Source organism: Nocardia sp. NPDC004711, from assembly GCF_053601595.1.
In genome coordinates this window covers 56,056-111,824 of sequence record NZ_JBSGCB010000008.1, presented here as the reverse complement: position 1 = coordinate 111,824, position 55,769 = coordinate 56,056, and the positions used below count along the sequence as shown (strand labels likewise).

Genomic DNA, 55,769 nt, shown 5'->3' with positions numbered 1-55,769 from the left:
CGAGGCGCGTCGCCACCGCTACGGGGGTGGCGACGCGCCTCGCGTACGTAACTGTCGCCGCTCAGCGAGCGCGGCGGGCCAGTCTCTCCGAGTCGGAGATCAGCACGCTCTTGCCCTCGAGCCGCAGCCAGCCGCGGTGCGCGAAGTCGGCGAGCGCCTTGTTCACGGTCTCGCGGGAGGCGCCGACCAGCTGGGCGATCTCCTCCTGGGTGAGGTCGTGGGTCACGCGCAGCGCGCCCGCCTCCTGGGTGCCGAAGCGCTGAGCGAGCTGCAGCAGCGCCTTGGCGACACGACCCGGAACGTCGGTGAAGATCAGGTCGGCCAGGTTGTTGTTGGTGCGGCGCAGGCGGCGGGCGAGCACCCGCAGCAGCTGCTCGGCGATCTCGGGGCGCTGATCGATCCACGCCTTGAGGGCGTCCCGGTCCATGGTGACCGCGCGGACCTCGGTGACGGTGGTGGCCGTCGAGGTGCGCGGGCCCGGGTCGAAGATCGAGAGCTCGCCGAACATGTCCGACGGGCCCATGATCGTCAGCAGGTTCTCACGACCGTCGGGGGAGCGGCGGCCGATCTTCACCTTGCCCGAGGTGATGATGTACAACCGGTCGCCGGGTTCGCCCTCGTTGAAGATGACGTGGCCGCGCGGGAAGTCAACGGGCTGCAGCTGTTTGGCGAGAGCGGCCACCGCGGTGGGCTCGACGCCTTGGAAGATGCCTGCTCTGGCGAGGGCCTCGTCCACGAATGTGCTCCTTATGGGAAATGGCTCTGTCCTGGACCGAAACGACTCGGCCGACAGTGCAGTCTACTTTGCAATACCGCCGGGTAGTGATAGACACCACGCGCCGAGCTCATTCTCAGACACGCGGAGCCGCAGTAAGCGACACACAACGACGGTTTCGCGACACGCTTCATAAGCAATCTACGACACGCCGTGAGACCTGCGTCATGAAGATCGTAAAAAGTGGTCCGGAGCTGAAAGCCACCGGACCACTCGACCACTGACCCGCGCGGATCAGCTGGCCTGTGCGACGTCCATTCCCTTGGCCGCGGGCCGGGCGCGCCGCGGACGCGCCGCCGCGGCCGGCAAACCCAGCTTGGTCAGATCGCTGACCTCGGCATTCGTGGCTCGATCGAGATACTGCTGGACCTCTGGGTCTGGTTCGAGAAGCTTGCGAAGTCGATTCTCGACCCGTTCCATCACCAACGCGAACAGCATCAGCGCTATCGGAAACAGCACCACAGCGAGTCCTTGCATAGGCAGCAGTAAACACGCCGAAGGTCTCAGATGGAACACGGCGGGTACTCAGCCCGGTTGTGGGGCAGGGGTGGTTCCGTAAGGTGGGGGCGTGCGTGTCTCTGAATCCAACGCGGCCGTGAGCGGGGCAGACCCGGATAATTCGGGCGTTCAAGCGACCCCTGACGGAGCTCCGGTCGATGTCTCGGATGCGCCACGGTTTTCGCGTCCGGCCAAAGCGCGCAAGCGCGACAAAGAGACTCGGATCGGCCTGGTCCGGCGGGCCCGGCGTATGTACCGGGAAATGACCATCGAGTTCCCCGACGCGCACTGCGAGCTGGATTTCACCACGCCCCTCGAATTGGCGGTCGCCACAATTCTTTCCGCGCAGTGCACCGACGTGCGGGTGAACCTCACCACACCCGCGCTGTTCGCGAAGTACCGTGGCGCACGCGATTACGCCGAAGCCAATCGGGCCGAGCTGGAGGAGTACATCCGGCCCACCGGCTTCTACCGCAACAAGGCCAATTCCCTCATCGGGCTGGGCCAGGAACTGGTCGAGCGTTTCGACGGCGAACTGCCGGGCACCCTCGGCGAACTGGTCACCCTGCCCGGCATCGGGCGCAAGACCGCGAACGTCATCCTCGGCAATGCCTTCGATGTCCCGGGCATCACCGTCGACACCCATTTCGGGAGGCTGGTGCGGCGCTGGGGCTGGACCGCGGAGGAGGACCCGGTCAAGATCGAGCACGCCGTCGGCGAGTTGATCGAGCGCCGTGACTGGACCATGCTCTCGCACCGGGTGATCTTCCACGGCCGCCGCGTCTGCCATGCGCGCAAGCCCGCGTGCGGCGCGTGCCTGCTGGCCAACGACTGCCCGTCCTTCGGCGCGGGGCCGACCGATCCGACCGAGGCCGCCAAGCTGGTGAAGGGCCCGGAGACCGAGCATCTTCTCGAGCTGGTCGGCCTGTGAGCGCCGAGACGGCGCGGGGCAACACCGGGTGGCGGTGGGCGCTGGCGGCGGTGATCGTCGCCGTGGCGGCGGCGGTCGCCCTGTGGCCGCAGTTCACCCACTCCGACGACAAGAGCGCCGCGACCGGCTCGACCACGGCCACCGGGCCCGCCGAACCGGCTGTCGCCGACTCGGATCGGGCCGCGGCGGCGCTGGCCGCCTGTCCCGTGCCCACCGGCGCGCCCGTAAGCGACGGCCCGTTGCGCGGCATCACGCTGGACTGCCTGGCCGACGGCCGGCCGGTGGATCTGGTTGCGGCGCTGGCCGGCAAGCCCGCGCTGCTCAATCTGTGGGCCTACTGGTGCGGTCCGTGCGCGGAGGAACTGCCGCTGCTGCAACAGTTCTCGCAGCAGGCCGGGAACGCGCTCACGGTGCTGACCGTGCACAGCGATCCGGGGACCGCCAAGGCGCTGTCGCGGCTGAGCGGGCTCGGCATCCACCTGCCCGGGGTCGAGGATTCGAATGCCAGGGTCCGCACCGCCGTCGGCGCGCCCGCCGTGCTGCCGATCTCGGTGCTGTTGCGCGCCGACGGCACCGTTGCGAAAGTCGTGGTGCGCCCGTTCACCAGCGTCGAGGACATTTCCGCCACCGTCGCGGCCGAATTGGGGGTCAGGGCGTGAGGGCTGGACGAATGGATCTTTCGACAAGGGTGTGGTGATGAGACTCGAGGCGTCTGCCAATGGCATTCCGGAGTGGCTGCGCGGGGTGGCCGAGCACGACCCGGCCGATCCCACCGGCGTGAACCCGGTGCTGCGCCACAGCACCATGCGGCGCTTCGCCGCGGCGGCGACCCGGGCCCGGGAGGCGTCGGTGCTGGTGCTCTTCGGCGGCTCCCCCGAGCCCGATTCGACTGCGCAGGGCGGGCTTCCGGCCGATGCCGACGTGCTGCTCACCCAGCGTGCCGCCACCCTGCGCCAGCACAGCGGCCAGGTGGCCTTCCCGGGCGGCGGGGTGGAACCGCAGGACGACGGCCCGATCAGCACCGCCCTGCGCGAGGCGCGCGAGGAGACGGGGCTCGACCCCGCCGGCGTGGAGCCGATCGCGGTGCTGCCCAAGATCTTCGTGCCGCCCTCGCGGTTCGATGTGACGCCGGTGGTCGCCTACTGGCGCACCCCCGGCGAGGTGGGGGTGGTGAGCGAGACGGAGGCCGCCCGCGTGGCGCGGGTGCCGCTGTCCGAGCTCATCGATCCGGCCAACCGTTTCGTGGTGCGCCATCCACTGGGCTATGTGGGCCCGGCGTTCACCGTGGACGGAATGCTGGTGTGGGGGTTCACCGCCGGGGTGCTCGCCGGATTGCTGGCGGTGTCCGGGTGGGAACGCGAATGGGACCATCACGATGTACGTGATCTGCAGGCCGCATTGGCCGCGGTAGGGATGACATTATGAGCGCCTCGGGCTGGCTCGACCTCGGCATCATCATTCTGGCGCTGCTGGCCGCCACCTCCGGGTGGCGGCAGGGCGCGGTCGCTTCGGCGCTCGCCTTCCTGGGCGTCATCCTCGGTGCGGTCGCGGGCATTCTGATCGCGCCGCACATCCTGAAGCACCTGAACGAGGGCCGCACCCGGGTGCTGGTGGGCGTGCTGCTCATCGTGGCGCTGGTGATCGTCGGCGAGGTCGCGGGCATGGTGCTCGGGCGGGCCGCGCGCGGCGGCATGCGGGATCCGTTCACCCGCAGCGTGGACAGCGTGGTGGGCGCGGGCCTGCAGGCGGTGGCGGTGCTGGCCACCGCGTGGCTGCTGGCGCTGCCGCTGACCAACTCCTCGCAGCCCGGAATCGCAGCCGCGGTCACCAACTCCCAGGTGCTGCGCAATGTCGACCATGTCGCGCCGGACTGGCTGCGGCGGGTGCCGACCGACTTCTCCAACCTGCTCAACACCTCCGGGCTGCCGGATGTCATCGGCCCGTTCGGGCACGTCCCGATCACCGCCGTGGAACCGCCCGATCCCAGCGTGCTGCAGCTGCCGGTGGCCCAGCAGCTGCAGGGCAGCGTGCTGCGCATCCGCGGCATCGCGCCCAGTTGCCAACGGCAACTGGAGGGTTCGGGCTTCGTGGTGGCTCCGGAGCGCATCATGACCAATGCGCACGTGGTCGCGGGCACCAACACTGTCAGTGTGGACACCGCGCGTGGGTCGCTGCCCGCCACCGTGGTGTTGTTCGACTCGTCCAAGGACGTGGCGATCCTGGCGGTGCCGGGCCTGAACGCGCAGCCGCTGGACCTGGCTCCGGCCGACGCCGGCTCGGGGGAGAGTTCCATCGTGCTCGGTTACCCGGGCGGCGGGCGCTACACCGCCAGCGCGGCCCGCGTGCGCGAGACCCTGAACCTGAAGGGTCCCAATATCTACCGCGACGCCGATGTCAAGCGTGAGGTCTACACCATTCGCGGCCAGGTCCGGGCCGGTAACTCCGGCGGCCCGCTGGTGGACACCGACGGCCGGATCCTGGGCGTGGTGTTCGGCGCGGCGGTCACCGACGACGACACCGGGTACGTGCTCACCCTCGACGAGGTGCGGCCCGAACTGAGCTCGGCGGCAGGTCAATCGACGGCGGTCGGCACCGGCAGCTGTGTGCTGAGCTGAGCCTGGAAGAACCGAAAACGGCCCCGTCGAACATGATTCGCCGGGGCCGTTCTTCCGTATCCGAGAGCCTCGTCAGGTCAGCAGTTTGGCGATCTCCGCGGTCACCGGCTCCGGATTCTCCTGGTGCGCATAGTGACCCGCGTCCGGGATGGCCACCACCCGGCGCTGCGGCGAGAGCTGCCGGCCGCGGCGGATGGTGCCCGGCAGGATGTACCGGTCGCGGTCGCCGTACAGGGCCAGCGTGGGCACCGGCACCGGTTCGCTCATGGCCGCCATGAAACGCCGGCCGTCGGGCCGCCACTGGCTACGGAAGGCCCAGCGCTGATATTCCAGCGCACAGTGCGCCGCGCCGGGGATCCGGATGGCGGTGCGCATGCGGCGGGCGGTGTCGGTGAATTCCTCGGTGGCCGACCAGCGTTCGCCCACCCGGTCACGGAGCAGGAGTTCGATCGCGATGCCGTCGTCGCGGGTGAGCCGGGCCTCGGGCACCCGCGGCACCTGATAGCGCAGGAAGTCCGGCAGCCAGGCCGAGCGCTGTGGCTTGTCGCGCAGCACCGCCCGCTTCAGCGCCACCGGATGCGGGGAGCTGATCAGCGCGATGGATCGCACCACCCGCGGGTGCAGTACGGCGGTGGCCCAGCACACCAGGCCGCCCTCGGCGTGCCCGACCAGGGTCGCCTCGGTGTGGCCCAGCGCGCGGATCAGGCCGGCGACATCACCGGCGAGGGTCCAGCCGTCGTAACCGCGTGGTGGCTTGTCGGTGTCGCCGTAGCCGCGCAGGTCCACCGCCACCGTGCGGAAGCCCCGTGCGGCCAGCCCGGTCAGCTGGTGGCGCCAGGACCACCAGAAGTCGCCGAAGCCGTGCAGCAGCACGACCAGCGGCATGTCCGGGTCCGTGTAGGCCGTCCCGGCGGGCACGGCCTCGACCACGTGGAAGCGAATGCCGTTGGCGTGCACGTCCCGATGGGTCCACGGCCCGTCATAGCGGACTGCGGACGGATCCGGATGCGAATTCGACGACACGCCGATGGAGCGTAATCGAAGGTCTAGGTCCGGGGCTTGCCGAGTTCGACGGAGACCTCGGCCGTCTCCCCGTCGGTGTGGCCGAAACCACTGGGCAGCACGCTCTTCGCCTCCTTGAGGGACTCGATGGTCTTCGCCGGCGCACGCAGCTTGCGCACCTTCAGGTAGCCCAGCAGCGCGAAGGCCGCGACCGCCGCGATCATCAACAGGAACACCACCAGGAACGCGGCCCAGCGGTACAGCCAGATGTCGAGCAGTTCGGCGAGGAAGAAGAAAAAGAAGAAGGAGCTGAACAGCAGGATGGTCAGCGCCAGGATGAAGAAGACGCTGCCCTGCAGGCCCTTCTTGATCTCACCGGTGACCTCGGCCTTGGCGAGCTCCACCTCGGCGCGCACCAGGGTCGACATCTGCTCGGTCGCGTCGCGGACCAAGGTGCCGAAGGTCGCCGACTGATGGGCGTCGACATCGGACAGCGGAATCGAAGTGACGGTGCGGGTGCGGTTCCCGTCGTAGCCGTTACCGCCCTGTGTGAAGCTCAATTGCTCGACCCTTCTCCATGTCCCGGTAGTACTGTCCGGTGTCGCTCTTGATTTTGCAGTGCCCGCTCGTCACGTCGTGCCTGGTGAGCACGGCCCCGACGCAACAGTAGCGCCGAACCCGCCAGGGAAGCCGCCAAAGACGTGAGCAACACCGCCGCTTTCGCGAGCTCTGCGGCCGACCCGTCGCCGACGTCTTCCAAGGCCAGTTCTGCCACCAAGAGGCTAACGGTGAAGCCGATCGCGCCCAGTACCGACAGGGCGAACATGTCCCGATAACCGAGATCATCGGGTCGTTCCGCGATTCCCAACCGGACGGCGAGCCAACTGGATCCGAAGATGCCGACCGTCTTGCCGACCAGCAGGCCCAGGACGATGGCCAGCGCCAGCCGGTCGGTGAACAGCTTCGACAGCACGCTCGCATCCAGCGGAACGCCCGAGGCGAACAGCGCGAACAACGGTACGCACAGTGCGGCGGAGATGGGCTGGAAGAAATGCTCGAGCCGGGCGGCGGGCACGCGGTGCTCGTCCTCGCCGGGATCCGGTCGCACCCGGGTGAGCAGGCCGCAGGCCACGCCCGCCAGGGTGGCGTGAATTCCGGCCTCGTGCAGGGAGTACCAGGCGATCAGGCCCAGCGGGACGTAGATGAACGGGCTGCCGAGGCGGAAGCGCTGGGCCAGCGCCCAGCCGGCCAGGCACAGCACGGCCACCAGCAGCCACAGCATCTTCAGGGTGGTGGTGAACAGGACGGCGATCAGGATGATGGCGATCAGGTCGTCCACCACGGCCAGGCTGAGCAGGAACACCCGGGCGCCCGCCGGAATCCGCGATCCGGTCATGGCGAGCACGGCCAGCGCGAAGGCGATATCGGTGGCGACCGGGATGGCCCAGCCGCGGTCCATGCCCGGCGCGCCCCAGCCGACGGCGGTGGCGATGAGCGCGGGCAACACCACACCACCGACGGCGGCCACGATGGGCAGGGTGGCGCGTTTGCGGTCGGCGAGTTCACCGACCACCAGCTCCCGTTTGAGCTCCAGCCCGGCCACGAAGAAGAAGATGGCCAGCAGGCCGTCCTTGGTCCAGTCGGCCAGCGTGAGGTCGAGGTGGAGGGCGGGAATGGCGAGCCTGGTGTCGACCATGGTCGTGTAGCTCGCGCCCCATGGTGAGTTCACCCAGATGAGCGCCGCGGCCGCGGCGATGAGAAGCAGTGCGCCGCCGAAGGTTTCGGTTCTCAGATAGCGGGTCAGCTCGGAACGGACCTGTGTGATCACGGTGCAGCCTTTCGGTCGGTCGACGAGAAAGCGGCGTGCTACACCACTCCAGGGACCGACGGCACAACCGCATGCCGACCAGACTTCCCGGCACACCTTTTGCGCAATTCTAACGGTCTGCCCGGAACTTCTTGACTACCCCGTACCCGAAGCGGCCCCCTGATCGCCGATCAGGGGGCCGCTTCGGGGTCTGCCCGTTTACGCCTTGCCGGCGCGGATGGACTCGAACACGTTGGGGTCCACCAGGGTTGAGGTGTCGCCCAGTTCGCGGCCTTCGGCCACGTCGCGCAGCAGGCGGCGCATGATCTTGCCCGAGCGCGTCTTCGGCAGTTCCGGCACCACGTGGATCTCGCGCGGGCGGGCGATGGGGGAGATCTCGCGGGAGACCTCGGCCTTGAGTTCGGTGATCAGATCGGCGCCGGTGTCGGTGGCCTCGGCGGTGAGGATCACGAACGCCACGATGCCCTGGCCGGTGGTCTCGTCGGACGCGCCGACGACCGCCGCCTCCGCGACGCCGGAGTGGCCCACCAGCGCGGACTCCACCTCGGCGGTCGAGATGCGGTGGCCGGACACGTTCATGACGTCGTCGACGCGGCCGAGCACCCACAGGTCCCCGTCGGTGTCGAGCTTGGCGCCGTCACCGGCGAAGTACCAGCCCTTCTCGGCGTAGCGGGACCAGTAGGTGTCCTGGTACCGCTCGTTGTCGCCCCAGATGCCGCGCAGCATGGACGGCCACGGCTGGTCGAGCACCAGATACCCGTTGGCCTCGGTCTCGCCGAGGGAGACCGGATTGCCTTCCTCGTCCACGACTTTCGCGGAGATACCCGGCAGCGGGGTCATGGCCGCGCCCGGCTTGGCCGCGGCGACGCCCGGCAGCGGCGAGATCATGATGGCGCCGGTCTCGGTCTGCCACCAGGTGTCCACGATGGGAGTCTTGTTGCCGCCCACCACATCCCGGTACCAGCGCCAGGCCTCCGGGTTGATCGGCTCGCCCACCGAACCCAGCAGCCGCAGGCTGGACAGGTCGTGCGAATCCGGGATCTCGCGGCCCCACTTCATGAACGTGCGCACCAGCGTCGGCGCCGTGTAATAGATCGTGACGCCGTACTTTTCGATGATCTGCCAGTGCCGGTGCTCGTCCGGGAAGTTCGGGGTGCCCTCGTAGACGACCTCGGTCGCGCCGTTGGCCAGCGGGCCGTACACGATGTAGCTGTGCCCGGTCACCCAGCCGATATCGGCGGTGCACCAGTACACATCCTGACCGGGCTTGTGGTCGAACACGTGGTGGTGGGTGTAGGCGGCCTGGGTCAGGTAGCCGCCGGAGGTGTGCAGGATGCCCTTGGGCTTTCCGGTGGTGCCGGAGGTGTAGAGGATGAACAGCGGGTGCTCGGCGTCGAAGGCCTGCGCCTCGTGCTCGGGGGAGCCGAGCGCGACGGTCTCGTCCCACCACAGGTCGCGGCCCTCGGTCATCTCGGTCTCGATGCCGGTGCGGCGCACCACGAGTACATGCTCGACGGTCGAATCACCCTCGGCGAGAGCCTCGTCCACGGCCGCCTTGAGCGGGGCCGGCTTGCCGCGCCGCCACTGGCCGTCGGTGGTGACGACCAGCTTGGCCGCGGCGTCGTCGACGCGCTGGCGCAGGGCGCTGGGGGAGAAGCCGGCGAAGACCACCGAGTGGGTCAGGCCCAGGCGGGCGCAGGCCAGTATGGCCACGATGGCCTCGGGGACCATCGGCATGTAGATGGCGACCCGATCACCCGCGGCCAGCCCCAGGCCGGTGAAGTAGTTGGCGGCACGCGACACCTCGGCCAGCAGCTCGGCATAGGTGATGTCGCGGGAGTCGCCGGGCTCGCCCTCCCAGTGGATGGCGACCCGGTCGCCGTGCCCGTCGAGCACGTGCCGGTCCACGCAGTTGTAGGCGACATTGAGCTTGCCGTCGGCGAACCACTTGGCGAAGGGCGCGTCGTCCCAGTCCAGCACCTGGGTGAAGGGCTGATGCCAGTGCAGGCGCCGTGCCTGTTCGGCCCAGAACCCGTCCCGGTCCGCTTGGGCTCGAGCATAAAGAGAGGCGTCGCCGTTGGCGGCGGCCGCGAACTCAGCGCTGGGCGGATAGGCATCCAGGTGGTCGGCGGTGGTTTCGGTCATCTCGTCTCTTCTTCTCTCGCGTGCAGGCCGCGTAGGGGTGACGGCGGCCACGTTCGACCCTAACCGACTGTGACCTGCGTCGTGTTTCGCCCGTCTCGATCGGTGGGCGGTCGTGACGAGGCTCCCATCGGCGGCATGACCGAACCGTGAACGCGAGGTCCCCGCTGCTGTGCACTGTGTCACGTAGGGTCTCCCATTCGGATGCCCCATGTTGCCGGATTGCTAACAAGCCGAACATTCCCGTTTCGATCCGCTGACAACATCGGCCGCGATCGTTAATGTCCGATTCACCCCGAGGCCGACCGTTTCCTGGGATGGGAGAAACGCGTTGCGAATCAAGACGATCACCGCGCTCGCCGTGGCGGCACTGGCCACAAGCCTCAGCCTGACCGCATGCTCCTCCGGTGAGGACAACAATTCCGACTACGTCACCGTGAACGCCGCCGAACCACAGAATCCGTTGGTGCCCACCAATACCAACGAGAACATGGGCGGCCGCGTGGTCGACCGGCTCTGGGCGGGGCTGAAGTACTACGACGCCAACGGCACTCCGCACGACGAGATGGCGCAGTCCATCGTCACGCCGGACCGCCAGCACTACACCATCACCATCAAGCCGGACTGGACGTTCACCGACGGCACCGCGGTGACCTCGAAATCCTTTGTGGACGCGTGGAATTACGGCGCCCTGGGCACCAATGCGCAGCTGCAGAACTGGGTCTTCACCCCGATCGTCGGGTACGACGACGTCGCGGCGAATCCGCCCAAGGCGCAGACCATGTCGGGCCTGAAGGTGGTCGACGACCACACCTTCACCGTCGACCTCAAACAGCCGTCCATCGACTTCGAGCTGGAACTCGGCTTCTCGCCGTTCTATCCGCTGCCCGCCGTGGCCTACAAGGACATGAAGGCCTTCGGCGAGAACCCGATCGGCAACGGCCCCTACAAGTTCGCCGGCGCCGGTGCCTGGCAGCACAATGTGCAGATCGACGTGGTGCCCAACCCGGACTACAAGGGCGGGCGGCCCGCCAAGAACAAGGGCCTGCGCTTCAAGATGTACGCGAACATGGACACCGCGTACGCCGACCTGCTCCAGGGCAATCTGGACGGCCTGGACGTGATCCCGGATACCGCGCTGGCCACCTACGAGAAGGACCTGGGCGACCGGGCCATCCACAAGCCCATCGCCTACAGCCAGCACATCGGCATCCAGCCCAATGTCGCCCACTTCTCCGGACCCGAAGGAGTGCTGCGGCGCAAGGCGATTTCGATGGCCATCAACCGGGAACAGATCGCCGCCAACATCTTCCACAACACCCGCGTCCCCTGCCAGGACTTCACCGCCTTCACCCTGCCCGGGTTCCGCGCCGGCCTGCCGGGTTCCGAAGTGCTGAAGTTCAATCCGGACGAGGCCAAGAAGCTGTGGGCGCAGGCCGACGCCATCTCGCCGTGGTCGGGCACCTTCCAGATCGCCTACAACTCCGACGGCGGTCATCAGGCCTGGATCGAGGCGACCGCGAACAGCATCAAGAACACCCTCGGCATCGACGCGGTCGGCGCGCCCTACCCGACGTTCAAGAACATTCGCGACGAGATCGTGCACGAGAACGTGGGCAAGGCGTTCCGCTACGGCTGGCAGGGCGACTACCCGTCCATGTTCGAATACCTGACCGCGCTGTTCCTGAGCACCTCGGAAACCAATGACGTGCACTACAAGAGCCCGGAATTCGACCGGCTGCTCAACGGCGCCCTCGCCGCCGCCACACCCGAACAGGCGTATGACGGCATCGCGCAGGCGCAGACCGTGCTGTTCCGGGACATGGCCGATATCCCGATCTTCGACTACAACGTCGCGGCCGGGCGCTCGGACAAGGTGAAGCAGGCGCCTGTCTCCTGGTCGGGGCTGTTCGACTTCGAGAACATCGAGAAGTAGCCCGGCATGGTGTGGTACGTCGTCCGGCGGCTGCTCCAGATGATCCCGGTCTTCTTCGGGGCGACGCTGCTCATCTACGCGATGGTCTTCCTGATCCCCGGCGACCCCATCCAGGCGCTCGCCGGGGACCGGCAGATGACCCCGGCGGTGGAGGCGTCCCTGCGCGCTCGCTACCACCTGGATCAGCCGTTCTTCATCCAATACCTGGAGTACCTGAAAGGCATTGTCACGCTGGACTTCGGGACGTCCTTCTCGGGTCGGCCGGTGCGCGACGAGCTCGCCCGCGCGTTCCCGATCACCTTCCGGCTGTCCGTCATGGCGGTCTGCATCGAAGCGGTCTTCGGCGTGACGTTCGGGCTGATCGCGGGGCTGCGCAAGGGCAAGCTCTTCGACTCCACCATGCTGGTGCTCAGCCTGGTGATCATCGCGGTGCCGATCTTCGTGGTCGGCTTCCTCGCGCAGTTCCTGCTCGGCGTGAAGTGGGGCATCGCACCGGTGACCGTCGGGGCGAAGGCGAGCTTCACGGATCTGCTGGTACCGGCGTTCGTACTCGCGTCGCTGTCGTTCGCCTACGTGTTGCGGCTGACCCGGAACGCGGTGGCGGAGAACATGACCGCCGACTTCGTGCGCACCGCCACCGCCAAAGGACTCAGCCGCAGGCGGGTGATCGTGGTGCACATCCTGCGCAACTCGATGATCCCGGTTGTCACCTTCCTCGGCACCGATCTGGGCTTCCTGCTCGGCGGCGCGGTGGTCACCGAGGGCATCTTCAATATCCCGGGCGTCGGCGGCACGCTCTACCAGGCCATTACGCGCGGGGAACCGCCCACGGTGGTGGCCTTCGTGACGGTGCTGATCGTGATCCTGTTGCTGTCCAACCTGATCGTCGACCTGCTCTACGCCGCCCTCGACCCGAGGATCCGCTATGCCTGAACCCGAGGCCCGCGACAGCCGGCAACCCGCGGTCCGCGAAATGCGCCGTGGCCAGGAGCATTTCGTGGCGCCGCCGGACGAGGTCCAGGTCCTGGCCACCGACACCCTGGACGAGACCACCGCCCCCACCAGCGTGTGGCGGGACGCCTGGCGGCAGCTGCGGCGCAATCCCATCTTCCTCGCGGCGGCGGTGCTGATCGTGCTGGTGATGCTGGTCGCCGTGTGGCCGCAGCTGTTCACCAGCCAGGATCCGCGCTACTGCAACGGTGATTTCAGCATGCAGAAGCCGTCCGGGACACACTGGTTCGGTTTCGACAAGCAGGGCTGCGACATCTACGCCCGCACCATCTACGGCGCCCGCGCCTCGGTGGTGACCGGTGTCGGCGCGACGCTGATGTACGTGCTCATCGGCGGCGCCCTGGGTGCGATCGCCGGATACTATGGCGGGCTGCTGGATTCGGTGGTGTCGCGGATCTCGGAGGTGTTCTACGCGCTGCCGCTGATGCTGGCCTCCATCGTGCTCATGCAGCTGCTCGCCTCGCGTACGGTGTGGACGGTCATGCTCACGCTGGCCTCGTTCAGCTGGCCGCAGGCCGCGCGCATCGTGCGCGGCGCGGTGATCGAATCGAAGAACAGCGAGTACGTCACGGCGGCAAAGGCCCTGGGCGTCTCCAGATTCCGGACGCTGGTGCGGCACGTGCTGCCCAACTCGGCCGGGCCGCTCATCGTGGTGAGCACCATCGCGCTGGGTGTCTTCATCGTCACCGAGGCGACGCTGTCGTATCTGGGCGTCGGGCTCACCCGGCAGACCGTGTCGTGGGGATCGGATATCGCGGTGGACCAGAAGGAGATTCGCACCTCGGCCATCCTGTTCTACCCGGCCACCGCGCTCGCGCTGACCGTGCTCAGCTTCATCATGCTCGGCGACGCCGTGCGCGACGCCTTCGACCCCAAGGCCCGCAAGAGGTGAGCGCCATGACCGAACCACTGCTCGAGGTCCGCGATCTGAACGTGGCCTTCACCGCCGACCGGCGCGAGGTCCCGGCGGTGCGCGGGGTGAGCCTGACGGTGTATCCGGGGCAGACGGTCGCCATCGTCGGTGAATCCGGATCCGGCAAATCGACCACCGCGCACGCCATCATCGACCTGCTGCCCGGCACCGGCCGGATCACCTCCGGCTCGGTGCTCTTCGACGGCAAGGACCTGTCGAAGGCCACCGGCCGCGAGATCGTCGGAGTGCGCGGGCGCGGTATCGGCTTCGTGCCGCAGGACCCAATGTCCAACCTGAACCCGGTGTGGAAGGTCGGATTCCAGATCCGGGAAACCCTGGAGGCCAATGGCGTTGCCAAGGGCCGGGCCGCCCGGCAGCGGGCCGTCGAACTGCTCGCCGAGGCCGGCATGCCCGATGCCGAACGCCGCGTCAACCAGTACCCCCACGAATTCTCCGGCGGCATGCGCCAGCGCGCGCTCATCGCCATCGGCCTGTCCTGCCGGCCGAAACTGCTCATCGCCGACGAACCCACCTCGGCGCTCGACGTCACCGTGCAGCGTCAGATCCTCGACCACCTCGACGGCCTGACCGCCGAACTCGGCACCGCGGTCCTGCTCATCACCCACGACCTGGGCCTGGCCGCCGAACGGGCCGAACACCTGGTCGTCATGTACCGCGGCCGCGTGGTGGAATCCGGTCCGGCCCTGCAGATCCTGCGCGAACCCCAGCACCTGTACACCAAGAAACTGGTGAACTCCGCGCCCTCGCTGGCCTCGCAGCGGCTGTCCTCGGTGCGCAAGCGGGCCGAGGTGCGGGAGCAGGCCGTCCAGGTCGCCGGGCAGCTGGCCGAAACCGACGCCGAATTCGCCAGTGCCCCCGACGATCTGCTCGTCGCGGACCACCTCACGCGGGTGTTCCGCATTCGCGGCAACGCGCCGTGGCGATCCTCCGAACTCGTTGCGGTGGACGATGTCTCGTTCACTCTGCGGCGCGGCACCACCACCGCGATCGTCGGCGAATCCGGTTCGGGCAAATCCACGGTGGCACAGATGGTGCTGGGCCTGCTGCCGCCCACCGCCGGCCGCGTCACCTTCGACGGTCGCGAGGTGGCGACCCTGGATGCCAAGGCCGCCTTCGCTTTCCGTCGCCGCGTGCAACCCGTGTTCCAGGACCCATACGGGTCCCTCGACCCGATGTACTCCATCTACCGGACCATCGAGGAGCCGCTGCGCACCCATCGCCTCGGCACCCCGGCCGAGCACGAGGCCACCGTGCGCGATCTGCTCGACAAGGTCTCGCTCCCGGCCTCGGTCATGCGCCGCTACCCGAACGAGCTCTCCGGCGGCCAGCGCCAGCGGGTGGCCATCGCCCGGGCCCTGGCGCTCTCCCCGGAGCTGGTGGTCTGCGACGAGGCCGTCTCGGCCCTCGACGTGCTGGTACAGGCTCAGATCCTGCAGCTGCTCAACGAGCTACAGGCCGATCTCGGCCTCACCTACCTGTTCATCACCCACGACCTGGCCGTGGTCCGCCAGATCGCGGACGACGTCCTGGTCATGCAGCAGGGCAGGGTGGTCGAGGCCGCATCCACCACCGAGGTGTTCGACAACCCGCAGTCCGAATACACCCGCCGCCTGCTCGACGCCATCCCCGGTCGCGACCTGCTCGCGGGATGACCGACCGGGTGTCGGCGGGCGATCCGATACCCGGCAGTAGCCTCGTACCTCGTGACCGACCCGTTGCAGCCCCTCGTCGACCTGCCCGGCGTGCGTGATGCCGCCGACAAGGCCCGCGACGCCCTCGCCGAGGTGCATCGCCACCGGGCGAACCGCCGCGGCTGGCCCACCACCGCCGCCGAGGCCGCCGTCCGCGCGGCCCGCTCCTCCGCCGCCATCGACGGCGGCACCATCGATCTCCCCGTCGACGGCCGCGTCGACGACCCGATCCTGGCCGGCTCGTTGCGCGTGGGCCAGGCCCTCGACGCCGAGGCCCTCACCAACCTGGTCGGCGTCTGGCAGCGCGCCCCGCTCCAGGCTCTCGCCCGCCTGCACCTGCTCGCCGCCGCCGACATGGTCGACGACCAAGAACAGCTGGGCCGCCCCCGCAATGTCCCCGGCGTCGCCGAACGTCTGGACCTGCTGGTCCAGACCATCACCAGTACGAAGGCCCCCGCCCCGGTGATCGCGGCCGTCGTTCACGGCGAACTGCTCTCCCTGCGGCCCTTCGGCACCGCCGACGGCATCGTCGCCCGGGCCGCCTCCCGCCTGGTCGCTGTGTCCAGTGGCCTGGACCCGCACAGCCTCGGCGTCCCCGAAGTCTTCTGGCTCCGCCGCCGCCGGGCCTACCTCGACGCCGCGGCCGCCTTCGGTATGGGGACCGCGGAGGGCGTCGGCGGCTGGGTGATCTTCACCTGTGGCGCTCTCGAAGACGGCGCCCGCGAGGCCCGCTCGATCGCGGACGCCGCCTCGGGGTAAGTCCCCTGATCACGAAACTGCCTGTACGCCAAGGGTTTCCGGGGTCCATACACGTCGAAGCGGGCGGCGTTGTCGCGAATTGCGACCTCACCGCCCGCTAGCACGGACTACCCGGTTACCAAGCGTGCTTTTCTGGTTGTGTTTTCTTCGGCCTCGGCGAGCTCTCCAGGATCCGGCGGTTCATCCCCGCATTGATTGCGAGGCCCTTGCCGTCGATATCCTGGATAACGCAGACCCACAACTACTGTTGCCCTTGTCGCGGCGTGCTCCGCGTGGGTGCCTGGTGTCCGTGCTGGGAAGGGTGGGATGGGAGGTCGAATCTTCTCTTCCGATCCGATCTTGGCCTTCCGTCCTTCCGTGCCTCCATTGTTACCCCGTGACCGCCATCACATCAAGACCTGGGGAAACTTTCAAAAACTCGGCGTGTCCCGCCATTTTTCATCCGGGCGTTTCCGGCGGGTCGGCGTCAGCGGCGCCGCCGCAGCAGCCGGTAGGTGAGCGCTCCGGCCGCCAGCGCGCTGAGCCCGACCGCGGCGGTCGCGGCCACCGTGGTGGTGGTCGGAGCCGGGATCCGCGCCCACAGCGACACCGGATTGGAGAAGGCGAGAATCGGCCAGCCACGGGTGGTGGCCTCGCGCCGCAGGCCCCGATCCGGATTCACCGCTGTGGGGTGACCCACCACCTCGAGCATGGGCAGATCGGTGACCGAGTCGGAGTAGGCGTAACAGCGGGACAGGTCGTAATCGTATTGCGCCGCAAGCTTTTCGATCGCCTCGACCTTGCCCGGTCCGTAGCAGTAGAACTCGACTTCGCCCGCGTACCTGCCGTTTTCGATGACCATGCGGGTGGCGGCGAAGTGGTCCGCGCCGAGCGCCGCGGCGATCGGGGCCACCATCTCCTCGCCGGAGGCCGAGACGATCACCACGTCGTGGCCTCGAATCCGGTGGTCCGCAATGAGATCCGCCGCCTCGGCGTAGATGAGCGGGTCCACGATGTCGTGCAGGGTCTCGGCGACGATCGAGCGCACCTGGTCCACATCCCAGCCCGCGCACATCTTGGTCAGATGCTCGCGCATGCGCTCCATCTGATCGTGATCGGCGCCGGACAGCAGGAACAGGAAGTGGGCGTAGCTGCTCTCCAGCACAGCCCGCCGGCTGAGCAGTCCCTGGTCCAGGAACGGCTTGCTGAACACGAAGGCGCTCGACCTGGCGATCACCGTCTTGTCGAGATCGAAGAAGGCGGCGACTCGTCCGCGTTCGGCTGTCACGTCGTCCAGGATATGGTTCTGCGCCGCGCCATTTCATTCGCCTCTGCCGCATGCGTGGCGAGGGTCACCGCGAGACCCGGTTCATCCGGGTTAGCCAGGGGGAAGCCGAGCCGTCGGGGCGGGAAAAAGACTCGCCGGGCGGACTTGCAATCCGGTCGGGGCTTGGGTGTAGTATCGCAGATACCTGGACATGGTCCAGGCGCGTTCAGCCCGACCCCCCGGGGCTGAACCCGACGGCCCCAGCCTCCTCCCCCCCCGGCTGGGGCCGTCCTCTATTTACGGACAGTTCCGGATCCGTTCCCGCTTCTCGAGTTCTGCACAGGCCGCGTGTTATCCACACTCGCCGTGGAGGCGCTTTCGCCGCTGCTCCGATCGGGCGACGCTGACCTGCATGAACTCCGATGCCTCCACCCCACCGGCCCTGTCGCTGGTCGCCGATCCCCGCCTGCGCGACGAGATTCGCCGCATCGCCGCCGCGGCCGACCGCCCGCTCGACGAGCGCGTGCCGCCGCCGGGCCGCCACTCCTGGACCAATGCGTCCGTGATCATCGTCGATACCGCTGCCGCACATAGCTGTGCGTCCGCCGCCCACCCCCGCCGCCCGGGGATTCTCCTGGTGACCGATGGCGAGCCCGGTTTGCTCGATTGGCAGGCCGCCACCGCGGCCGGCGCCGAACAGGTGCTGCCCCTGCCCGCCGCCGCCGACGCCCTGATCGCCGCCTTCGCCGCCCACGACCGCCGGCGCCCCGGCGACGGCGCGGTCCTCGCGGTGGCCGGTGCGGGCGCGGGATCCGGCGCCTCCGTGCTGGCCGCCGCCGTAGCCCTCACGGCCGCAGGCCGTTTCCGCGACCGCACCCTGCTGGTCGACTGCGCTCCCTACGGCGGCGGCCTCGACCTCCTCCTCGGCCTGGAGCGGGCGCCGGGGCTGCGCTGGCCCGACCTCACCATCGAACACGGCCGCGTTTCCGCTCCCGCTCTGCACGAGGCGCTGCCCGCCACTGCGGGGTTGGCCGTACTCTCCTGCGGAAGAGGCGCTCCCGCAACCGAACTCGGCGCGCTCTCGCCGAGCGCGGACCCGATTGCCCCCGGGCGCAGCCCCGTCGGCGGTGCCGCTTCCCACGTGCAGCCCGTACCGATGCTTCATTCCGCCCCGCTCTGTTCGGACGGAACCTCCTCGCTCGCAACGGACCTCGACGGGCCTCCGTCTTGCGTGGTCGACCGCGGCGTCGCTGTCTTCAGTCCGCAGGCGCTCTCCGGTGCGACCGGTGATCATGCGGCCGAGTTGAGCCGTGCCGACGGATCGGTGGCGGCGGCACTCGCGCCCGCCGCGGTGCGAGCGGTCCTCGAGGGCGGCCGGGCGGCCGGTGATCTCGTGGTCGCGGACCTGTCCAGCGACCACGGACCGCACACCGACCAGGTTCTCGAGGTGGCCGATCTGGTGGTGCTGGTGACCCAGGCGCGCCTGCGCTCGATCGCCGCGGCCGATTCCGCCGCGGCCTACCTGACCGCGCGAAATCCGAATGTGCGCTTGATTGTCCGGGGCCCCGCGCCCGGCGGACTCGCCCCGTCCGACATCGCCGAGGTGCTCACCCTGCCGCTGCTCACCGCGGTCCCGTCGCAGCCGGGCCTGACCGAGCGCCTGGAACGCGGGGGCCTGACCGTCCGGCGGCGCGGTCCGCTTCGCACTGCCGCCGAAACCGCTTTGACCGCACTGTTTTCCGAGAGTCCCCGCTACGGCCGGCCTCCCGGCGGCCCGGGCCACTCGTGGTGGCGTATTGCCCGCGCGCACGGTTCGACCTGTGGTTCTCCGTTGCCGGAACCTGCGGGATCCCGGCAATGAGTGAGCTGGTGACGACCGAGCTGCTGGAGCGGGTGCGGGAGCGGCTGGCGGAAGGGGCGGCGGATCCGGATCCGGCGCGGGTGGCGGCGGCCATTCGGGCCGAGGCGGGCGGGGTGCTCGCGGACACGGATCTGTTGCGGGCCTTGCGATTGCTGCAGACCGAGATGACCGGCGCGGGCGTGCTGGAGCCGCTGCTGCACGACCCCGAGGTGGCCGATGTGCTGGTCACCGGGCCGGATTCGGTGTGGGTCGATCGGGGTCGGGGCCTGCGGCGTACCCCGGTGCGGTTTCCGGACGAGGCGGCGGTGCGGCGGCTGGCGCAACGATTGGCCCTGGCGGCCGGACGGCGGCTGGATGATGCGCAGCCGTGGGTGGACGGACGGCTGGCGGGAACCGAAGCGGCATCCGGGGATTCCTTCGGGGTGCGGTTGCACGCGGTGCTGTCGCCGATCGCGCACGGCGGCACCTGCCTGTCGCTGCGCGTGCTGCGCCCCGCCACCCAGGGTCTGGACGCGCTGGCTGCGGCCGGTGCGGTGCCACCGGACGCGAAACTCCTGCTGGAGCACATCATTCGTGCCCGGCTCGCCTTCCTGGTGGTCGGTGGCACCGGCGCGGGGAAGACCACACTGCTGTCGGGCCTGCTGGCCAAGGTGGCCCCCGCCGAGCGGATCGTCTGCGTCGAGGACGCGGCCGAGCTCGCGCCACCGCATCCGCATGTGGTCCGCCTGGTCGCCCGCCCCGCCAATGTCGAGGGCGCGGGCCAGGTCACCGTGCGTGATCTGGTGCGCCAGGCGCTCCGTATGCGCCCGGATCGCATTGTGGTGGGGGAGGTTCGGGGCGCCGAGGTCGTCGATCTGCTGACCGCGCTCAATACCGGCCATGACGGTGGGGCGGGGACCGTGCACGCCAACTCGCCCGGCGAGGTCCCGGCCCGGCTGGAGGCGCTCGCGGCCCTGGGCGGCATGCCCGCGCCCGCCCTGCACAGCCAGCTGGCCGCCGCGATCCAGGTGATCCTGCACGTCCACCGCCGGCCCGACGGGCGTCGCGCGCTCCGCGAAATCGGCGTGGTCACCCCCGTCGACGGCCGGGTGCGGATCGCACCCGCATGGACCGCCGACACCCGTCCGACCCCGGGCGCTGTGCTCCTCAGGAAACTCCTCGACGAAAGGACTCCGGATGATCCCCGCGAGTGAAGACTGCCCGGGCTCGTGCGGTTGCCCCCGGCCCCGGTCGAATTCGCCGTTCCACGGTTCGATTCCGCCCTCCACTCCAGGCTCGGATCGGTTGTGCTGCAATTCTTTCGGTCTGCGTGGCCCACGGTTCGCGGGATTGCGGCTGGCGTTGCGCGATGGCGGTTGCCAGCCGAGTATCACCGATTCGAGTGGCGCCGAGGATGATCCGGGCTCGAAGCAGTCCGGAGGTGACTGATGGGATCCGGCTTCGGCCCGCACGCGCTCGCATCGGCCTGCCTCGCGCTGGCGCTGCTCGTGGTGCCTCCGCCGATCGCGCGGCGGCGCATGTCTCGGCTGTTCAAGCTTCGTGAGTGCGGGCGAAAGGCCAGGCGCGGCTGGATGATCCGCATAGCGCCGTTGTCGGCATTGCCCCTGATGCTCCTCGTCGGCCCCGGTCCGGTGGTGGCCGCGGTACTGCTGGCGACCACCGTCCTGATTCGGTGCCGCCGCACGAGGCGAGAACGGCAGCGGGGCATCGAGATCGCACAGTTGCTGGAGGGGCTGGAGGCGGTGATCGGGGAGCTGCGGATCGGCGCACATCCGAGCGCCGCGGCCCAGGTGGCGGCCCGTGAGACCGCGGGCGACGTGGCACGGGCCTTCGCGGTCAGCGCGGCGCGGAGCCGGTTGGGCGGGTCCGGCGCGGAGGGCCTGCGGCGTCCCGGCTCGGTAGTGGCGCGGGAACTGTCCCGAGTGGCCGGGGCCTGGCGGGTGGCCGAGCGGCACGGGCTCGCCCTGGCCGAGCTGCTGGCCGCCGCGCGTTCGGATCTGCTGGGCCGCAAGCGCTTCCGCGATCGCACGTCCGCGGCGCTGGCCGGGGCCCGGGCGACCGCCGTGGTGCTGGCCCTGCTGCCCCTGCTCGGCCTCGGCCTGGGCGAGCTGATGGGTGCGTCCCCGCTGCGTGTGCTGTTGCTGTCCTCGGCGGGCACGCTGCTGCTGCCCCTGGGGTCCGCCCTGACCTGCGCCGGTCTGCTGTGGGCCGATGCCATCACCGACAAGGTGCTGCGATGACTCCGTCCGTGGCCGCGGTGCTGGCGGCTATCGCGGTGCTCATGCTGCCGGGCCGGACCGGTGCGGTCCGCAGGCTGCGCCGACTGCGGGACCCGGTGCGCGGTAATCCACTGCCGCAAACGGAGTTCCGGGCCGAGCCGGATCCGCTCGGGGTCGCCTCCGCCCTCGATCTGCTGGCGGCGTGCCTGCGCGCCGGGCTGCCCACCGCCGCCGCTGCCGCGGCGGTCGCATCCGAGGCGCCCGATCCACTGGCCTCTGCGCTGCGCCGGGTTGCCGACCTGCTGGCGCTGGGCGCGGATCCGGCCACCGCGTGGGAGCAGGCCACGGCCGGCTCCGCCGAGGAGACGGTGACGGCGCTGGCGCGGCTGGCCCGCCGCTCGGCGCGCTCGGGAACCGGATTGGCCACGGCCGTGGCCGAATTGGCGGAGCGCCGCCGGGGCGAGCTCGAGGATGTGGCCGCGGCCCGGGCCGAGCGGGCCGGGGTGCTGATCGGCGGCCCGCTCGGCCTCTGCTTCCTGCCCGCCTTCCTGTGCCTGGGAATCGTCCCGGTGGTGATCGGCCTGGCGGGCCGGGTGCTGGAAGGCGGTCTGCTGTGACCGGCGGCGGCCGCGAGGTTCACGACTGTGCCGGTGCGGATCGGCCGTGCCGGAGTGAGGGAAGGAGCGAGCATGGGAACGTCCGTCCGAAACCTGCTCTGGGAACTGCGGACCCGGCTGCTGCACGCCGTGACCGCGGACCACGGGATGAGCACCGCCGAATACGCGATCGGGACGATCGCGGCCGCCGCCTTCGGGGCGGTGCTGTATACCGTCGTGACCGGCGACAGCATTGTGAGCGCCCTGACCAACATCATCGACAAGGCGCTGAAGACTCCCGTCAAGTGACGTATGCCACACCACCTCCCCATGCCGAGGCGGGCATGGCGACCGTGGAGGCGGCCATAGCGCTGGCCGCCCTCGTCGCGGTCGTGGTGCTGGGCGTCGGCGCCCTGCTGGCGGTATCGGCGCAGGTGCGTTGTGTCGATGCCGCCCGCGAGGCGGCCCGTCTCGCCGCTCGCGGTGACACCGACGTCGGTGTCGTCACCGCCCGCCGGGTCGCACCGCCCGGTGCCCGGGTCGTCGTCCGCACCGAGGGTGACCTGGTCGTGGCCGAGGTGAGTGCCCGCGCCACCCTTGTTCCGGTCACCCTGCACGCGGCGGCGGTGGCGGCGCGGGAGCCCGGAGCATCCCGATGAGGCGCACGATCATGGATCGGGCCGGGAGCGAGGCGGGTGGCGTGACCGTCACCGCATGCCTGGCCCTGATCGGCCTGCTGGCGGTCGCGGTCCTGATTGCCCAGGTCGGAGTGGCGGTGGCGGCCCGGCACCGGGTGCAGGCCGCCGCGGATCTGAGTGCGCTGGCCGCGGCCGGTGCGCTGGATGGCGGCGTCTCCGCCGCGTGCGGCCGGGCCGCGGCCGTCGCGGGCCGGATGGGCGTGCGACCGGCCGGATGCGTGGTGCTGGGCTGGGACGTGACTGTGACGGTTGCCGGCCGGGTATCGCTGGGCCCACTGGGGGAACGGGACGTGCGCGCGGTCGCGCGGGCGGGCCCGGCGGACGAGCCGAGGTAGCGAGGCAATATCTCGTACCGAGCGGTTGGTTAGAAATGTGATGGCGCGGGCCACATCAGTGGTCGATCAATGTCGAAATTCGATGAATGCGGGAGGCGAATAGATTGGGTGTCGATTGCTTTCCAATTCGTTCCCGGAGACTCATTCGAATGAATGCACAGGTAAATCCGGGAGCGACATTATCGAACGGAGCAATCCCTCAGTTAACAGGATAGCATCCCTTTTTAATCGACTTGGGTCTCCGGCGTGTCGCGGCCACTCCTCAGCATCCGGATTCCGCCCGATATCAGCCAGCTGACAAGGCCGACCGGTTGGTCGTGTGGCGCTCCGGTCTCACGACGAAGACGGCCGTGTCACGGTTCGGGAGAGCGGTCGTCATCTTCCCCGAGTTCGGCCAGCACGGCCCGCAGTAGCCGGGCCGCACCGGCCTTGTCCAGCGGGTTGTTGCCGTTGCCGCACTTGGGTGACTGCACGCAGGACGGGCACCCATGCGCGCACGCGCAGGACTCGATGGCGCCCAGCGTGGCCGTCAGCCAGTGCTGCAGCCGGACGAAGCCGCGCTCCGCGAAGCCCGCCCCGCCCGGATGCCCGTCGTAGACGAAGACCGTGGGCAGCCCGGTGTCGGCGTGTTCGGCGGTAGACACGCCGCCGATATCCCACCGATCGCAGGTCGCCACCAGCGGCAGCATGCCGATCGCGGCGTGTTCGGCAGCGTGCAGCGCGCCCGCGGCGTGCCGGGCGTCGATCCCGGCCCGGGCCAGCAGGTCCGGCGTGACCGTGTAGAACACGGCCCGGGTGGGCAGCGTCTGCGCCGGCAGGTCCAGCGGCACCAGGTCCAGCACCTCGCCGCTGGGTAGCCGACGCAGGTACGCGACCACCTGGCGGGTCACCAGCACCTGCGCCAAAGCCGTTGTGACCGAGCCGGATCGGCGCTCCTCGGTCACCGCCTCGATCTCCAGCGAGGTGACCACCCGCGCACTGGTGCTCCACCCCGGCGTGTCGGCGTGCACCAGCGCGACGCCCTCCTCGAGGTCCAGCTCGTCGACCACGTAGCTCTCGCCCTGATGCAGGTGCACCGCGCCCGGATGCAGGGTGGCCGGAGCGCGCCCGGCGTCGGTGGTGCCCAGCATGCGGCCCGACTCGCCGTCCACCACCGCCACCGCCGTGCCGATGCCGCCGCGCACGTCCACCGCGTCGTGCGGATGCGCGCCGGCGGTCACGAACCAGCGCGCCGACCCGTCCCGCGCCACGCCCGCACGCCGCCGGATCAAACCCTGCTCGGCCAGGTCGGACAGCAGTTCCCAGGCCTGGAAGGCATGCACTTCCGCATCGCTGAGCGGCTGTTCCATGGCCGCGCACAGCAGATGCGGCCCGAGCACGTACGGGTTGTGCGGGTCGGTGATGGTGGCTTCCAGGGGCCGCCCGAGCAGCGCCTGCGGGTGATGCACGAGATAGGTGTCCAGTGGGTCGTCCCGCGCGATGAGCAGCACCAGCGACCCCTGGGTGCGGCGGCCGGCGCGCCCGGCCTGCTGCCAGAACGAGGCGACCGTCCCCGGATATCCCGCCACCACAACGGCATCCAGCCCGGCGATGTCCACGCCCAGTTCCAGGGCATTCGTGGTGGCCGCACCCAGCAGCGAGCCGTCCGAGAGCGCCGCCTCCAGCGCCCGCCGGTCCTCGGCCAGGTACCCGGCCCGATAGGCCGCGACACGCCCGGGGAGCTCGGCATCCACCTCCGCCAGCAGCCGCCGCGTGTCCATGGCGACCAGTTCGGCGCTGCGCCGCGACCGCACGAAGGTCAGCGTGCGCGCCCCCTCGACCACCAGATCCGCCATCACGGTGGCGGCCTCGGCCCCGGCCGAACGCCGCACAGCTGCACCGTTTTCCCCGGTCACGCCGCTGCCGAGCAGCGGCGGCTCCCACAGCGCCACGGTCCGCGCGCCCTGCGGCGACCCGTCGTCGGTGACCGCGACACACGGTGCGCCGATCAGCTTTTCGGCGGTGGCCGCCGGATCGGCCGTGGTCGCCGAGCACAGCACGAAAACCGGATCCGCTCCGTAGCGCTCGGCGAGTCGCCGTAACCGGCGCAGCACCAGCGCCACGTGCGAGCCGAAAACCCCGCGATAGATATGACATTCGTCGACCACGATGTATTTGAGCTGACGCAACAATCGCGCCCACCGCTGATGAGACCGCAGCATTCCGACATGCAGCATGTCCGGATTGGTGAACACCCATCGCGCGTGCGCCCGCACCCACTGCCGGATTTCCGCCGGCGTATCGCCGTCATACGGCGCGGGATGAATGGTGCGCAGCGGATCTTCGCTGGTCAGCTCGTTGACCATGCGCAGCTGATCGGCCCCCAGCGCTTTGGTCGGCGACAGATAGAGCGCTGTGGCCCGCGGATCCTGTTGCAGCGCGGTCAAAACCGGCAGCTGATACGCCAGCGATTTCCCGGACGCCGTCCCGGTCGACACCACCACGTGCCGCCCCGCCGCGGCCAGTTCCGCGGCGCGGCTCTGGTGGCTCCACGGCTCTGCGACTCCGGCCGCCTGAACTGCGGCGATGACATCCGGAGATGTCCATTCGGGCCATTTCGTGATCTGCGCCGCGCGCGGCGGTAGCTCGCTGACATGGGTGAGTCGGGGGTCACCCGAAAGCGGGCTATTAAGGACACGATTCAGCAACGATCTCCCGTAGCTGATGTCGCTGTTGTCTCCGGATCGACGCATCGGATCCTCGCCATTCATCGAAGCGTCACCGCGACACGCCCAACGGGTGCGAAACGTGTGTGCGCCTGCCGCCTCACCTGCCATTTCACTGCAGAGTAGCGACCTGCCTCACACCCTGTTTGCCAGATGCTCGCTCTGTTATTCGAAAGCAAACCAACTTCAAGTACGGATTTGGGCATTATGCCCCTCACCTGCGCATTCGCAAGATCAACTTTTTTGCAAATTGTGGGTAACTCCGCTGTTGAATTCCCGGAAGACATGGTTCACTGGTTCCTGGTCGCAAGCTTCTGTGTTCGAGGGAACGGATCGAAAGTCCAAACCATCAGCAGGATCGATGTTGCGAACGGTGTACTAGGTGCTTTCCTGCAGGGGGAACAGAGTACAGCGGTCTCAACGGACCCGGTGGATGAACCCAGTTGTCCGCCGTTCCGGTATGGAAAGAGAAGGAACAGAATGGCACAGGGAACTGTGAAGTGGTTCAACGCGGAGAAGGGGTTCGGCTTCATCGCGCCCGAGGACGGCTCAGCTGACGTCTTCGTCCACTACTCCGAGATCCAGGGGTCGGGCTTCCGCACCCTCGAGGAGAACCAGAAGGTCGAGTTCGAGGTTGGTCAAGGCACCAAGGGCCCGCAGGCCACCGGTGTTCGCGCGCTCTCCTGAGCGAGCCAACCCCTCAGGTTCCGTCCCCCATCGCCCCCGGCGGTGGGGGACGACCCATATCTGGACCCATTACACTCGATCACGATCAGGGGCTACATCGTCGCCGTGCACCAGCCACGGCCTTCGAACACGGTATAAACGTTGCTGGCAGCGATATCGGACATCGCAGCCGTTTGCCCCAGCCGCGTAGAGCGCGTACACCAGCGCCGATGCGGATCGAGATGAAAGGTGTGTTCGCCGGTGGCAACACGAGACCGCGGTGCAGCGCCGAACCCCCAGGCAGCGCCCGACCAGGGCCGTTCCCTGCGTCGTCTCGTGATTGTCGAGTCGCCGACGAAGGCCAAGAAGATCGCCCCCTACCTGGGCCGCGGCTATGTCGTGGAGGCCTCGGTCGGTCATATTCGGGACCTGCCGCGGGGTGCGGCGGATGTGCCCGCCAAATACAAAGGACAGCAGTGGGCTCGGCTCGGCGTGGATGTCGATCACGATTTCGAGCCCATTTATGTGGTCAGCCCCGATAAGAAGGGGAAGGTCAGTGAGCTGAAGAGCCTGCTGGCCGACGCCGACGAGCTCTACCTCGCCACCGACCCCGACCGCGAGGGCGAGGCCATCGCCTGGCACCTGCTGGAGACGCTCAAGCCCAAGGTGCCGGTGCGGCGCATGGTGTTCCACGAGATCACCGAGCCCGCCATCCAGGCCGCCGCGGCCGATACCCGTGAGCTGGACAAGGATCTGGTCGACGCGCAGGAGACGCGGCGCATCCTGGACCGGCTCTACGGCTACGAGGTCTCGCCGGTGCTGTGGAAGAAGGTCATGCCGCGGCTGTCGGCGGGCCGGGTGCAGTCGGTGGCGACGCGCGTCATCGTGCAGCGCGAGCGGGAGCGCATGGCGTTCCGGTCCGCGGAGTACTGGGATATCGCGGCCAAGCTGGATGCCGGCGGGCGCGGGCAGGAGGACGGCGGGAATCCGCGGGTCTTCGGTGCGCGGCTGGTCAGTGTCGAGGGCGCTCGGGTGGCGACCGGTCGCGATTTCGGATCCGACGGGCAGCTGAAATCACAGGGTGTCGTCGTACTCGACGCCGGCTATGCGCAGCGGCTGGCGGAATCGCTGCACGGCGTGGACTTCACGGTTTCCTCGGTGGAATCCAAGCCGTACACGCGAAAGCCGTACGCGCCGTTCATGACCTCGACGCTGCAGCAGGAGGCCGCGCGCAAGCTGCGTTTCACCTCCGAGCGCACCATGCGGGTGGCGCAGCGGCTGTACGAGAACGGTTACATCACTTATATGCGTACCGACTCGACGACTTTGTCGGAGTCGGCGATTCAGGCGGCCCGGGCACAGGCCACGCAGTTGTACGGCGCGGAATACGTGAGTCCCACGCCGCGGCAGTACACCCGCAAGGTCAAGAATGCGCAGGAGGCACACGAGGCCATTCGTCCCGCGGGCGATATCTTCGCCACGCCGGGACAGTTGCATGCCAAGCTCGACGGCGACGAATTCCGTTTGTACGAGCTGATCTGGCAGCGCACGGTGGCCTCGCAGATGCAGGACGCGCGCGGCACCACGCTGACGGTGCGCATTACCGGCATCGCGAATAGCGGTGAGGAGTGCGTGTTTTCGGCGTCCGGCCGGACGATCACCTTCCCGGGATTCCTCAAGGCATATGTGGAGAGTGTCGACGAGGAGGCGGGCGGCCAGTCCGACGACGCCGAATCGCGGCTGCCGGCGCTGACCGAGGGCCAGCGCGTGACGGCCATCGAGCTCGAGCCGGACGGGCACACCACCAATCCGCCCGCACGCTTCACCGAAGCTTCGCTGATCAAGGCGCTGGAAGATCTCGGCATCGGCCGTCCTTCCACCTACTCCTCGATCATCAAGACGATTCTCGACCGCGGCTATGTGTACAAGCGCGGCAGCGCGCTGGTGCCGTCGTGGGTGGCGTTCGCGGTGATCGGGCTGCTGGAGGACCACTTCGGGCGGCTGGTGGACTTCGACTTCACCGCGGCCATGGAGGACGATCTCGACGCCATCGCCGGTGGTCGCGAACAGCGCGGAAACTGGTTGTCCTCCTTCTATTTCGGTGGCGATCACGGTGCCGAGGGTTCGGTGGCGCGGTCGGGCGGCCTGAAAAGGATGGTGGGCGAACGACTCGACGGCATCGACGCGCGAGAAGTCAACTCCATCAAGCTCTTCAGCGATGACGAGGGCCGCGATGTGGTGGTCCGGGTCGGCAAGTTCGGACCGTACCTGGAGCGCATGGTCGTCAATCCCGATGACCCGGACGGGAATCCGGTGTCGCAGCGGGCCAACCTGCCCGACGATCTGCCGCCGGACGAGCTGTCGCCCGAGGTCGCGGAGAAGCTGTTCGCGACTCCGCAGGAAGGTCGCTCGCTGGGTACAGATCCGGCGAGCGGGCACGAAATCGTCGCCAAGGAAGGACGTTTCGGCCCGTACGTCACCGAGATCCTGCCGGAACCCGCGGAGGATCTGGACACCACGGCGAAGAAGACCGCCAAGAAGGCGGCCGACAAGCCGAAGCCGCGCACCGGGTCGCTGTTCAAGTCCATGAGCGTGGAGTCGGTGACCCTGGACGACGCGCTCAAGCTGCTGTCGCTGCCGCGCGTGGTGGGTGTGGACCCGGCCTCCGGGGACGAGATCACCGCGCAGAACGGGCGGTACGGGCCGTACCTGAAGAAGGGCACGGATTCGCGCTCGCTCACCGGTGAGGATCAGATCTTCACGGTGACGCTGGAGGACGCGCTCAAGATCTACGCCGAGCCCAAGCGGCGCGGCGGGCAGTCGGCCAGTGCGCCGCCGCTGCGTGAGCTGGGTGTGGACCCGGTGTCGGAGAAGCCGATGGTGATCAAGGACGGGCGGTTCGGCCCGTATGTCACCGACGGTGAGACCAATGCCAGCCTGCGCAAGGGTGACGAGGTCGAATCCATCACCGACGCACGGGCTTCGGAGCTGCTGGCGGACCGCCGGGCACGCGGGCCGGTGAAGAAGGCCGCGAAGAAGACCGCCAAGAAGGCGGCCGCGAAGAAGACCGCGGTGGCCAAGACCGTGGTCAAGAAGGCGGCGGCGAAGAAGGCGGCGGCCAAGACGGCCGACGGCGTCACCACCAAGAAGGCAGCGGCGGCCAAGAAGGCCCCGGCCAAGAAGGCGGCGGCGAAGAAGGCCGCGGCCTCGCAGTCCTGACCTGATCGAAGCGCCCCCGTCACGACGGGGGCGCTTTGCTTTTCGGCCGCTGTGTCTGTCGGTGGCCTGCCGTAGCGTGTAATCCGGAACACGCACCAGCGGAAGGACATTCGATGACCGTCGACCACGAGCGTGAAGAACTGATCAAGATCCTGGACAGCCAGCGCGAGCTCTTCCGGATCACCGTCCGCGGCATCGACGACGAGCAGGCGCGCCAGCGCACCACGGTCAGTGAACTCACCCTCGGCGGTCTGCTCAGCCACGCGGTGAATATCGAGCGGCACTGGACCACCATCCTCGCGGAGCGCGACCCGAACTCCGAATTCGATGTCTCCCGAATGGATTCCGAGTATCGGCTGGACCCGGAACAGACGGTCGCCGGCCTGCTGGCCGAGTGGGAGGTGGTGGCCGAGCACACCGGCAAGCTGATCCGCGAGCTACCCAACCTCGAGGATTCGGTGCCGACGCCGACCGCGCCCTGGGCGCCGGAGCGGGAATGGCTCAGCGTGCGCTACATCCTGCTGCACATCTTCCGGGAGATCGCGCACCACTCCGGGCACGCGGACATCATCCGCGAGGCCCTGGACGGCGCGAACACGACATATCAGCGCGCGAACTGACTCCCGGCCGGGCTGTCGGGGGTGGCGGCTAAGGTGGTCGGCGTGGCGGGTGTCTTCGATCGGCTGGTCGGCCAGGGTGCGGTCGAGTCCGAGTTGACGGCTGCGGCGGTGGCGGCACGGGGTGGGGCCGGATCGTCGTCGGCCATGACGCATTCGTGGTTGTTCACCGGGCCGCCCGGATCGGGGCGGTCGGTCGCGGCGCTGTGCTTCGCGGCGGCGCTGCAGTGCACGGACGAGGGGACGCCCGGATGCGGGCGGTGTCACGCGTGCACGACCACCATGGCCGGGACACACGGCGATGTGCGGCGGGTGGTGCCGGAGGGTTTGAGCATCGGCACCAAGGAGATGCGCGAGATCGTGCAGGTGGCGTCGCGGCGGCCGAGCACCGGGCGCTGGCAGGTGGTCGTGGTCGAGGACGCCGACCGGTTGACCGAGGCAGCGGGCAATGTGCTGCTGAAGGTGGTGGAGGAGCCGCCGGAGCGCACGGTGTTCCTGCTGTGCGCGCCGTCGGTGGATCCCGAGGACATTTCGGTGACGCTGCGATCCCGGTGCAGGCACGTGCATTTGGCGACGCCGTCGGCGGATTCGATCGCGTGGGTGCTGCACGAGCGGGACGGTCTGGACCAGAAGACCGCCGGCTGGGCGGCCTCGATCAGCGGTGGACATGTCGGGCGCGCCCGGCGGCTGGCCACCGACGACCAGGCCCGGGCCCGGCGCAAACGAGCCCTGGCGCTGGTCACGGCGACCGCCCGGCCCGCAGCGGCGTATACGGCCGCCGACGAACTGGTGAAGTCGGCCGATGACGAGGCCAAGCAGGTCAGTGCCGAGCGCGACGGGAAGGAACGCGAGGAACTGGCCACCGCGCTGGGCGCGGGCGGCACCGGTAAGGGCACCGCCTCGGCCACCCGCGGTTCCGCCGGTGCGCTGAAAGACCTGGAGAAACGCCAGAAGTCGCGGGCCACCCGCACCGGGCGCGATGCCCTGGACCGGGCCCTGATCGATGTCGCGGGCCTGTACCGGGACGCGCTCGCGGTCCGATTCGGCGCGGCCACCGCGGATTCCTCCTCGGGCGTGACCCTCACCCACCCGGACATGGCCGACCAGATCCGCGAACTCGCGACCGATGTCCGCCCCGAGGGCCTGCTGCTCTCCATCCAGGCGGTGCTCGATTGCCGCGAGGCCCTCGAAACCAATGTGAAGCCGCGCTTCGCCCTCGCCGCCATGGCCGCGGCCCTGATCGCGGCCCGTTCCGCCTGACCTGGGCGTGTCCCGCATCACCGCGAGCTCCCGTTTTCGCGATTCGGGCGCGAGACGATAGACTCGCACCGCCGGAAGGCACGCCGCCTTAGCTCAGTCGGTAGAGCGCTTCACTCGTAATGAAAAGGTCGGGGGTTCGATTCCCCCAGGCGGCTCCAAACAAGCAGGTGGAGAGCGTATGTCGCTCTCCACCTGCTGTCGTTTCGGGGTCCGAATCCGGTGCCGGTGGCACTGGGGAAGCGCGCGGATCGAAATCGTCTGCCTGGCATGCGAACTCATTGCCTGCGTGCGGAGGCTTGCCCTGTGTGATCATGACGCGGGCCGTCTGTGGGACCCGGCGGCCGGGCGCGGAACACCGATCCGAATCCGGTCTGGCCGATGCGTCAGCTCCACGAAAGATCCAGGTCAACCCGCCGTCAGCGCATATCGTTGTGCGGCGGAGGTCGCCTGGTGATCAACCATCCACGGATATTGACAGTATCTCCCGCTCAATGTCAGTCTGGGGAAAACGTGATCATGATTCGTTGCGAACACATCACGCCGTGTACCCGGTGTGAGAGAAATTCCCAGAATCGACCCGGAACTCTACGGTCAGTCTGTTCAGCAGCGCCTGACGGCGTGTCGGCGGAGGGCTCGTATGGATCTGAACACCGTCGTCGACGTCCTCCGCCCGCCTTCCGGCCGGCCGGGTGCGGACTGGCACATCGGAGACGCGTGGCTGGCCGGTGGCACGTGGTTGTTCTCCGAGCCGCAGCCGAATGTCCACCGACTGGTCGACCTCACCGAACTCGGCTGGCCTCACCTGGTGGCCGACGGCGAGGGCCTCGAGATCGGCGCGACGTGCACGATCCGGGAGCTGCACGAGTTCGCACCGCCGGATGGCTGGCCGGCGGGCAGCCTGCTGCGCACCAGCTGCGAGGCCTTCCTGGCGTCGTTCAAGATCTGGAATGCCGCGACGGTGGGCGGCAATATCTGCATGTCCCTGCCTGCCGGACCGATGATCACCCTGGCCGTGGCGCTCGAGGCGACCTATCGCGTGTGGGCCGCGGACGGAACCGAGAGAACCATCGCGGCGAAGGATTTCGTCCTCGGCAACCATCGAAATGCGCTGTGGCCCGGGGAAATCCTGCGTAGTGTGCACATTCCCGGTGACGCGCTGCGCAAGCGCCACACGCACCGGCGATTCACCCTGACCAAGCTCGGCCGTTCCACAATATTCATGGTCGCGACCCAGACGCCGGGCACCCGTGATCTGTTGCTCACCATCACGGCGGGTACCACGCACCCGGTCGTGCTGCGGTTCGACACCGTGCCCGACGCCGACACCCTGCAGGACCACATCGACGCGATACATGCCGATGTCTGGTTCGCCGACCCCAACGGCACACCGGGTCACCGCAAGCACCTGGCGAGACACTACGCCGAGGAGATCCGGGTCGAACTTGGCGGCTTGCGGTGAAATCCGGAGGCTTGCGATGAGCTATATCGTCAACGGGAAGACGTTCTCCCAAGAGCCGCAACCCGGTCAGTGCCTGCGGACCTTTCTGCGTCACCTGGGCTGGTTCGGGGTGAAGAAGGGGTGCGACGCCGGTGACTGCGGCGCATGCACGGTCTGGCTCGACGGTCGTCCGGTGCACAGTTGCCTCACGCCGGCGTTCCGTGCCGACGGGCATGAGGTCACGACGATCGAGGGGCTCGGTTCACCCGAGGACATGCACCCGATGCAGCGGCAGTTTCTCGAGGCCCCGGGATTCCAGTGCGGCTTCTGCACAGCCGGGATGATCATGACGGCATCCGCCCTCACCGACGAGCAGAAGCAGGACCTGCCGCACGCGTTGAAGGGAAACCTGTGCCGCTGCACCGGCTATCGGGCAATCGAGGACGCGATCAACGGCGTGGCCGGCATCGAAGTCGCCGCACCGGGCCGGGCGATCGGCACCAGTGTCGGTACGCCGGCCGGGGCCGACGTGGTGACCGGGCGCGCCGAGTACACGATGGACACCGAGCTGCCCGGGATGCTCCATCTGAAGGTGCTGCACTCACCCCATGCCCATGCGCGCATCGTCTCCATCGACAAGTCCGGGGCGCTGGCTGTGCCCGGAGTGCACCGCGTGTACACCTGGGAAGACGTGCCCCGGAGGCTGTTCTCCACCGCGATCCACACCGATCATCTCGTCGACCCCGACGACACCTACATCCTGGACAACGTGGTGCGCTTCGCCGGCCAACGGGTGGTCGCGGTGCTGGCCGAATCGATCGGCGCCGCGGAGGAGGGCTGTCGCAAGGTCGCCGTCGATTACGAGGTGCTGCCGGCGGTATTCGATCCCGAGCAGGCGATGCAATCCGGTGCGCCGCAGCTGCACGGATCCCACGACCCGTTCGTGCAGGACCCCGTGCACAACATCCTGGTCGAGTTGCACGGCGAAATCGGTGATGTCGCACAGGGATTCGCCGAAGCCGACGTAATCCACGAAGGCACGTACTTCTCACCGCGGGTGCAGCATGCCCATCTGGAGACGCACGGATCGATCGCCTGGATGGAAGCGGGCCGGCTGCATGTGCGGACCAGTTCGCAATCGCCGTGGATCGCGAAGGGGAAGCTGGCCCATCTGTTCGACCTGCGACCCGATCAGATTCGGGTGTTCTGCAAGCGCGTCGGCGGCGCCTTCGGCGGTAAGCAGGAAGTGATCAGCGAAGATCTGGTGGCGCTGGCAACGCTGGACACCGGCCGGCCGACGTGTCTGGAATACACGCGCGAGGAGGAGTTCACCACTGCCTCACCGCGACATCCGATGAAGATCACGGTGAAGCTGGGGGCGCGGTCCGACGGAACACTGACCGCTTTCGAGTTCCGCAATGTCTCCAATACCGGTGCCTACGGCAACCACGCCGGCGAGACGTTGTTCGCCGGAGGCGGCGCGATCGCGCTGTACCGCTGTCCCAACAAGAAATTCGACGGCTACTCGGTCTACACCAACACCGTGCCCAGTGGCGCACTGCGCGGCTACGGCATGACCCAGCCGGTCTTCGCGGTGGAGTCGGCGATGCACGAGCTGGCCGTCGCCCTCGGCATGGATCCGCTGGAGCTGCGCCGCCGCAATATCGTTCGGCCCGGTGACGCGTTGCTGTCGATCGAGGACGAGGCCAACGACGTAGCGTTCACCGAGGATGGACTGGCCGTCTGCATCGACCGGGTCGACGCCGCGCTGCGTGCCCACCCCGACGGGCAGGCGCTGGGGCAAGACTGGCAGATCGGCACCGGCACAGCCACATCGATGCACGAAACCGCGCCACCGACCGAACATGTCTCGGTCGGGCTGGCCACCCTGGGCGACGACGGCATCTATGAGATCGCCGTGGGCACTGTGGAATTCGGTGAGGGGACACCGACGGCGCACGTTCAGATCGCCGCGGCCGAGCTGGGCACCACGCCGGCACGGATCCGGCTCGTCCAGGCCGACACCGACCGCACGGGTTTCGACACCGGCGCATTCGCGAGCGCGGGTCTGTTCGTGGCCGGCAATGCCGTGCAGCGGACGGCCGCCGCGTTGCGCGACCGGATTCTGCGCTTCGCCGCCACGCATACCGGGGTCGACCTGGCCTCGTGCGCCATGGATGACGATGCCGTGCGCTGTGGCGACACCCGCATCGGATTGACCGAATTGGCGGCGGCCGCCCGCCGCCGGGGTGCGCGGTTGACCGAATCGCGCAAGGCGTACGGGTCGCCGCGCAGCCTCGCCTGCAACACGCAGGCCTTCCGAGTCGCGGTGCATCGCGTGACCGGTGAGATCCGCGTCCTCTACAGCGTGCAGGCCACCGACGCCGGGGTGGTCATCAATCCCGCACAGGTGCGCGGTCAGATCGAAGGCGGTGTGGCCCAGGGCCTCGGCTTCGTGCTGACCGAAAATTATCTCGTCGACGAAAACGGCGTCATGACCAATCCGACGCTGCGCAACTACCGCATACCCACCTACGCCGACACTCCGCGCACCGAGGTGATCCTGGTCGGCTCGACCGACTCGGTGGGTCCGGCGCGGTCCAAAGGGATTGCCGAGTGCTGCATCAACCCGGTCGCACCGGCACTGGCGAACGCGGTATATGACGCGACCGGCGTCCGATATCGCGAACTGCCGCTCACTCCCGACCGCATCTTCAGGTCCCTGCGACCGGTCCGGTTGACCTCGACCGGCTGAGTGCCGGAGACAACGATGACCCGCGAGCAGTCGGCCATCAACGCCGCCACCGTCATCATCGGAGAAACGGTGCGGCCCGGCTGTGAAAAGGCTTTCCTGTCCTGGCAGCACGGGCTGAACAGCATGGCGTCGCACTATCCGGGATTCATCGCCGCCGAGGTCAACCCGCCGACAGCCGTGCAGCCGCAATGGTCGGTGATCTACCGCTTCGACTCGATCCCGAATCTGCGCGCGTGGATCAACAGCGCCACGCGTCAGGACCGGCTCGCCGAAGGACGGCGCTACCTGGACGGCGCGCCCACGCAGCAGATCGTGACTGGCGGGGCCGCGCCCCCCGACACCCTCGTCACGGCCGTGGTGACCCATCGGGTCCCGCCCGAGCACATCGACGAGTTCCTGGCCTGGCAGGAGCGACTTCGGCTGGCGGAGAACAAGTTTCCGGGTTTTCGCGGTGCCGAGATCTTCCGGCCGATCGAGGGCGTGCAGGACGAGTGGACCATGCTCTACCGCTACGACACCGCCGCTGACCTGGACGGGTGGCTGACCTCGGCCGAGCGCCGGCAGTTGCTCGACGAAGGGAAGCGGTTCAGCGACTTTCGATTACGCACGATCGACAGCTCCTTCGGCAGCTGGTTCGCGTTCGACGAACCTGGGGGCCGGGCGCGGACGCCGTCACGGACGAAGACGTCGATCGCGGTGTGGGTCGGCCTGTATCCGACGGTCGTGCTGCTCACCTTGGCGCTGGGGTGGGCGCGGCTCCCGCTGTGGCTGGGCATGTTGATCGGAAACCTGTTGTCCAGCTTCGTCATGACCTTCGTGACGATGCCTTGCTATGTGAATCCATTGCTCGAACGGTGGCTGCACCCGGACCCTGAAGCGCCGACCACGGCGACCAACGTGCGGGGCGCCCTGCTGATCGCCGCGGCGATGGTGTTCTGGGCGGTCGTGTTCTGGCTGGTGACCGTCGTGTTCTGGAAATTGCCGTGAGAAGGAGGAGTGATCGTCATGGCCGAATCCAATGGCCACGCAGTCCCGGAATTCATGCGCCCGGTCGTCGCCGACGAGCCGCCCGCGAGTGCGCGCACCGTCGCCGAGCACGCGGTCCTCGCGCTGAACGAGTCGATGTTGCAGCTCTACGAAACATCCCTGGTGAAATTCAAACAGAACATGCGCGACCAGGTGCCGATCATCCTGGCGCTGTTCACCGGCGAAGGCGGGCAGATGATCCTCTACCGGCCCGGCCGGGAGCCCGAATACGCGCCGCCGGTGCCGATCGTGTACCAGCTGGCCAAGTCGGTGGGCCACAGCACCATGGCCATCTACGAGATCGTCTCACCGTATCTGTTCGATGCGTACGCGAATCAGCTGTGGCGAGCCCCGCTCGAGATGTATCGGGCGCAGCATCGGCCGGCCCTCGAAGGCCTTGACGCCCTGGATATCTCCGAGGACGATCGCTCCCTCCTTCGCGCCATTCTGCAGCGCAATCTGACCTTCATGGACGAGTGCCTTGCGCAGGGTGGTTACAGCTACGACGAAGTCGAGAAGTACATCCGCGGCGTCGTACCGTATTCGGCCAAGTCGATCGGCATCGGCTCGGGCGCCCAGGTGAGCCATTGGATGAACGTCATCGAAGGGTGGAAGGAGCAACTCGGCACGGACTGGGAGCGCACCTACGCGGTCAGCAATTCGCTGTACATCGCACGGCAGAACAACATCCTGTACAGCATTCTCGTCCAGTTCATGGGCACCGAGACGATGGGCGACCGGTTGCTGCTCGTCGAGACACCGGAATTCGAGACCACACCCGAGAAGATGCTCGACGTGCTCGGCCGCATCGTCGCCGACCGTTCGCTCGGCATGGTCTTCTTCCGCGACTACTTCCTCATGGACGTCGAACTGCTCGGCGGCGGCGGCCGGGCGGCCATCGAGCGGGAGATGGCCAAACGGGGCAAGAAGGCGTTGCTGCCGACTCTGGCGCCCTTCCATTCCAACGATTGGCCGTGGAAGACGGACCCGGCCAAGGGCACCGGCCCGGCGCGGATGGAAGACGTCGCCGCGGGTGCGGTGATTCGCCCGGAATCGGTCGGCTGATGACCGATTCGACAAGGGATTTCGTGCAGCGCACCATCGAGATCGCGCGTACCAGCGTCGCCGAGGGCGGGCTGCCGTTCGGGACCGTCGTCGTCAAGGACGGTGAAATCCTCGCCGAAGGCGGGAATTGCGTTCCGGTGACTCACGACCCGACCGACCACGCGGAGATTCGCGCCATCCGCGAGGCGTGCCGGAAGCTGGGCACGGAGTACCTGACCGGATGCACGGTGTACGCCATCGCCCATCCGTGCCCGATGTGTCTGGCGGCGCTGTATCTCTGCGCGCCCGATCAGGTCGTTTTTCTGGTCACGCGCGAGGATTGCGCGCCATATATGGCCGGCGGGAACGACAAGTACTTCGAACCCAGCACTTTCTATGGCGAGATCGCCAAGCCCTGGGACCAGCGGCGTCTGCCCATGCGCTACCAGCCGCGCGATGACGCCATCGCGGTGTACAAGCTCTTTCGGGAACGCCGGGGCGGTGATCAATCGTCATGACAGCGGCGGCCGGCCCGGCGATGCCGACGAAAAAGGTGAGGACCGTTGTCGGTCCTCACCTTTTGTCGTTGGGGGATCAGGAGACCAGGCCGCGGCCGGTGGTCAGGGGGAGATCCATGGCGGTCAGCAGGCCGGGGCGGGATTGGACCACGGCGGGGATGGCGCTGACCAGGCGGGCCGCGGTGCCGACCACGCCGGCTTCGGCGTGGTCGCCGTTGCTGTAGAGCTGCAGGTCGAGGAGGTAGTCGGGTTCGCCCTTGACTTCGACTCGGTAGCAACCCTTTCCGGCCGGTTGGGGCCAGTCGGGAGCGAGGTCGGGGTGCAGGCGGGTGGTGTGTTCCAGGGTGAGGACCTCGCGGCCCTTGCTGATGCCGTGCACCTGGAAGCGGAGGGCGGCGGCGGTGCCGGCGGCGATGGTGCGACTGCCCACCTTCAGCTCTTCGCTCGCGGGCAGACGCTCGAAATGCTGTGTGACGGAGTCGAGTTCGATGTCGAGGGCGGCGGCCAGCTGGCGGATGACACTGCCCCAGGCGAGGGTGAGGACGCCGGGCTGGAGCAGCAGCGGCAAGTCGTCGAGGGCGCTGCCGAAGCCCATGATGTCGAACAGGACCTTGGGATTGTCGTAGGTGGAGTAGTCCATCACCTCCGAACAGATGATCTTGTCGATGCGCTCGGAGCCGCTGGACAGCAGCAGCGGCAGCCAGTCGTTGGCCCAGCCGGGGTCGATGCCGTTGACCCACAGGGAGGCGCCGCCCGCGTTGGCCGCCTCCACGATCGGGGCGATGGCCTCGTCGGGGAGGGTGCCGTAGGGGAACTGCAGGAAGACGGGGCTGCTGGAGACGACATTGATGCCGGCGCGGAGGAAGGTCTTCAGATCCTCCACCGCCTCCATCAGGCGGTCGTCGGCCATGGCGGTGTGGACGATGCAGTCGGGCTTCAGGGCCAGGAGCGCCTCGGCGTCCTGGGTTGCGGTGACGCCGATCTCGCGGTCGAGACCGGCCAGCTCGCCCGCGTCCTTGCCGGCCTTGGCGGCGCTGGAGACCCAGACGCCGACCAGGTCGAGCTCGGGGCGGGCGATGATGGAGCGCAGGGTGCGGCGGCCGACATTGCCGGTGCTCCACTGGACTACGCGGTACTTCATGGGAAAACTCCTGCGGCGTGGCGGATTACAGGTCGGGGATGGGGAGGTCCAGGTTGGGCGCGGCGATGCCGCCGTCCACCTCGAGCACCTTGCCGGTGATGTAGCCGCCCGCGCGGGAGCTCAGGTAGACGATCGCGGCGGCGATCTCCCACGGCTCACCGAGCCGGTGCAGCGGGGTGGCGTCCTCCATCTGCTGCTTGATCTCCGGTTGCTGCGCAACGACTTCCAGCGCGGAGGTGAGCACCGAGCCGACCGCGATGGCGTTCACCCGGATGCGGGGGGACAGGTCGGCGGCGGCCAGCCGGGTCCAGTGCGCGAGGGCGGCCTTGGCGGTGCCGTAGGCGAGGAAGCCGCGGCCGGGGGAGCGGCCCATCATCGAGGAGATATTGACGACCGAGCCGCCGTCGTTCTTCAGCATGTGCGGCACCGCGGCCCGGGTGAGGGCGTGCGCGGTGGAGACATTGAAACGGAATGCCTCCTCGAGGAATTCGGGGGTGGTGGTGAGGAAGGTATTGGGCATGGTGCCGCCGACATTGTTGACCACGATGTCGATGCGGCCGAGCTCGGCGGCGGCGGTTTCGGCCAGCGCGGTGACGGCGGAAAGATCCGACAGGTCCGCGGGGACCGTGATGGCGCGGCGGCCGAGCGCGTGGATCTTGCCCGCCACCTCGTCGAGCTGAGCGGCGGTGCGCGCCGAGATGGCCACGTCCGCACCGGCTTCGGCGAGGGCGAGGGCGGTGGCGGCGCCGATGCCGCGGCCCGCGCCGGTCACGACGGCGACGCGGCCGTCCAGTCGGAAGGTGTCCAGGATCATCGCGAATTCAGTCCTTCTGGGAGTGACGACAGTCACAAGCAGCTTTAAGCATTTATTCTTAATCGTCAAGGATAAGTTCTTTATCCGCTGGTGAACGGCTATGGTGCAGACTGTGGCAAGGATCGACAGGTGGCAGTGACGGTGTCCGAATGGCAGTGACAGAAGCGCGCGAGCGCATCATTCTCGCGGCGGAGCAGCTGATCGCCGAGCGTGGGCAGGCGGTGCCGCTGCGCGATATCGCGGCAGCCGCGGGACAGCGGAACAACTCGGCGATCCAGTACCACTTCGGCTCCCGCGACGGGCTCATCGAGGCCGTGGTCGAGCACCGGCTCGCCACCCTCGAGGTGCGGCGGCTGGAACTGCTGGCCGAACAGGCCGGAACGGGTGCGACCGGCGTGCACGACCTACTGGAGGCGCTGGTCATTCCCATGCTCGAGCTGAGCGACCGGCACGGGATCAATCACTATGCGCGGTTCCTCGAACAGATCCACACCCATCGGGCGGTCACCGACGCGGCCAATCTGGAATCCGCGCGGCGCACCTCGGTGCGGGTGATCATGCAGCAGCTGGAGCGGGAACTCACCGACCTGCCGAAACGGTTGCGGCTGCGGCGGTTACGCGCCTTGCCGACCGTACTGTTCGCCTTGCTGGCCGACCACGAGCGGGCCGTGGAGGCCGGGCGGGTGGCCGCGGGGGACGTGACGGCGTGGGGGGAGATCGTGGACATGCTCGCGGGGGTGCTGACCGCGCCGGTGGTGGAGCGCGCGCCGATTCGCTGACGCCGGAGCGCGAACGGCCCGCCCCGGATCGAATCCGGTACGGGCCGTTCGGACACCGAGCGCGGTGGACTAGCGCTGGTGCGGCTGAGGGTAGTTCGGCGGCTGCTGGTAACCGCCGGACGGCGGCGGGTAGCCCTGGCAGGGCGGTGGTGGTGGGGCTACCGTTGATGGTCGTGGACACCACGGCAGCAGCAGTCATGGAAACGCCCGCCCGGCCGCGATGGCTCGGCGTCGGGTTACCGCTGCTGGCCGGTGGGGCGGTGGCCGGCGGGCTGGCGTTGCTGCACTTCCGGGATCCGCACGTGCAGGGGGCCTACGGGGTGTGCCCGTTCTACGAACTGACCGGATACTGGTGCCCCGGCTGCGGCGGGTTGCGCGGGCTGCACAACCTCACCGATGGCCGGATCCTCGACGCCATCCACAGCAATGTGCTGCTGCTCCCGCTGACACTGGGCTTCATCGCCTGGTGGGGCGCCTGGGTGGTGCGCGGGTGGCGGGGCAATCCGGTGCCGCCGCGACTACCGCAGGTGCTGCCCAGGTACGCGGTGTGGGTGGCCCTGGCATTTCTCCTGGTCTTCACGGTTGTGCGGAACACACCGTGGGGTAGTTGGATCGCACCGGTTTAGGCGGGGCATGCTCTGCGTATGAGCGATTCGCTGAAGGAGCGCGTGCGGCAGAAGCTGATACGGCAGCTCGAGGAGGATGGGCCGCCGGACCCCGATCAGGAGGACACCCGGCAGCTCTCGGTCCTGGGCGACCTCGATGCGCTCGAGGCGGTGGCCGACGACGATCCACTCGTCGAGGTGCTCGCGGCCCGCTACATGGTGCCCTGACCGTTTCCCGGCCGATTCAGAAACCGCAGGCAGACCCGCCCTCGGCCGAACTGCCGAAGGGGCGGGTCTCGGGGACCGGGTTCCAATGTCCTTCGGTGCGGGCGTAATTCCACGCCGGGCCGTGCGCCACCAGGGTCGCGATGGCCTCGACGAGGCGGTCGACGTCGGCGGCGGTGGTGCCCAGGCCGATGCTGGCGCGCAGGGCGGCATCGACACCGAGGCGGGACAGCAGCGGGTGAGCGCAGAAGCGGCCGTCGCGCACCCCGATGCCGTGCTCGGCGGAGAGGTAGGCGGCCACCTGGCCGGGCTCGAAGCCGTCGACGGTGAAGGCGACAATGCCGACCGCGTCGGTGCTGTCGCGCCAGATCCGCAGGAAGTTCACGCCCGGAACGGTTTTCAGGCCGTAGCGCAGGCGATGGGTGAGGTACTGCTCATGCTCGAGCACGGTGGTCTCGTCCAGCTCGGCGAGGGTGTCGCAGGCCGCGGCCAGGGCGGCGACGCCCAGCACGTTCGGGGAACCGGCCTCGTGGCGCTGCGGGGCGGGAGCCCATTCGACGCTCTCGGTGCTCACCGAGCGCACCGCGCCGCCGCCGGCCAGGTAGGGCTCGGCCGCGTCCAGCCAGTCCCGGCGGCCGGCCAGCACGCCCGCGCCGAACGGGGCATAGGTCTTGTGACCGGAGAAGGCCAGGTAGTCGATGCCGGTGGTGCGCAGGTCGATTCGGCGGTGCGGGGCCAGCTGGGCGGCGTCCACCAGGATGCGGGTGCCGCACTGGTGGGCGATCCAGGCCAGCCGCTCCAGCGGCAGCAGTTCGCCGGTCACATTGGAGGCGCCCGTAACCGCCAGCAGCGCAGCGGGTTTCGAGCACAGCTCGGCGACCAGCCGCTGGATGGTCTCCTCGATGGTATCCGCGACCGGAACCACCCGGCGGCCGCGCCGGGTCCAGGGCAGCAGGTTGGCGTGGTGCTCGACGTCCAGCACCACGGTGTCGCCGGGCACGCAGGCGGCGAGCAGGTTCAGTGAGTCGGTGGTGTTGCGGGTGAACACCACCACCTGGTCCTCGGCCGCGTTCAGGAAGCGGGCGACCGAACCGCGGGCCGACTCGTAGCAGTCGGTGGAGACCCGGGAGGCGTAACCCGCGCCGCGGTGCACGCTGGCGTAGTAGGGCAGCAGATCCGAGACCCGGTCGGTGACCTGCCGCAATGCGGGTGCGCTGGCGGCGTAGTCGAAGTTGGCGTAGCCGGCCGTCCCGCCCTGGACCAGCGGGACCCGCAGGTCACAGCCGGAGACATCGGCGAGGGCGGCACAGGTCTGGTCGGCGAAAGCAGTCATCACGAAATCCCGTCGGATTCATGGACGCGCGATCGGGAAAAGAGAAATCGATCGAGAGTCCGCGCTTGCCGCGCCCGGTCGGGCGTCGGCCCGGTCGTCACCCGGAGCACCCCACCGCGGAGGAGGGTTGCCGACCAGCAAGCCGGGGCTTCGCGCTGGTACTCATGACCTGATTGCAGAGACTGGCAGACGGCTCGCGGGCTTGTCAACCCCGCCCGGTCGTGGCGGCCGCCGTCACGATTTGCGGGCCGCCCCGCAGCGTTCCAGGTCGGGCACCCGGACGTCGCGCCCGATCGGGTCGAGATAGCTCGCGGTGTACTCCGGTCCGCCCGCTTGCTCGACCTCGCACCAACCGTGGTCGGCCAGCAGTGCCGGGACCTGGTCCGGAAGCATACCGAAGGTCCAGAGTCGTTGCCGCGCCACGAATCTGCGGTAGGTGGCGGCGCAGCCCTGGAGGTTGGTGCCGTCCAGAAAGTCCTGCCGGATGTAGCTGAAGATGAGCTCGCTGCCGGTGGGGGCCTCGGCGAGAGCTGAAAAGGTGTCGCGCACAGCGGGTTCGGTCAGGTACTGCGTGACGCCCTCCCAGAGGGAGAGGGTCCTCGCGTCGGTGCGGTAGCCGTGCTCGGTCAGCGCGGTGCCGAGGTCATCGGTTTCGAAGTCGATCGAGACCTGAGTCACGCTGTCGGGCAATGCTATTCGCTTCCGCTTCTGGGCGATGTTGATCGGCAGATCCACTTCGAAGGCGGGAAGTCCGGCGGGCGCCGCCAATCGGGTACGCCTTGGTGTCGAGTCCCGCGCCGAGTACCACGATCGCCTCGATGCCGTGGGCGATCGCAGCTCCGGTCCAATCGTCGAAATACCGTTTGCGGCAGGTGAGGCTCTCCCAGGCGCCGACTCCCTCTCGGCTCATGCCCGAGCGCAGTAGGCGTCGCCCGGCGGGTCGGCGCGCGATCGACCGCCACGCGGCGGGCAGGCTGCGCACGACATGCTGGAGCGTCGCCGGTCGGTGTGACGAACGGCGCGACCGTTGTGACTCGCAGCCGCCTTCCAGAGGGCAGGGGTGCCAATCAGGTTGGGGATAACCGGATCTCACCGGGTTCCCGGGCAGTATGGAGCGGCCGGCCTCCGGCCGTCCCCACCTGGTGCTCCAAGCGCGTCCGCAGGCCCATCGGCGCAGGTAGCATGGGCTGCGCCCGCGCGTGTGATGTGCAGTTCGCACGATGTCGCGCCGCGGGGCGTCTGCTGCAAGTTCGGTTCTTCCGGATCTTCCCGACCACGTGGCCGCACGGCCTGGATACAGGGAGGTATTCACATGAAGGCGATCGTGGTGACGGACCGGGCCGCTGGAACGGCCGGGATGACGTTGGTGGAGCGGCCCGATCCGGATGCGGCGAGGTTCGCGAGCCTCTCGGGCGCGAGCTACGGCGATGTCATCGTCGAGGTTCATGCGTCGGGATTCACCGGGGATGAGTTGGAGTGGCCCTCGACCTGGGTCGATCGGCTCGGCCGGGACCGGACGCCGTCGATCCCCGGGCACGAGCTGGCCGGGGTGGTCAGCGCTCTCGGCTATGGCACCACCGGCCTGTCGGTGGGGCAGCGGGTGTTCGGGCTGACGGACTGGACTCGTGACGGCACGCTGGCGGAGTACGTGGTCGTCGAGGCACGTAATCTCGCGCCGCTGCCGGGCGACATCGACTTCACGGTGGGCGCGGGCGTCACGATGGCGGGCTTGACCGCCTGGCAGGGGCTGTTCGAGCACGGCCGGCTTCAGGCGGGGCAGAGCGTCCTCGTGCACGGTGCAGCCGGCGTAGTCGGGTCGATGGCAGCCCAGCTCGCACGTGAGGCCGGCGCCTACGTCATCGGCACCGGGCGCGCGGCCGGCCGGCAGACCGCGCTCGACTTCGGGGCGCACGAGTTCGTCGACCTTCAGAACGACTCTCTGGACGACATCGGCGGAGTCGATCTGGTCTTCGATGTCATCGGCGGAGACATCCAGAAGCGGTCGGCGGATCTCGTTCGAGCCGGAGGAACGCTGGTGACCGTCACCGGGCCGCCCGAGGCGCGACCCGCCCGCGGACTGGCGATCGACTTCGTCGTCGTATCCGACCGCACCCAACTCGGTGAGATCGCCCAGCGGGTGCGCGACGGACGAGTGCGGACGAACATCGGCACGGTTGCGACCCTCGACGACGCCGTCGCCGCCTTCAACCCCACCGAGCGACGCAAGGGAAAGACGGTCATCCGCGTTCGTTCGTGAGGACCCTGGATAGCGACCGGTCCAAGGCCGACGGCGCCTCGGTTTCCGCCACTGTCCGAGCCCGGGGTGTCGGCTTCGGAGGCACCTGCACCCTTCTCATGCTTGCGATAAAGCCCCGGTGCGGCTCTCATGCTTGCGATAAAGCCCCGGTGCGGCGCAGCCGATAGAGGTGGACCATCCTGGCCGCCACCTTCAGCATGGGCACGTCTTCGATGATGGTCCAACCTGGGAATGCGGCCGTGATGTCTGCCGGTGCGGCGCCGCGTGGCAGTGGGCCATGGCGGCCCAGTTCGAATGCGACCATGAGCAGGGTTGCGTCTGCGGCGGCGGCGATGTCCACCTGCCGGCCCATGGTGTGCCGTTCGGGGTCGGTGAGGCCGTGGAAGACACCGAAGTCCAGAATCAGCCGGTATCCCGTGCCGACCTCGGCCGGGAGGGCGGTGATATCGCCTTCCAGGAAGCGGGCATCGACGCCGGCGGCGCGGGCGCGTCTGGTAGCGAGCCGGATCGCCTTCGGCACGATGTCGACCCCGGTGACCCGCCAGCCGCGGCGGGCCAGTTCCACGGCGTGCCCGCCGGTGCCGCAGCCGAGATCCAAGGCGGTCCCGGCGGGCGGCTGTGCTCCCGCCTGCTCCTGGTCGAATTCGGCGGCCAGTATGCGGGATACATCGCGCTGCCGGGCCGCTGCTTCCCATGGGCGAAATCCCAGCGCATGCGCTACCCGATACCTGAAAACGCCCATGCTCGGTCCTCCTACGTGGGTCATGATGGGCAACTCGGAACCGCGGTAGGCGCGGCATCGTCATCGGTGGGCCGCGATCGTCTGGAGGATAGGGGATCGGGTCGGCGCTGATCGTCAGCGGTTCGGAAGGCGATCGCTGTCCGAACGGGAGTCTCCCGCCGGCCGACCCATCGTTGTGACTCGCACACGACCGTATCGGAAAAATCGTCCGAAAGTTGGATCGGGTGGGCCGCAAAGTTCGAATCGCGCGAACGTTGCTGGGGCGTATGGTCGGTGTCGAAGTTAGGGTAGCCAAAGTGGTGTGCCCCCGAGTTGACCACGAGGAGCCCGACCATGCTGGAGACCAGCACCCCGTTCTCGACGCTCATTCGCACCGCGACCGAGCAGCAGCACAACGAGGCGGAACACTCCACGTTCATGCGCGACATGCTCGGCGGGCAGCTCGGGGTGGAGGCCTTCTACCGGTACACCGCCCAGCTCTGGTTCGTCTACGCCGCCCTCGAAAAGCGCTCCGCCGCACTGGCTTCCGACCCGGTCGCGGGTCCGTTCGTCAAGCCGGAACTGGCGCGGCTGGCCGCGCTGGAGGCCGACCTGGCCCACCTCGGCGGCGCGAACTGGCGCGATGAACTGACCGCACTGCCCGCCACCACCGCCTACGCCGCCCGCATCGAGGAGTGCGCGGACGACTGGCCGGCCGGCTATGTCGTCCACCACTACACCCGCTACCTGGGCGATCTCTCCGGCGGTCAGGTCATTCGCGGTACCGCCGAGAAGCTGTGGAACCTGCCCAAGAAGGGCGACGGCGTGCGGTTCTACGTCTTCGAGGACATCGCCAACCCGGCCGCGTTCAAGCGCGACTACCGCGAGGCCCTCGACCAGCTTCCCCTCGACGGCCCCGAGGTCGATCGCGTACTCGACGAGGCGCGACTGGCGTTCACGATGAACACTGATCTGTTCCGTGAGCTGGGTGCGGAATTCAGCGCGCGGAACTGAAACTCGCAACCCCGAAGGTCGCCGACCCCCGTTGATCGACAGGGGCGGCGGCCTTCGTCATTTCCGCGGTGCGTCGTTGACCCTGTTCGTCGGGGGCAGGGTCAGCGATCTCACCCTTGCGCCGGTCCGCGGTGATGGGTTGCCATGGAGGGCATGAGTTTTCCGCTGCTACTGAGTTTCGTGGGGTTGTGTGTGCTGCTCGCGCTCACGCCGGGGCCGGATACCTTTCTGGTACTGCGATTCTCGATGGCCGGATCGCGATCCGGAATCGCGGCGGCAGTGGGCTCGGCGTTCGGCGGGATCGTGTGGGCCACCGTGGTCGCGGCCGGGGTCGCGGCGCTGCTGGAGCAGTCGGCGACCGCGTATCGCACGCTCAAGGTGATCGGCGGAATCTACCTGGTGTACCTGGGCGTTCGGGCGCTGCTGGCGCATCGGCGCGGGCCCGGCGGGGCGGATGTCGCGGTGGCGCAGGGTGCGCCGGCGTCGCTCCGCTCGGCCTTCGCTGCCGGATTGCTGTCGTGTGTCTTCAATCCGAAGGTGGGATTGTTCTACCTCGCGGTGCTGCCGCAGTTCCTGACCCGGGTGACATTCCTCGACACGCTCACGCTCGGAGCCATCGAATCCAGTATCGCGGCAATCGAAATGATCCTGCTGGCGGTGGCGGCCGCGCGGGCGGTGGAGTTGCTGCGACGGCCGCGCGTCCGGGTCCGGCTGGAGCAGGCGAGCGCGGCGATCCTGGCGGCGCTGGGCATCGGCACGGCGGCCTCGGCCGCGGCCTGAGTCGGCGCCCGAGTCAGTCGGCGATCTCGGCGCGGTGGTACGCGCCGTTGTAATACACCAGCGGGCCGACCGCCGGGGAGTTCTCGGTGTTGTCGTGCACCTGGGTGACCAGGCCGATGACCAGGGTGTGGTCGCCGATCGGGAGGAGCTGATGGACCGTGGCGCGGACCCAGATGGGCGTGCCGTGCAGGACGGGTTCGCCGCTGCCGAGCGTCGTCCATAGGGACCGGTCGGTAAAACGCTCCTCGGCGGCCCGGCTGAACCGCTGGGCCAGATGCTTCTGATGCTCGCCGAGGAAATGCACCACCAGCGATTCGGCCCGCAGCATGGCCTCGATGCTGGAGGAAGTCTCGGCGATATTGAACGAGATGAGCGGCGGCTGTGCGGAGAGCGAGGCGAACGAGGTGGCGGTGAAGCCCACCGGACCCTGGTCGGACTCGAGCGTGACGATGGTGACCCCGGCCGGATAGTGCCGCATGGCGGCGCGGTACTGCTGCGCGGTAATGCCGCTCAGATCGTCGGGCACGTGTAGCTCGGTGCCGGGCGTCGGGGAATCGCTCACGTCACGAAACTACGTGGTCGAGCGCCCGGTTATTCCACCCTGTAAGAAATTGCCCGGTCCGCGCCGGTAGGTGGTGCTCAGTCCACGTCGATGGCCAGGCCCGCGGTGATCCGGACCAATTCCCCGAAGGTGGTGCGGAACAGCGTGTTCGGATGCCCGCCTGCGGCCCACAACTCCTGATACTGCGACAACGCGGTGTCGACGAAGGTCGGCAGATTGGTGGGGTGCCCGAGCGGGGCGACACCCCCGATGGGCTGCCCGGTCACCTCGCGGACCATGGCCGCGGGCGCCCGGGAGAGCGTGCCCTCGAGGCGCTCCCCCGTGCGGCTCAGATGCACCTGGTGCGCGCCGGACACCAGCAGCAGCACCGGATCGTCGTCGAGCAGGAAGACCAGCGATTTGGTGATCGCCCCTACTGTCACGCCGAGCGCGTCGGCGGCTTCCTGCGCGGTGTGGGTGGGACTGGGCTGGGTGATGATCACCCCGTGATGGCCGCGCGCGATCAAGGTGTCGGAGACCTTCGACGCGACCGGTGGCAGGGACCTGCGCATGGCAACCAGGGTAGAGCGATTGCGGTGGATGTGCCGGGGATCAGTAGTCGGGATAGCCCTCCTCCGGGCCCAGCAGCTCGGTGAGGCGGTCGCGCACGATCGGGGCCAGCTCCTCGGCGGTGCGCTGCGAAACCCACTGGTGCGCACAGGAATCGAAGACTCGTTCCAGGTCGATCGCGGACAGGGCGCGCAGCTCCGCCGCGGCGGCCGTCTGGAGTGCGGTGTGGCCCGGGTACGGGCGGCCGTCGGCGATCTTCTGGGCCCAGGTGACATTGCAGCAGCATTCGTACAGGGCATGAATCGCGCGGCGGCGGGGGAGCGTATTGAAGCGGTCGAGGCCGATTCCGTGATGCATCAACATCCAGACCTCACACACGGGATGGGCGAGTTGTGCGGACCCGCTAATCGTCCGCCGGAAAGCGGATCGAAAACACTGGGACGCAGCAGATTTAGCACAGGATTAACACCGGCCCGCCACGCCCTCGGCACCCCCGATACGCTGGACCGATGACCGATTGGAAGGCTTTCGAGGTCGAAAGCAAGGACCACATCGCCCAGGTGACGCTCACCGGTCCCGGCAAGGGCAATGCCATGGGCCCCGACTTCTGGCGCGAACTGCCGCTGATCTTCGGCGAACTCGACGCCGACCCGGACATCCGCGCCATCGTGCTCACCGGATCCGGCACGCACTTCTCCTACGGCCTGGACCTGCCGGCCATGAGCCCGCTCTTCGGGCCGCTGCTGGCCGACCGGGCGCTCGCCGGGCCGCGCACCGACTTCCTCAAGCACGTGCGCAGCATGCAGGACTCGGTCACCGCGGTCGCCGACTGCGTCAAGCCGGTCATCGCGGCGATCTCCGGCTGGTGCATCGGCGGCGGACTGGACCTCATCGCCGCCGCGGATGTCCGCCTGGCCAGCGCCGATGCCAAGTTCAGCCTGCGCGAGGCCAAGGTGGCCATCGTCGCCGACATCGGCTCGCTGCACCGGCTGCCGGGCATCATCGGCGAGGGGCACGTGCGTGAACTCGCCTACACCGGCAAGGACATCGACGCGGCCCGCGCCGAGAAGATCGGCCTGATCAACGACGTGCACGCCGACCAGCAGGCCGTGCTGGACGCCGCCCACGCCATGGCGCGCGAGATCGCCGCCAACCCGCCGCTGGTGGTGCAGGGCATCAAGGACGTCCTCGACCAGCCCAAGCGCGGCAGGATCGCCGACGGGCTGCGCTACGTATCGGCCTGGAACTCGGCGTTCCTGCCGTCCGAGGACCTCACCGAGGCCATCCAGGCGGTCTTCGAGAAGCGCCCCCCGGAGTTCAAGGGCAAGTGACCCCAGGGGTTCCGGCCTCGTAAAAGGACCCCATGCCTCCGGTTCCCGGCCTATCGTTTTGGGCGGGGGACCGGAGGTTTGGTCATGGCTACATCCGAGGTGAGCGAGTCGACCGGTGCGGGCGGCTTCACTCATCGCGAAATAATGGTGATCCTCAGCGGGCTGCTGCTGGGCATCCTGCTCGCGGCGCTCGATCAGACCATCGTGTCCACCGCGATCCGCACCATCGCCGACGATCTGAACGGGTATTCACTGCAGGCCTGGGCGACCACCGCGTATCTGATCACCGCCACCCTGGCCACGCCGCTGTACGGCAAGCTCTCGGACATGTACGGGCGCAAGCCCTTCTACCTCGCCTCGATCACCATCTTCGTGACCGGCTCGCTGCTGTGCACCTTCGCGCAGTCCATGTACGAGCTGGCCGCCTTCCGGGCGCTGCAGGGGCTGGGCGCGGGCGGGCTCATGTCGCTGGCGCTGACCATCGTGGGCGACATCGTGAGCCCGCGCGAAAGGTCCAGGTACCAAGGGTATTTCCTGGCCGTGTTCGGTACCTCGAGTGTGATCGGGCCGGTGCTGGGCGGGCTGTTCGCGGGACAGCACAGCATTCTCGGGATCGCGGGCTGGCGCTGGGTGTTCCTGGTGAACGTGCCCATCGGCCTGTTCACCCTGGTCGTGGTAACCCGGGTGCTGCGCCTGCCGCCACGCGAGAAATCCCGTGACCGCGTGGACTACTGGGGTGCGCTGGCGCTCATCATCGCCATGAGCCCGCTGCTCATCGTGGCCCAGCAGGGGCGCGAATGGGGCTGGGGCAGTGCGCGATCCATCGTCTGCTACCTGATCGGCGCGTTCGGGGTGATCGCCTTCATCCTGGTTGAAGCCGCGCTGGGAGAGGCCGCGCTCGTCCCGCTGCGCATCTTCGCCAACCGCATCTTCGCGCTCGGCGTGGTCATCTCGTTCGTGGTGGGCGCGGGCATGTTCGGCGGAATCCTGCTGCTGCCACAGTATCTGCAGGCCGACCGGGGTGCCGGCCCGATGCTGGGCGGGCTGCAGATGATCCCCATGGTGCTGGGCATGATGATCGGCTCGGTGGTGTCGGGGCAATTGATCTCGCGCACCGGGCACTACCGCGTCTACACGCTACTGGGCTCGGCCATGATCACCATCGGGCTGTTCCTGCTGCACTACCTGAAGGCCGATACGGCGTTCTGGATCGTGGTGCTGTTCATGCTGTGCGTGGGCTTCGGGCTGGGCAATCTCATGCAGCCGCTCATCGTGGCGCTGCAGAATGCGTTGCCGCCCAAGGACATGGGCGTCTCCACCGCTGCCGCCACCTTCTTCCGGCAGATCGGCGGCACGCTCGGCGCCGCGGTGTTCCTGTCGATCCTGTTCGATCGGCTCGGACCCAATATCCGCGCGCAACTGCTGGAGGCGGGCAAGGACCGCAGGTTCCAGGACACCGTCGCCGCCGGGGCGCACGACGGGAATCCCGCGGATATGGCGCTGTCGCAAGGACTTCTGAAACACGACACCTCGGCGGCGCAGGGGGTGCTGAACGACAGTTCGGTGATCCAGAAGCTCGATCCCGTGCTCGCACACCCGTTCAAGGTGGGATTCGCGGAATCGCTGTCGACGGTCTTCCTGACTACATCCGCCGTCACCCTGCTGGCGTTCGTGCTGGTGGTGTTCTGGAAGGAAGTCCCGCTGCGCACGACCGCCGGGCTCGCGGCCGCTGCCGAATAGGACGGGGGATTCGGGAAAACGAAAGGGGCGGCGCGGAATCCGCGCCGCCCCTCGTCGGCGGGAGCTCAGTGGCCGCCCTGCTCCTTCAGGCGAGCGTAGGCCTCGTCGACCAGCTTCTCGGCCTTCGCGCGGCCCTCCCAGCCCTCGACCTTGACCCACTTGCCGGGCTCCAGGTCCTTGTAGTGCTCGAAGAAGTGCGCGATCTCCTTGCGCTGGAACTCCGGGATGTCCTCGACGTCCTGGATGTGCGCCCAGCGCTTGTCGCCGGCGGGCACCGCCACCAGCTTCTCGTCGATGCCGGCCTCGTCGCTCATGATCAGCACGCCGACCGGACGGGCCTCGACCAGCACACCCGGGAACACGGACTCGGGCAGCAGCACCATGCAATCCAGCGGATCGCCGTCGCCGCCGAGGGTGTTCTCGATGTAGCCGTAGTCGGCCGGGTACATCATCGGCGTGTACAGGTAGCGGTCCAGCCGAACGCGTCCGGTCTCGTGATCGACCTCGTACTTGTTGCGCTGACCCCGGGGGATCTCGATGGTGACGTCGAACTCCACGTCATCTCCTTTTCGGTGGGCGGTATAGCTGCCGACTCGCCAGCTCGTTCAAGGGAACGACTGCGCAACGAGGATAGTGTGGACCGCGGTAGAGCCATCAGCCCCACCACAGGTATCAGGGAGACAGCGGCAGGTGTTTGGTCGGAACAAGCAGAACATCGGTGGTCTGGAGGCCAAGCGGCGACGCAGAACCTGGATCGTGGTGTCGCTGGTGCTGGTCGTCGTGGTGGCGGCGGCCGGGGCGGTGGCGGTGATCCTGAAGCCCTGGACGGAGGAATTCCGGCACGGGGGGTTGACGATCGCCGATCCGCCCGCGCCCGTGAAGCCGATTCCGCAGGTCGCGCCCGCCCCGGTGACCGCGCCCGCCGCCTCCGCGAACGGGCTGGCCGCCGCGCTCGGACCGGTGGTCGGCAATCCGGACCTCGGGATCTTCGCCGCCTCGGTCTCCGACGGGGACACCGGCAAGGTGCTGTGGACCATGGACCCGGACAAGGGCATGATCCCGTCCTCCACCGCCAAGATCCTCACCACCGCGGCCGGACTGCTCGCCCTGCCCGACGATCACCGGATCACCACCAAGGTGGTGACCGGCTCGGCCCCCGGCGAGATCGTGCTGGTCGGCGGCGGCGACCCGACCATCACCGCGCAGCCGGACGGCAAGGGCTACTACCTGGACGCGCCCCGGCTGCAGGACCTGGTCGCGCAGATCAAGACCGCCGGGCAGCGGGTGGACTCCATCGTGGTCGATACCTCCGCCTACGCGGGCCCGAACTTCGCGCCCGGCTGGGACAACGCCGATATCGCGGGCGGCTCCATCGCGCCGCTGGACCCGGTCATGATCGACGGCGGCCGCCTCGACCCGCTGGTCGAATATTCGCCCCGCACAACCACTCCCGCCCTCGACGCGGGCCGGAAGCTGGCCACCGAACTGGGCGCCGATCCCGCCAAGGTGAAGCTGGGCACCGCCCCGGCGAGCGCGAACCAGCTGGCCGCCGTGCAGTCCGCGCCGCTGCGGGAACGCATGCTGCAGGCCATGGTGCACTCCGACAATGTGCTCGCCGAGGCCATCGGCCGCGAGGTCGCGGTGGCGAGCGGGCAGGAAGCCTCCTTCACCGGCGCGGTGACCGCCATGACGACCGTGCTGCAGGCCGCCGGATTCGATCTGACCGGCCTGAAAATGGCCGACAACAGCGGGCTTTCGACCGACGACCACATTCCCCCGCGCCTGCTCAACCGGGTGCTGACTGTGTCCGCGCTGCCCAACGGTGCTGGTCCGCAAGGCAATTCGACCGCCGATACGGCCGCGACCAGCACCGATGGCTCCCCGCTCGCGCCGCTGCTGGACTTCCTGCCGGTGGCGGGCGGCACCGGCTCGCTGGCGACCCGCTATGTCGACCGGGATCGCGACGGGGCGGGGTGGATCCGGGCCAAAACCGGAACTCTGTCCGTCTCGAGTGCGTTGGTGGGTTATGTGCTGGACCGCGACGGACGGGTCCTGACGTTCGCCTTGATGTCGAACGATCGGCCGCCGGAGGTGAGCCGACCCGCGCTGGATGCCGTCGCCAACGCACTGCGCAACTGTGGCTGCTCCTGACGGGTGGATGAACATGACCGGATCCGAAAACCCTGTGGCCCCCGCTCGCACCCGGACCAATCTGACCGGTGTCGTGGACTGGAACGTGGCCGCCCGCACCGGCGCCGCGCTGGTGCCCGCGGGGCCGCGGACATCCCGATACTCGGCCGAACACGCGGTCGCCGAACTCGCCGCCGCCTCGGTGCGCGCCGAGGGGCCGGTCCGCGAGGTCAGCGGTCTCGACGACGGGTCGGTGGTACCGGACGCGCTGATCGTCGACCGGCCCGGCTGGATCCACGCCGCCGCCGAATCCATGGCCCAGCTCACCGGCAGCGGCGTGGAACCCGGGGAGAAGGGCAAACTCGTCGGCAAACCGGCCGGCGTGCAGGCCGGGGCCATGCTGGCGTTTCTGTCGACGGCCATCCTCGGCCAGTACGACCCGTTCACCGGGCCCGACGGCACGCTGCTGCTGGTCGCGCCCAACATCATGGCGGTGGAACGCGCACTCGGCGTGCCGCCCAGCGACTTCCGGCTCTGGGTGTGCCTGCACGAGGTCACCCACCGGGTCCAGTTCTCTTCCGCCCCTTGGATCGCCGGATACATGCGCCGCAATGTCGAGGTGCTCGGTGAGGCGGGCGACGAACCCCTCGCCGACATGCTGGCCCGGCTCGTCGACGCCGTGAAGGAGCGCCGCCGCGGCGACGACCCGGCCGGCGGTGTCATCGGGCTGCTGCGCGCCACCCAGGCCGCACCGCAGCGCGAAGCCCTCGACCGCCTGCTCATGCTCGGCACGCTGCTGGAGGGCCACGCGGACCACGTCATGGACGCCGTCGGACCCGCCGTGGTGCCCTCGGTCGCCCGCATCCGCGCCGCCTTCGATCAGCGCCGCAAGCGCCCCGCCAACCCCATCCAGCGGCTGCTGCGGGCACTGCTCGGCATGGACGCCAAGGTCGCCCAGTACGTGCGCGGCAAGGCTTTCGTCGACGAGGTCGTCGACACCGTCGGCATGGCGCGGTTCAACACCATCTGGACCGACCCCGAAACCCTGCCCCGCACAGACGAAATCGGTGAACCGCAGCGCTGGGTCGCCCGCGTCCTCGGCTGAGCCGTTGCCGCCGCACCGGGCCCCGGGGCCCGCGTGCGACGATCAGGGCGTGAACGATCGGCCCCGGCTGCCCGAGACGCCTGCCGCACTGGAGATGCGGCACGCCGTGCGGGAATGGCTGGGACGGTACGCACCTGCCGGGGTGGTCGCCGTGGCCCTCTCGGGTGGGGCGGATTCGGTCGCACTGACGGCCGCCGCCTGTGCGGAGGCGGACGTGGTGGACGCCCTGACGGTCGATCACGGTTTGCAGGCGGGGTCGGCGGAGGTGGCAGCGACGGCGGCCGCGCTGGCGTCGAAGCTGGGCTGCCGGTCGGCGCGGGTACTGACCGTGACGGTCGAGCGTGCCGGGACGGGCCCC

53 protein-coding genes, 1 tRNA gene, 1 pseudogene and 1 riboswitch (1 of these 56 running past the window's edge) are annotated in these 55,769 nt (G+C 68.6%); of the genes and pseudogenes, 37 read left to right on the top strand and 18 right to left on the bottom strand.

The genetic code is table 11. The annotated features are described in order from the left end of the window. Window positions 1–61: 61 nt before the first annotated feature. Together ACWEKS_RS09915 and ACWEKS_RS09910 are read right to left on the bottom strand one after the other, a co-directional pair. Window positions 62–736 (bottom strand): Crp/Fnr family transcriptional regulator, encoded by a 675-nt coding sequence (locus ACWEKS_RS09915; protein ID WP_019044571.1) that lies wholly within the window; start codon window positions 734–736, stop codon window positions 62–64. Window positions 737–1,009: 273 nt separating this feature from the next. Further along, window positions 1,010–1,237, bottom strand: coding sequence for a hypothetical protein (locus ACWEKS_RS09910; protein WP_081986109.1), 228 nt, complete (start codon window positions 1,235–1,237; stop codon window positions 1,010–1,012). A 286-nt stretch (window positions 1,238–1,523) separates the two neighbouring features. Between ACWEKS_RS09910 and nth the strand changes: the two genes are divergently transcribed. Genes nth through ACWEKS_RS09890 form a run of 4 tightly spaced genes read left to right on the top strand, consistent with a single transcriptional unit; the run spans window position 1,524 to window position 4,819 of the window. Beyond that, window positions 1,524–2,204 carry an endonuclease III gene (gene nth / locus ACWEKS_RS09905; protein WP_452339808.1) on the top strand — a complete coding sequence of 227 codons (681 nt, stop codon included), beginning with the start codon at window positions 1,524–1,526 and terminating at the stop codon, window positions 2,202–2,204. Beyond that, entirely contained in the window at window positions 2,201–2,863 is a 663-nt protein-coding gene (locus tag ACWEKS_RS09900; RefSeq protein WP_452339715.1) for a TlpA family protein disulfide reductase, read from the top strand. Before nth ends, ACWEKS_RS09900 begins: the two co-directional genes overlap by 4 nt. Before the next feature lie 37 nt (window positions 2,864–2,900). Continuing rightward, window positions 2,901–3,629 carry an NUDIX hydrolase gene (locus ACWEKS_RS09895; RefSeq protein ID WP_452339714.1) on the top strand — a complete coding sequence of 243 codons (729 nt, stop codon included), beginning with the start codon at window positions 2,901–2,903 and terminating at the stop codon, window positions 3,627–3,629. Beyond that, the gene (locus ACWEKS_RS09890) at window positions 3,626–4,819 is read left to right on the top strand and encodes a MarP family serine protease (protein WP_354839071.1); all 1,194 of its coding nucleotides are present in this window, start codon (window positions 3,626–3,628) and stop codon (window positions 4,817–4,819) included. The genes ACWEKS_RS09895 and ACWEKS_RS09890 overlap by 4 nt, the downstream gene beginning before the upstream one ends. Window positions 4,820–4,891: 72 nt before the next feature. On the opposite strand, the gene ACWEKS_RS09885 is transcribed toward ACWEKS_RS09890, so the two are convergent. From ACWEKS_RS09885 to acs, 4 genes are all read right to left on the bottom strand, one after another. Beyond that, on the bottom strand, window positions 4,892–5,842 hold the full coding sequence (locus ACWEKS_RS09885) for an alpha/beta fold hydrolase (protein WP_452339713.1): 951 nt from the start codon (window positions 5,840–5,842) through the stop codon (window positions 4,892–4,894). 23 nt (window positions 5,843–5,865) lie between these two features. Beyond that, window positions 5,866–6,381, bottom strand: coding sequence for a phage holin family protein (locus ACWEKS_RS09880; RefSeq protein WP_452339712.1), 516 nt, complete (start codon window positions 6,379–6,381; stop codon window positions 5,866–5,868). Then, complete coding sequence (gene nhaA, locus ACWEKS_RS09875; protein WP_452339807.1) at window positions 6,378–7,646, bottom strand: Na+/H+ antiporter NhaA; 1,269 nt, start codon at window positions 7,644–7,646, stop codon at window positions 6,378–6,380. Before nhaA ends, ACWEKS_RS09880 begins: the two co-directional genes overlap by 4 nt. A gap of 201 nt (window positions 7,647–7,847) precedes the next feature. Next, window positions 7,848–9,794 carry an acetate--CoA ligase gene (gene acs / locus ACWEKS_RS09870; RefSeq protein ID WP_452339711.1) on the bottom strand — a complete coding sequence of 649 codons (1,947 nt, stop codon included), beginning with the start codon at window positions 9,792–9,794 and terminating at the stop codon, window positions 7,848–7,850. A 328-nt stretch (window positions 9,795–10,122) separates the two neighbouring features. Here acs and ACWEKS_RS09865 point away from each other — a divergent pair, with 328 nt between their 5' ends. The 5 genes from ACWEKS_RS09865 to ACWEKS_RS09845 are packed head-to-tail and all read left to right on the top strand — an operon-like array spanning window position 10,123 to window position 16,122. Next, the gene (locus ACWEKS_RS09865; protein ID WP_452339710.1) at window positions 10,123–11,727 is read left to right on the top strand and encodes a peptide ABC transporter substrate-binding protein; all 1,605 of its coding nucleotides are present in this window, start codon (window positions 10,123–10,125) and stop codon (window positions 11,725–11,727) included. A gap of 6 nt (window positions 11,728–11,733) precedes the next feature. After that, a complete protein-coding gene (locus ACWEKS_RS09860; protein WP_452339709.1) occupies window positions 11,734–12,660 on the top strand; it encodes an ABC transporter permease in 927 nt (308 codons plus the stop codon). Further along, on the top strand, window positions 12,653–13,630 hold the full coding sequence (locus tag ACWEKS_RS09855) for an ABC transporter permease (RefSeq protein WP_452339708.1): 978 nt from the start codon (window positions 12,653–12,655) through the stop codon (window positions 13,628–13,630). The genes ACWEKS_RS09860 and ACWEKS_RS09855 overlap by 8 nt, the downstream gene beginning before the upstream one ends. Before the next feature lie 5 nt (window positions 13,631–13,635). Beyond that, window positions 13,636–15,324, top strand: coding sequence for a dipeptide ABC transporter ATP-binding protein (locus ACWEKS_RS09850; RefSeq protein ID WP_452339707.1), 1,689 nt, complete (start codon window positions 13,636–13,638; stop codon window positions 15,322–15,324). Between the two features lie 51 nt (window positions 15,325–15,375). Continuing rightward, window positions 15,376–16,122 (top strand): oxidoreductase, encoded by a 747-nt coding sequence (locus tag ACWEKS_RS09845; RefSeq protein WP_452339706.1) that lies wholly within the window; start codon window positions 15,376–15,378, stop codon window positions 16,120–16,122. A gap of 466 nt (window positions 16,123–16,588) precedes the next feature. Here the strand turns inward: ACWEKS_RS09845 and ACWEKS_RS09840 are convergent, their stop codons facing one another. After that, complete coding sequence (locus ACWEKS_RS09840; protein WP_379391106.1) at window positions 16,589–17,389, bottom strand: HAD family hydrolase; 801 nt, start codon at window positions 17,387–17,389, stop codon at window positions 16,589–16,591. A 391-nt stretch (window positions 17,390–17,780) separates the two neighbouring features. Between ACWEKS_RS09840 and ssd the strand changes: the two genes are divergently transcribed. The 7 genes from ssd (at window position 17,781) to ACWEKS_RS09805 (ending at window position 23,077) form a co-directional block, all read left to right on the top strand. After that, a complete protein-coding gene (gene ssd, locus ACWEKS_RS09835; protein WP_452339705.1) occupies window positions 17,781–19,229 on the top strand; it encodes a septum site-determining protein Ssd in 1,449 nt (482 codons plus the stop codon). After that, window positions 19,226–20,422: a TadA family conjugal transfer-associated ATPase gene (locus tag ACWEKS_RS09830; RefSeq protein ID WP_452339704.1), complete on the top strand. Its 1,197-nt coding sequence runs from the start codon at window positions 19,226–19,228 to the stop codon at window positions 20,420–20,422. The genes ssd and ACWEKS_RS09830 overlap by 4 nt, the downstream gene beginning before the upstream one ends. A gap of 234 nt (window positions 20,423–20,656) precedes the next feature. After that, window positions 20,657–21,469, top strand: a complete 813-nt coding sequence (locus ACWEKS_RS09825) for a type II secretion system F family protein (protein ID WP_452339703.1) — start codon at window positions 20,657–20,659, stop codon at window positions 21,467–21,469. Then, window positions 21,466–22,065, top strand: coding sequence for a type II secretion system F family protein (locus ACWEKS_RS09820; protein WP_452339702.1), 600 nt, complete (start codon window positions 21,466–21,468; stop codon window positions 22,063–22,065). The genes ACWEKS_RS09825 and ACWEKS_RS09820 overlap by 4 nt, the downstream gene beginning before the upstream one ends. A 72-nt stretch (window positions 22,066–22,137) precedes the next feature. Beyond that, entirely contained in the window at window positions 22,138–22,353 is a 216-nt protein-coding gene (locus ACWEKS_RS09815; protein WP_452339701.1) for a DUF4244 domain-containing protein, read from the top strand. A 35-nt stretch (window positions 22,354–22,388) separates the two neighbouring features. Beyond that, entirely contained in the window at window positions 22,389–22,703 is a 315-nt protein-coding gene (locus tag ACWEKS_RS09810; protein WP_452339806.1) for a TadE family type IV pilus minor pilin, read from the top strand. Next, window positions 22,700–23,077 carry an Rv3654c family TadE-like protein gene (locus ACWEKS_RS09805; RefSeq protein WP_452339700.1) on the top strand — a complete coding sequence of 126 codons (378 nt, stop codon included), beginning with the start codon at window positions 22,700–22,702 and terminating at the stop codon, window positions 23,075–23,077. Before ACWEKS_RS09810 ends, ACWEKS_RS09805 begins: the two co-directional genes overlap by 4 nt. A 353-nt stretch (window positions 23,078–23,430) precedes the next feature. Here the strand turns inward: ACWEKS_RS09805 and ACWEKS_RS09800 are convergent, their stop codons facing one another. Further along, window positions 23,431–25,827: a DEAD/DEAH box helicase gene (locus ACWEKS_RS09800; RefSeq protein ID WP_452339699.1), complete on the bottom strand. Its 2,397-nt coding sequence runs from the start codon at window positions 25,825–25,827 to the stop codon at window positions 23,431–23,433. 435 nt (window positions 25,828–26,262) lie between these two features. Here ACWEKS_RS09800 and ACWEKS_RS09795 point away from each other — a divergent pair, with 435 nt between their 5' ends. From ACWEKS_RS09795 to ACWEKS_RS09750, 10 genes are all read left to right on the top strand, one after another. Then, window positions 26,263–26,469 (top strand): cold-shock protein, encoded by a 207-nt coding sequence (locus tag ACWEKS_RS09795; protein ID WP_011206895.1) that lies wholly within the window; start codon window positions 26,263–26,265, stop codon window positions 26,467–26,469. 315 nt (window positions 26,470–26,784) lie between these two features. After that, window positions 26,785–29,667 (top strand): type I DNA topoisomerase, encoded by a 2,883-nt coding sequence (topA, locus tag ACWEKS_RS09790; protein WP_452339805.1) that lies wholly within the window; start codon window positions 26,785–26,787, stop codon window positions 29,665–29,667. Window positions 29,668–29,780: 113 nt separating this feature from the next. After that, window positions 29,781–30,287 carry a DinB family protein gene (locus ACWEKS_RS09785; protein ID WP_452339698.1) on the top strand — a complete coding sequence of 169 codons (507 nt, stop codon included), beginning with the start codon at window positions 29,781–29,783 and terminating at the stop codon, window positions 30,285–30,287. Window positions 30,288–30,329: 42 nt separating this feature from the next. Beyond that, entirely contained in the window at window positions 30,330–31,544 is a 1,215-nt protein-coding gene (locus tag ACWEKS_RS09780) for a DNA polymerase III subunit delta' (protein WP_452339697.1), read from the top strand. A gap of 82 nt (window positions 31,545–31,626) precedes the next feature. Then, window positions 31,627–31,702 (top strand) — tRNA-Thr (locus ACWEKS_RS09775). Window positions 31,703–32,181: 479 nt separating this feature from the next. Continuing rightward, window positions 32,182–33,003: an FAD binding domain-containing protein gene (locus ACWEKS_RS09770; protein ID WP_452339696.1), complete on the top strand. Its 822-nt coding sequence runs from the start codon at window positions 32,182–32,184 to the stop codon at window positions 33,001–33,003. Between the two features lie 16 nt (window positions 33,004–33,019). Continuing rightward, window positions 33,020–35,737 (top strand): molybdopterin-dependent oxidoreductase, encoded by a 2,718-nt coding sequence (locus ACWEKS_RS09765; protein ID WP_452339695.1) that lies wholly within the window; start codon window positions 33,020–33,022, stop codon window positions 35,735–35,737. A gap of 15 nt (window positions 35,738–35,752) precedes the next feature. After that, the gene (locus tag ACWEKS_RS09760; protein ID WP_452339694.1) at window positions 35,753–36,724 is read left to right on the top strand and encodes an antibiotic biosynthesis monooxygenase; all 972 of its coding nucleotides are present in this window, start codon (window positions 35,753–35,755) and stop codon (window positions 36,722–36,724) included. 18 nt (window positions 36,725–36,742) lie between these two features. After that, window positions 36,743–37,828, top strand: a complete 1,086-nt coding sequence (locus ACWEKS_RS09755; protein ID WP_452339693.1) for a hypothetical protein — start codon at window positions 36,743–36,745, stop codon at window positions 37,826–37,828. Further along, a complete protein-coding gene (locus ACWEKS_RS09750) occupies window positions 37,828–38,325 on the top strand; it encodes a nucleoside deaminase (protein ID WP_452339692.1) in 498 nt (165 codons plus the stop codon). Before ACWEKS_RS09755 ends, ACWEKS_RS09750 begins: the two co-directional genes overlap by 1 nt. 76 nt (window positions 38,326–38,401) lie before the next feature. Here the strand turns inward: ACWEKS_RS09750 and ACWEKS_RS09745 are convergent, their stop codons facing one another. Together ACWEKS_RS09745 and ACWEKS_RS09740 are read right to left on the bottom strand one after the other, a co-directional pair. Further along, window positions 38,402–39,466, bottom strand: coding sequence for an NAD(P)H-dependent amine dehydrogenase family protein (locus ACWEKS_RS09745; RefSeq protein WP_452339691.1), 1,065 nt, complete (start codon window positions 39,464–39,466; stop codon window positions 38,402–38,404). A gap of 25 nt (window positions 39,467–39,491) precedes the next feature. Beyond that, the gene (locus tag ACWEKS_RS09740; RefSeq protein WP_364606614.1) at window positions 39,492–40,280 is read right to left on the bottom strand and encodes an SDR family oxidoreductase; all 789 of its coding nucleotides are present in this window, start codon (window positions 40,278–40,280) and stop codon (window positions 39,492–39,494) included. Window positions 40,281–40,429: 149 nt separating this feature from the next. Here ACWEKS_RS09740 and ACWEKS_RS09735 point away from each other — a divergent pair, with 149 nt between their 5' ends. The 3 genes from ACWEKS_RS09735 (at window position 40,430) to ACWEKS_RS09725 (ending at window position 41,892) form a co-directional block, all read left to right on the top strand. Then, complete coding sequence (locus ACWEKS_RS09735) at window positions 40,430–41,059, top strand: TetR family transcriptional regulator (protein WP_354831515.1); 630 nt, start codon at window positions 40,430–40,432, stop codon at window positions 41,057–41,059. Between the two features lie 173 nt (window positions 41,060–41,232). Continuing rightward, window positions 41,233–41,685, top strand: coding sequence for a DUF2752 domain-containing protein (locus tag ACWEKS_RS09730; protein ID WP_452339690.1), 453 nt, complete (start codon window positions 41,233–41,235; stop codon window positions 41,683–41,685). 18 nt (window positions 41,686–41,703) lie between these two features. Next, window positions 41,704–41,892, top strand: coding sequence for a hypothetical protein (locus ACWEKS_RS09725; RefSeq protein WP_452339689.1), 189 nt, complete (start codon window positions 41,704–41,706; stop codon window positions 41,890–41,892). 16 nt (window positions 41,893–41,908) lie between these two features. Here the strand turns inward: ACWEKS_RS09725 and ACWEKS_RS09720 are convergent, their stop codons facing one another. The 3 genes and pseudogenes from ACWEKS_RS09720 to ACWEKS_RS09710 form a co-directional block, all read right to left on the bottom strand. After that, window positions 41,909–43,222, bottom strand: a complete 1,314-nt coding sequence (locus ACWEKS_RS09720; RefSeq protein ID WP_452339688.1) for an aminotransferase class V-fold PLP-dependent enzyme — start codon at window positions 43,220–43,222, stop codon at window positions 41,909–41,911. Between the two features lie 56 nt (window positions 43,223–43,278). Beyond that, a riboswitch (SAM riboswitch) is annotated at window positions 43,279–43,392 on the bottom strand. Between the two features lie 64 nt (window positions 43,393–43,456). Further along, window positions 43,457–43,990 carry a class I SAM-dependent methyltransferase gene (locus ACWEKS_RS09715; RefSeq protein WP_452339687.1) on the bottom strand — a complete coding sequence of 178 codons (534 nt, stop codon included), beginning with the start codon at window positions 43,988–43,990 and terminating at the stop codon, window positions 43,457–43,459. A gap of 22 nt (window positions 43,991–44,012) precedes the next feature. Further along, window positions 44,013–44,204 (bottom strand): annotated as a pseudogene (locus ACWEKS_RS09710) (class I SAM-dependent methyltransferase); the annotation flags it as partial. Between the two features lie 330 nt (window positions 44,205–44,534). Between ACWEKS_RS09710 and ACWEKS_RS09705 the strand changes: the two are divergent. Continuing rightward, on the top strand, window positions 44,535–45,479 hold the full coding sequence (locus tag ACWEKS_RS09705) for an NADP-dependent oxidoreductase (protein ID WP_452339686.1): 945 nt from the start codon (window positions 44,535–44,537) through the stop codon (window positions 45,477–45,479). A gap of 127 nt (window positions 45,480–45,606) precedes the next feature. On the opposite strand, the gene ACWEKS_RS09700 is transcribed toward ACWEKS_RS09705, so the two are convergent. After that, window positions 45,607–46,221, bottom strand: coding sequence for a class I SAM-dependent methyltransferase (locus tag ACWEKS_RS09700; protein WP_452339685.1), 615 nt, complete (start codon window positions 46,219–46,221; stop codon window positions 45,607–45,609). Window positions 46,222–46,554: 333 nt separating this feature from the next. On the opposite strand from ACWEKS_RS09700, the gene ACWEKS_RS09695 reads away from it, so the two are divergent. Continuing rightward, window positions 46,555–47,214 (top strand): biliverdin-producing heme oxygenase, encoded by a 660-nt coding sequence (locus ACWEKS_RS09695; RefSeq protein WP_452339684.1) that lies wholly within the window; start codon window positions 46,555–46,557, stop codon window positions 47,212–47,214. A gap of 153 nt (window positions 47,215–47,367) precedes the next feature. Next, a complete protein-coding gene (locus ACWEKS_RS09690) occupies window positions 47,368–47,994 on the top strand; it encodes a LysE family translocator (protein ID WP_452339683.1) in 627 nt (208 codons plus the stop codon). 13 nt (window positions 47,995–48,007) lie between these two features. Here ACWEKS_RS09690 and ACWEKS_RS09685 read toward each other — a convergent pair whose 3' ends face one another. The 3 genes from ACWEKS_RS09685 to ACWEKS_RS09675 all read right to left on the bottom strand — a co-directional run bounded on the left by ACWEKS_RS09685 (window position 48,008) and on the right by ACWEKS_RS09675 (window position 49,462). Continuing rightward, a complete protein-coding gene (locus tag ACWEKS_RS09685; RefSeq protein ID WP_452339682.1) occupies window positions 48,008–48,556 on the bottom strand; it encodes a flavin reductase family protein in 549 nt (182 codons plus the stop codon). A gap of 77 nt (window positions 48,557–48,633) precedes the next feature. Further along, window positions 48,634–49,107, bottom strand: coding sequence for a YbaK/EbsC family protein (locus ACWEKS_RS09680; RefSeq protein ID WP_354831494.1), 474 nt, complete (start codon window positions 49,105–49,107; stop codon window positions 48,634–48,636). A 40-nt stretch (window positions 49,108–49,147) separates the two neighbouring features. Further along, entirely contained in the window at window positions 49,148–49,462 is a 315-nt protein-coding gene (locus ACWEKS_RS09675; RefSeq protein WP_452339681.1) for a 2-oxo-4-hydroxy-4-carboxy-5-ureidoimidazoline decarboxylase, read from the bottom strand. A gap of 152 nt (window positions 49,463–49,614) precedes the next feature. Here ACWEKS_RS09675 and ACWEKS_RS09670 point away from each other — a divergent pair, with 152 nt between their 5' ends. Then, window positions 49,615–50,436 (top strand): crotonase/enoyl-CoA hydratase family protein, encoded by an 822-nt coding sequence (locus tag ACWEKS_RS09670; protein WP_452339680.1) that lies wholly within the window; start codon window positions 49,615–49,617, stop codon window positions 50,434–50,436. An 84-nt stretch (window positions 50,437–50,520) separates the two neighbouring features. Then, window positions 50,521–52,176 (top strand): MDR family MFS transporter, encoded by a 1,656-nt coding sequence (locus ACWEKS_RS09665; RefSeq protein ID WP_452339679.1) that lies wholly within the window; start codon window positions 50,521–50,523, stop codon window positions 52,174–52,176. 65 nt (window positions 52,177–52,241) lie between these two features. Here the strand turns inward: ACWEKS_RS09665 and ppa are convergent, their stop codons facing one another. Further along, a complete protein-coding gene (gene ppa, locus ACWEKS_RS09660) occupies window positions 52,242–52,733 on the bottom strand; it encodes an inorganic diphosphatase (protein ID WP_379383333.1) in 492 nt (163 codons plus the stop codon). 133 nt (window positions 52,734–52,866) lie between these two features. Here ppa and dacB point away from each other — a divergent pair, with 133 nt between their 5' ends. The 3 genes from dacB to ACWEKS_RS09645 form a co-directional block, all read left to right on the top strand. Continuing rightward, a complete protein-coding gene (gene dacB / locus ACWEKS_RS09655; protein ID WP_452339678.1) occupies window positions 52,867–54,327 on the top strand; it encodes a D-alanyl-D-alanine carboxypeptidase/D-alanyl-D-alanine endopeptidase in 1,461 nt (486 codons plus the stop codon). 13 nt (window positions 54,328–54,340) lie between these two features. Next, window positions 54,341–55,411 (top strand): zinc-dependent metalloprotease, encoded by a 1,071-nt coding sequence (locus tag ACWEKS_RS09650; protein WP_452339677.1) that lies wholly within the window; start codon window positions 54,341–54,343, stop codon window positions 55,409–55,411. Between the two features lie 94 nt (window positions 55,412–55,505). Continuing rightward, window positions 55,506–55,769, top strand: the start of a protein-coding gene (locus tag ACWEKS_RS09645) for a tRNA lysidine(34) synthetase (protein ID WP_452339804.1). 753 nt of this gene lie beyond the right edge of the window; only the first 264 of its 1,017 coding nucleotides appear in the window; its start codon is at window positions 55,506–55,508; the stop codon falls past the right edge of the window.

What these genes read in the sequence shown, in the direction of transcription:
- nth (WP_452339808.1), top strand. Translation starts at nt 1,524, where the DNA reads ATGTACCGGGAAATGACCATCGAGTTCCCCGACGCGCACTGCGAGCTG.
- ACWEKS_RS09895 (WP_452339714.1), top strand. Translation starts at nt 2,901, where the DNA reads ATGAGACTCGAGGCGTCTGCCAATGGCATTCCGGAGTGGCTGCGCGGG.
- ACWEKS_RS09890 (WP_354839071.1), top strand. Translation starts at nt 3,626, where the DNA reads ATGAGCGCCTCGGGCTGGCTCGACCTCGGCATCATCATTCTGGCGCTG.
- acs (WP_452339711.1), bottom strand. Translation starts at nt 9,794, where the DNA reads ATGACCGAAACCACCGCCGACCACCTGGATGCCTATCCGCCCAGCGCT.
- ACWEKS_RS09860 (WP_452339709.1), top strand. Translation starts at nt 11,734, where the DNA reads ATGGTGTGGTACGTCGTCCGGCGGCTGCTCCAGATGATCCCGGTCTTC.
- ACWEKS_RS09855 (WP_452339708.1), top strand. Translation starts at nt 12,653, where the DNA reads ATGCCTGAACCCGAGGCCCGCGACAGCCGGCAACCCGCGGTCCGCGAA.
- ACWEKS_RS09850 (WP_452339707.1), top strand. Translation starts at nt 13,636, where the DNA reads ATGACCGAACCACTGCTCGAGGTCCGCGATCTGAACGTGGCCTTCACC.
- ssd (WP_452339705.1), top strand. Translation starts at nt 17,781, where the DNA reads ATGAACTCCGATGCCTCCACCCCACCGGCCCTGTCGCTGGTCGCCGAT.
- ACWEKS_RS09830 (WP_452339704.1), top strand. Translation starts at nt 19,226, where the DNA reads ATGAGTGAGCTGGTGACGACCGAGCTGCTGGAGCGGGTGCGGGAGCGG.
- ACWEKS_RS09825 (WP_452339703.1), top strand. Translation starts at nt 20,657, where the DNA reads ATGGGATCCGGCTTCGGCCCGCACGCGCTCGCATCGGCCTGCCTCGCG.
- ACWEKS_RS09820 (WP_452339702.1), top strand. Translation starts at nt 21,466, where the DNA reads ATGACTCCGTCCGTGGCCGCGGTGCTGGCGGCTATCGCGGTGCTCATG.
- ACWEKS_RS09815 (WP_452339701.1), top strand. Translation starts at nt 22,138, where the DNA reads ATGGGAACGTCCGTCCGAAACCTGCTCTGGGAACTGCGGACCCGGCTG.
- ACWEKS_RS09810 (WP_452339806.1), top strand. Translation starts at nt 22,389, where the DNA reads ATGGCGACCGTGGAGGCGGCCATAGCGCTGGCCGCCCTCGTCGCGGTC.
- ACWEKS_RS09805 (WP_452339700.1), top strand. Translation starts at nt 22,700, where the DNA reads ATGAGGCGCACGATCATGGATCGGGCCGGGAGCGAGGCGGGTGGCGTG.
- ACWEKS_RS09800 (WP_452339699.1), bottom strand. Translation starts at nt 25,827, where the DNA reads ATGAATGGCGAGGATCCGATGCGTCGATCCGGAGACAACAGCGACATC.
- ACWEKS_RS09795 (WP_011206895.1), top strand. Translation starts at nt 26,263, where the DNA reads ATGGCACAGGGAACTGTGAAGTGGTTCAACGCGGAGAAGGGGTTCGGC.
- ACWEKS_RS09785 (WP_452339698.1), top strand. Translation starts at nt 29,781, where the DNA reads ATGACCGTCGACCACGAGCGTGAAGAACTGATCAAGATCCTGGACAGC.
- ACWEKS_RS09770 (WP_452339696.1), top strand. Translation starts at nt 32,182, where the DNA reads ATGGATCTGAACACCGTCGTCGACGTCCTCCGCCCGCCTTCCGGCCGG.
- ACWEKS_RS09765 (WP_452339695.1), top strand. Translation starts at nt 33,020, where the DNA reads ATGAGCTATATCGTCAACGGGAAGACGTTCTCCCAAGAGCCGCAACCC.
- ACWEKS_RS09760 (WP_452339694.1), top strand. Translation starts at nt 35,753, where the DNA reads ATGACCCGCGAGCAGTCGGCCATCAACGCCGCCACCGTCATCATCGGA.
- ACWEKS_RS09755 (WP_452339693.1), top strand. Translation starts at nt 36,743, where the DNA reads ATGGCCGAATCCAATGGCCACGCAGTCCCGGAATTCATGCGCCCGGTC.
- ACWEKS_RS09750 (WP_452339692.1), top strand. Translation starts at nt 37,828, where the DNA reads ATGACCGATTCGACAAGGGATTTCGTGCAGCGCACCATCGAGATCGCG.
- ACWEKS_RS09745 (WP_452339691.1), bottom strand. Translation starts at nt 39,466, where the DNA reads ATGAAGTACCGCGTAGTCCAGTGGAGCACCGGCAATGTCGGCCGCCGC.
- ACWEKS_RS09740 (WP_364606614.1), bottom strand. Translation starts at nt 40,280, where the DNA reads ATGATCCTGGACACCTTCCGACTGGACGGCCGCGTCGCCGTCGTGACC.
- ACWEKS_RS09735 (WP_354831515.1), top strand. Translation starts at nt 40,430, where the DNA reads ATGGCAGTGACAGAAGCGCGCGAGCGCATCATTCTCGCGGCGGAGCAG.
- ACWEKS_RS09725 (WP_452339689.1), top strand. Translation starts at nt 41,704, where the DNA reads ATGAGCGATTCGCTGAAGGAGCGCGTGCGGCAGAAGCTGATACGGCAG.
- ACWEKS_RS09720 (WP_452339688.1), bottom strand. Translation starts at nt 43,222, where the DNA reads ATGACTGCTTTCGCCGACCAGACCTGTGCCGCCCTCGCCGATGTCTCC.
- ACWEKS_RS09705 (WP_452339686.1), top strand. Translation starts at nt 44,535, where the DNA reads ATGAAGGCGATCGTGGTGACGGACCGGGCCGCTGGAACGGCCGGGATG.
- ACWEKS_RS09700 (WP_452339685.1), bottom strand. Translation starts at nt 46,221, where the DNA reads ATGGGCGTTTTCAGGTATCGGGTAGCGCATGCGCTGGGATTTCGCCCA.
- ACWEKS_RS09695 (WP_452339684.1), top strand. Translation starts at nt 46,555, where the DNA reads ATGCTGGAGACCAGCACCCCGTTCTCGACGCTCATTCGCACCGCGACC.
- ACWEKS_RS09690 (WP_452339683.1), top strand. Translation starts at nt 47,368, where the DNA reads ATGAGTTTTCCGCTGCTACTGAGTTTCGTGGGGTTGTGTGTGCTGCTC.
- ACWEKS_RS09680 (WP_354831494.1), bottom strand. Translation starts at nt 49,107, where the DNA reads ATGCGCAGGTCCCTGCCACCGGTCGCGTCGAAGGTCTCCGACACCTTG.
- ACWEKS_RS09675 (WP_452339681.1), bottom strand. Translation starts at nt 49,462, where the DNA reads ATGCATCACGGAATCGGCCTCGACCGCTTCAATACGCTCCCCCGCCGC.
- ACWEKS_RS09670 (WP_452339680.1), top strand. Translation starts at nt 49,615, where the DNA reads ATGACCGATTGGAAGGCTTTCGAGGTCGAAAGCAAGGACCACATCGCC.
- ACWEKS_RS09665 (WP_452339679.1), top strand. Translation starts at nt 50,521, where the DNA reads ATGGCTACATCCGAGGTGAGCGAGTCGACCGGTGCGGGCGGCTTCACT.
- ACWEKS_RS09650 (WP_452339677.1), top strand. Translation starts at nt 54,341, where the DNA reads ATGACCGGATCCGAAAACCCTGTGGCCCCCGCTCGCACCCGGACCAAT.